General features: G+C 64.2%; 52 protein-coding genes (2 of these 52 only partly in view). 19 read left to right on the plus strand and 33 right to left on the minus strand.

The annotated features are described in order from the left end of the window. Window positions 1-560: the 3' end of an ATP-binding protein gene (locus tag SP6_RS04910; RefSeq protein WP_042468627.1), read on the plus strand. The gene continues 766 nt to the left of window position 1, outside the view; only the last 560 of its 1,326 coding nucleotides appear in the window; the start codon falls outside the window, past its left edge; its stop codon occupies window positions 558-560. Window positions 561-917: 357 nt separating this feature from the next. On the opposite strand, the gene SP6_RS04915 is transcribed toward SP6_RS04910, so the two are convergent. From SP6_RS04915 to SP6_RS04960, 10 genes are all read right to left on the minus strand, one after another. Continuing rightward, on the minus strand, window positions 918-4,037 hold the full coding sequence (locus SP6_RS04915; protein ID WP_113667474.1) for a hybrid sensor histidine kinase/response regulator: 3,120 nt from the start codon (window positions 4,035-4,037) through the stop codon (window positions 918-920). A gap of 86 nt (window positions 4,038-4,123) precedes the next feature. Further along, window positions 4,124-4,750 carry a retropepsin-like aspartic protease family protein gene (locus SP6_RS04920; RefSeq protein WP_007403549.1) on the minus strand — a complete coding sequence of 209 codons (627 nt, stop codon included), beginning with the start codon at window positions 4,748-4,750 and terminating at the stop codon, window positions 4,124-4,126. Between the two features lie 91 nt (window positions 4,751-4,841). Further along, on the minus strand, window positions 4,842-5,030 hold the full coding sequence (locus tag SP6_RS04925; protein WP_007403481.1) for a hypothetical protein: 189 nt from the start codon (window positions 5,028-5,030) through the stop codon (window positions 4,842-4,844). 93 nt (window positions 5,031-5,123) lie between these two features. After that, on the minus strand, window positions 5,124-5,711 hold the full coding sequence (locus tag SP6_RS04930; protein WP_007403476.1) for a DNA-3-methyladenine glycosylase: 588 nt from the start codon (window positions 5,709-5,711) through the stop codon (window positions 5,124-5,126). Beyond that, a complete protein-coding gene (gene treY, locus SP6_RS04935) occupies window positions 5,708-8,104 on the minus strand; it encodes a malto-oligosyltrehalose synthase (RefSeq protein WP_007403244.1) in 2,397 nt (798 codons plus the stop codon). Before treY ends, SP6_RS04930 begins: the two co-directional genes overlap by 4 nt. Window positions 8,105-8,126: 22 nt before the next feature. Continuing rightward, window positions 8,127-10,022 (minus strand): 4-alpha-glucanotransferase, encoded by a 1,896-nt coding sequence (malQ, locus tag SP6_RS04940; RefSeq protein ID WP_007403491.1) that lies wholly within the window; start codon window positions 10,020-10,022, stop codon window positions 8,127-8,129. Then, on the minus strand, window positions 10,019-11,713 hold the full coding sequence (treZ, locus tag SP6_RS04945) for a malto-oligosyltrehalose trehalohydrolase (protein WP_007403415.1): 1,695 nt from the start codon (window positions 11,711-11,713) through the stop codon (window positions 10,019-10,021). The genes malQ and treZ overlap by 4 nt, the downstream gene beginning before the upstream one ends. Continuing rightward, window positions 11,710-13,812: a glycogen debranching protein GlgX gene (gene glgX / locus SP6_RS04950; RefSeq protein WP_037567533.1), complete on the minus strand. Its 2,103-nt coding sequence runs from the start codon at window positions 13,810-13,812 to the stop codon at window positions 11,710-11,712. The genes treZ and glgX overlap by 4 nt, the downstream gene beginning before the upstream one ends. 108 nt (window positions 13,813-13,920) lie before the next feature. Continuing rightward, entirely contained in the window at window positions 13,921-14,202 is a 282-nt protein-coding gene (locus SP6_RS20265; protein ID WP_197913052.1) for a DUF2934 domain-containing protein, read from the minus strand. 96 nt (window positions 14,203-14,298) lie between these two features. Further along, on the minus strand, window positions 14,299-15,432 hold the full coding sequence (locus SP6_RS04960; protein WP_007403378.1) for a Gfo/Idh/MocA family protein: 1,134 nt from the start codon (window positions 15,430-15,432) through the stop codon (window positions 14,299-14,301). A 106-nt stretch (window positions 15,433-15,538) separates the two neighbouring features. Here SP6_RS04960 and SP6_RS04965 point away from each other — a divergent pair, with 106 nt between their 5' ends. Next, a complete protein-coding gene (locus tag SP6_RS04965; protein WP_042468688.1) occupies window positions 15,539-17,374 on the plus strand; it encodes a glycoside hydrolase family 15 protein in 1,836 nt (611 codons plus the stop codon). Window positions 17,375-17,419: 45 nt separating this feature from the next. Beyond that, window positions 17,420-19,468: a hybrid sensor histidine kinase/response regulator gene (locus SP6_RS04970; protein WP_007403241.1), complete on the plus strand. Its 2,049-nt coding sequence runs from the start codon at window positions 17,420-17,422 to the stop codon at window positions 19,466-19,468. Here the strand turns inward: SP6_RS04970 and SP6_RS04975 are convergent, their stop codons facing one another. The 3 genes from SP6_RS04975 to SP6_RS04985 form a co-directional block, all read right to left on the minus strand. After that, window positions 19,469-19,741 (minus strand): DUF1488 family protein, encoded by a 273-nt coding sequence (locus SP6_RS04975; protein ID WP_037567659.1) that lies wholly within the window; start codon window positions 19,739-19,741, stop codon window positions 19,469-19,471. It abuts the gene before it with no gap. Between the two features lie 71 nt (window positions 19,742-19,812). Continuing rightward, entirely contained in the window at window positions 19,813-20,244 is a 432-nt protein-coding gene (locus tag SP6_RS04980) for a DUF2147 domain-containing protein (protein ID WP_227876625.1), read from the minus strand. Window positions 20,245-20,370: 126 nt separating this feature from the next. Continuing rightward, window positions 20,371-21,705 (minus strand): MFS transporter, encoded by a 1,335-nt coding sequence (locus SP6_RS04985; RefSeq protein WP_007403205.1) that lies wholly within the window; start codon window positions 21,703-21,705, stop codon window positions 20,371-20,373. Between the two features lie 171 nt (window positions 21,706-21,876). Between SP6_RS04985 and cyoA the strand changes: the two genes are divergently transcribed. The 7 genes from cyoA to SP6_RS05020 are packed head-to-tail and all read left to right on the plus strand — an operon-like array spanning window position 21,877 to window position 28,693. Continuing rightward, window positions 21,877-23,088, plus strand: coding sequence for a ubiquinol oxidase subunit II (cyoA, locus tag SP6_RS04990; protein ID WP_042468629.1), 1,212 nt, complete (start codon window positions 21,877-21,879; stop codon window positions 23,086-23,088). Between the two features lie 11 nt (window positions 23,089-23,099). Beyond that, complete coding sequence (cyoB, locus tag SP6_RS04995; RefSeq protein WP_007403219.1) at window positions 23,100-25,094, plus strand: cytochrome o ubiquinol oxidase subunit I; 1,995 nt, start codon at window positions 23,100-23,102, stop codon at window positions 25,092-25,094. 3 nt (window positions 25,095-25,097) lie between these two features. Continuing rightward, window positions 25,098-25,736 carry a cytochrome o ubiquinol oxidase subunit III gene (gene cyoC, locus SP6_RS05000; protein WP_007403230.1) on the plus strand — a complete coding sequence of 213 codons (639 nt, stop codon included), beginning with the start codon at window positions 25,098-25,100 and terminating at the stop codon, window positions 25,734-25,736. Continuing rightward, window positions 25,733-26,140 (plus strand): cytochrome o ubiquinol oxidase subunit IV, encoded by a 408-nt coding sequence (gene cyoD, locus SP6_RS05005; protein ID WP_037567529.1) that lies wholly within the window; start codon window positions 25,733-25,735, stop codon window positions 26,138-26,140. Before cyoC ends, cyoD begins: the two co-directional genes overlap by 4 nt. After that, window positions 26,140-26,850 carry an SURF1 family protein gene (locus SP6_RS05010; protein WP_007403504.1) on the plus strand — a complete coding sequence of 237 codons (711 nt, stop codon included), beginning with the start codon at window positions 26,140-26,142 and terminating at the stop codon, window positions 26,848-26,850. The genes cyoD and SP6_RS05010 overlap by 1 nt, the downstream gene beginning before the upstream one ends. Next, window positions 26,850-28,160 carry an ATP-binding protein gene (locus SP6_RS05015; protein WP_007403471.1) on the plus strand — a complete coding sequence of 437 codons (1,311 nt, stop codon included), beginning with the start codon at window positions 26,850-26,852 and terminating at the stop codon, window positions 28,158-28,160. Before SP6_RS05010 ends, SP6_RS05015 begins: the two co-directional genes overlap by 1 nt. Further along, the gene (locus SP6_RS05020; RefSeq protein ID WP_007403635.1) at window positions 28,160-28,693 is read left to right on the plus strand and encodes a response regulator transcription factor; all 534 of its coding nucleotides are present in this window, start codon (window positions 28,160-28,162) and stop codon (window positions 28,691-28,693) included. Before SP6_RS05015 ends, SP6_RS05020 begins: the two co-directional genes overlap by 1 nt. A gap of 19 nt (window positions 28,694-28,712) precedes the next feature. Here SP6_RS05020 and SP6_RS05025 read toward each other — a convergent pair whose 3' ends face one another. The 5 genes from SP6_RS05025 to SP6_RS05045 all read right to left on the minus strand — a co-directional run bounded on the left by SP6_RS05025 (window position 28,713) and on the right by SP6_RS05045 (window position 32,411). Next, window positions 28,713-30,488: a DUF885 domain-containing protein gene (locus SP6_RS05025; protein WP_113667493.1), complete on the minus strand. Its 1,776-nt coding sequence runs from the start codon at window positions 30,486-30,488 to the stop codon at window positions 28,713-28,715. 247 nt (window positions 30,489-30,735) lie between these two features. After that, window positions 30,736-31,209, minus strand: a complete 474-nt coding sequence (locus tag SP6_RS05030) for a hypothetical protein (protein ID WP_126053114.1) — start codon at window positions 31,207-31,209, stop codon at window positions 30,736-30,738. Window positions 31,210-31,264: 55 nt separating this feature from the next. Beyond that, on the minus strand, window positions 31,265-31,513 hold the full coding sequence (locus SP6_RS05035) for a hypothetical protein (RefSeq protein ID WP_007403550.1): 249 nt from the start codon (window positions 31,511-31,513) through the stop codon (window positions 31,265-31,267). Then, entirely contained in the window at window positions 31,510-31,854 is a 345-nt protein-coding gene (locus SP6_RS05040; RefSeq protein WP_007403528.1) for a phage holin family protein, read from the minus strand. Before SP6_RS05040 ends, SP6_RS05035 begins: the two co-directional genes overlap by 4 nt. A 5-nt stretch (window positions 31,855-31,859) precedes the next feature. Beyond that, the gene (locus SP6_RS05045; RefSeq protein ID WP_007403465.1) at window positions 31,860-32,411 is read right to left on the minus strand and encodes a hypothetical protein; all 552 of its coding nucleotides are present in this window, start codon (window positions 32,409-32,411) and stop codon (window positions 31,860-31,862) included. 159 nt (window positions 32,412-32,570) lie between these two features. Between SP6_RS05045 and eno the strand changes: the two genes are divergently transcribed. Both eno and SP6_RS05055 read left to right on the plus strand, forming a co-directional pair. Continuing rightward, window positions 32,571-33,851 carry a phosphopyruvate hydratase gene (gene eno / locus SP6_RS05050; RefSeq protein ID WP_007403464.1) on the plus strand — a complete coding sequence of 427 codons (1,281 nt, stop codon included), beginning with the start codon at window positions 32,571-32,573 and terminating at the stop codon, window positions 33,849-33,851. Between the two features lie 56 nt (window positions 33,852-33,907). Continuing rightward, window positions 33,908-34,198, plus strand: a complete 291-nt coding sequence (locus tag SP6_RS05055; RefSeq protein WP_007403566.1) for an FtsB family cell division protein — start codon at window positions 33,908-33,910, stop codon at window positions 34,196-34,198. Between the two features lie 58 nt (window positions 34,199-34,256). On the opposite strand, the gene SP6_RS05060 is transcribed toward SP6_RS05055, so the two are convergent. Continuing rightward, window positions 34,257-35,081, minus strand: a complete 825-nt coding sequence (locus SP6_RS05060) for an alpha/beta fold hydrolase (protein WP_007403623.1) — start codon at window positions 35,079-35,081, stop codon at window positions 34,257-34,259. A gap of 188 nt (window positions 35,082-35,269) precedes the next feature. On the opposite strand from SP6_RS05060, the gene SP6_RS05065 reads away from it, so the two are divergent. Together SP6_RS05065 and SP6_RS05070 are read left to right on the plus strand one after the other, a co-directional pair. After that, window positions 35,270-37,387, plus strand: coding sequence for a prolyl oligopeptidase family serine peptidase (locus SP6_RS05065; protein WP_007403393.1), 2,118 nt, complete (start codon window positions 35,270-35,272; stop codon window positions 37,385-37,387). A gap of 94 nt (window positions 37,388-37,481) precedes the next feature. Further along, on the plus strand, window positions 37,482-37,841 hold the full coding sequence (locus tag SP6_RS05070; RefSeq protein WP_007403305.1) for a hypothetical protein: 360 nt from the start codon (window positions 37,482-37,484) through the stop codon (window positions 37,839-37,841). Window positions 37,842-37,903: 62 nt separating this feature from the next. On the opposite strand, the gene SP6_RS05075 is transcribed toward SP6_RS05070, so the two are convergent. Beyond that, complete coding sequence (locus SP6_RS05075; protein ID WP_007403524.1) at window positions 37,904-38,485, minus strand: glycine zipper 2TM domain-containing protein; 582 nt, start codon at window positions 38,483-38,485, stop codon at window positions 37,904-37,906. Between the two features lie 85 nt (window positions 38,486-38,570). Then, on the minus strand, window positions 38,571-40,868 hold the full coding sequence (locus tag SP6_RS05080) for an ATP-dependent helicase (protein WP_007403210.1): 2,298 nt from the start codon (window positions 40,866-40,868) through the stop codon (window positions 38,571-38,573). Between the two features lie 213 nt (window positions 40,869-41,081). On the opposite strand from SP6_RS05080, the gene SP6_RS05085 reads away from it, so the two are divergent. From SP6_RS05085 to SP6_RS05095, 3 genes are all read left to right on the plus strand, one after another. After that, window positions 41,082-41,405, plus strand: a complete 324-nt coding sequence (locus SP6_RS05085; RefSeq protein WP_007403434.1) for a UrcA family protein — start codon at window positions 41,082-41,084, stop codon at window positions 41,403-41,405. Window positions 41,406-41,527: 122 nt separating this feature from the next. Then, window positions 41,528-43,168, plus strand: a complete 1,641-nt coding sequence (locus tag SP6_RS05090; protein WP_042468633.1) for an inorganic phosphate transporter — start codon at window positions 41,528-41,530, stop codon at window positions 43,166-43,168. Window positions 43,169-43,232: 64 nt separating this feature from the next. Next, window positions 43,233-44,507 carry an MFS transporter gene (locus SP6_RS05095; RefSeq protein ID WP_007403622.1) on the plus strand — a complete coding sequence of 425 codons (1,275 nt, stop codon included), beginning with the start codon at window positions 43,233-43,235 and terminating at the stop codon, window positions 44,505-44,507. Here SP6_RS05095 and rsmD read toward each other — a convergent pair. Continuing rightward, a complete protein-coding gene (gene rsmD / locus SP6_RS05100) occupies window positions 44,498-45,034 on the minus strand; it encodes a 16S rRNA (guanine(966)-N(2))-methyltransferase RsmD (RefSeq protein ID WP_007403592.1) in 537 nt (178 codons plus the stop codon). The two genes, SP6_RS05095 and rsmD, sit on opposite strands and share 10 nt — an antisense overlap. Then, complete coding sequence (locus tag SP6_RS21600) at window positions 45,034-46,296, minus strand: pseudouridine synthase (RefSeq protein WP_007403577.1); 1,263 nt, start codon at window positions 46,294-46,296, stop codon at window positions 45,034-45,036. The genes rsmD and SP6_RS21600 overlap by 1 nt, the downstream gene beginning before the upstream one ends. Before the next feature lie 109 nt (window positions 46,297-46,405). On the opposite strand from SP6_RS21600, the gene SP6_RS05110 reads away from it, so the two are divergent. Then, on the plus strand, window positions 46,406-46,837 hold the full coding sequence (locus SP6_RS05110; RefSeq protein WP_037567527.1) for a response regulator: 432 nt from the start codon (window positions 46,406-46,408) through the stop codon (window positions 46,835-46,837). Between the two features lie 66 nt (window positions 46,838-46,903). Continuing rightward, entirely contained in the window at window positions 46,904-48,232 is a 1,329-nt protein-coding gene (locus tag SP6_RS05115; protein ID WP_007403467.1) for an AmpG family muropeptide MFS transporter, read from the plus strand. Here the strand turns inward: SP6_RS05115 and SP6_RS05120 are convergent. The 10 genes from SP6_RS05120 to SP6_RS05165 all read right to left on the minus strand — a co-directional run. After that, the gene (locus SP6_RS05120) at window positions 48,222-48,650 is read right to left on the minus strand and encodes a DUF6628 family protein (RefSeq protein ID WP_007403292.1); all 429 of its coding nucleotides are present in this window, start codon (window positions 48,648-48,650) and stop codon (window positions 48,222-48,224) included. The two genes, SP6_RS05115 and SP6_RS05120, sit on opposite strands and share 11 nt — an antisense overlap. 92 nt (window positions 48,651-48,742) lie before the next feature. Beyond that, on the minus strand, window positions 48,743-50,062 hold the full coding sequence (locus SP6_RS05125) for a bifunctional folylpolyglutamate synthase/dihydrofolate synthase (RefSeq protein ID WP_007403234.1): 1,320 nt from the start codon (window positions 50,060-50,062) through the stop codon (window positions 48,743-48,745). A gap of 85 nt (window positions 50,063-50,147) precedes the next feature. Then, on the minus strand, window positions 50,148-51,002 hold the full coding sequence (accD, locus tag SP6_RS05130; protein ID WP_007403603.1) for an acetyl-CoA carboxylase, carboxyltransferase subunit beta: 855 nt from the start codon (window positions 51,000-51,002) through the stop codon (window positions 50,148-50,150). After that, window positions 50,999-51,811 carry a tryptophan synthase subunit alpha gene (trpA, locus tag SP6_RS05135; protein ID WP_007403570.1) on the minus strand — a complete coding sequence of 271 codons (813 nt, stop codon included), beginning with the start codon at window positions 51,809-51,811 and terminating at the stop codon, window positions 50,999-51,001. Before trpA ends, accD begins: the two co-directional genes overlap by 4 nt. Then, the gene (gene trpB, locus SP6_RS05140; protein ID WP_007403436.1) at window positions 51,808-53,040 is read right to left on the minus strand and encodes a tryptophan synthase subunit beta; all 1,233 of its coding nucleotides are present in this window, start codon (window positions 53,038-53,040) and stop codon (window positions 51,808-51,810) included. The genes trpA and trpB overlap by 4 nt, the downstream gene beginning before the upstream one ends. 48 nt (window positions 53,041-53,088) lie before the next feature. Continuing rightward, a complete protein-coding gene (locus SP6_RS05145; RefSeq protein WP_007403326.1) occupies window positions 53,089-53,730 on the minus strand; it encodes a phosphoribosylanthranilate isomerase in 642 nt (213 codons plus the stop codon). A gap of 35 nt (window positions 53,731-53,765) precedes the next feature. Further along, complete coding sequence (gene pyrF, locus SP6_RS05150; RefSeq protein ID WP_007403275.1) at window positions 53,766-54,440, minus strand: orotidine-5'-phosphate decarboxylase; 675 nt, start codon at window positions 54,438-54,440, stop codon at window positions 53,766-53,768. Between the two features lie 4 nt (window positions 54,441-54,444). Further along, entirely contained in the window at window positions 54,445-54,738 is a 294-nt protein-coding gene (locus SP6_RS05155) for a DUF1049 domain-containing protein (protein WP_007403488.1), read from the minus strand. Window positions 54,739-54,837: 99 nt separating this feature from the next. Beyond that, a complete protein-coding gene (locus tag SP6_RS05160; RefSeq protein WP_007403401.1) occupies window positions 54,838-57,120 on the minus strand; it encodes a patatin-like protein in 2,283 nt (760 codons plus the stop codon). Continuing rightward, on the minus strand, window positions 57,120-57,355 hold the 3' portion of the coding sequence (locus SP6_RS05165) for an endonuclease/exonuclease/phosphatase family protein (RefSeq protein ID WP_007403256.1). 460 nt of this gene lie beyond the right edge of the window; the window shows 236 of its 696 coding nt (coding positions 461-696); the start codon falls outside the window, past its right edge; the stop codon is at window positions 57,120-57,122. The genes SP6_RS05160 and SP6_RS05165 overlap by 1 nt, the downstream gene beginning before the upstream one ends.

A 57,355-nucleotide genomic window follows, 5' to 3' on the forward strand; every position in this document is an offset into this window, starting at 1 on the left:
CCGATGCGATCTCGCAGGATGATGTGCGCGAGGCGATCGGCAATGATATCGAGGAGATGGAGGCGATGGTCGCCTCGCTCCTGGCTTTCCTGGGTGGGGAGGGCGATGCCGAGAAGCCGGAGTTGACGGACCTCGCCATCCTGTGCGCCAATCTGGCCGACGACGCGACCGATCATGGGCGCGATGTCCGCTATGTCGGGCCCGACCATTTCGACTGCCGCCTGCGCCGGTTCGGGATGAAGCGGGCGCTGACCAACCTCGTCGAAAACGCGCTGCACTACGGCGAACACGCCGTCATCACCCTGGCGGCGGATGGCGCGACGGGTGTGCATATCCGGGTCGAGGATGATGGGCCCGGCATCCCGGAAGATTCGCTCGAACTCGTGCTCGAGCCCTTTGTCCGGCTCGATGCGGCACGCCGTCGCGATACGGTCGGCTTCGGTCTTGGCCTGTCGATCGTATCACGTGTCGTTGCCGCCGAGGGGGGCGAATTGAAACTCTCCAATCGGCCGGAAGGCGGGTTATGTGCGGAAATCCACCTCCCCAACTGTCGGACATGATTTGTCACGCAGTCGCTGCACGGCAGCAAAGATCGTCGCGTATATCGTTGTGTGAGGCGGAAGGACATCCTCCGCGATCGCAAACCAGATGGTGCGATCGCGACATGTCCGACCGCCACGTCTTCAATGCCGAAACGGCTCGGCGTCATGCCAAGCCGATATCATGCGGAGATTGACTTATGACGATGGAGTTCGATTTGTCCGCTCTGGAATTGCAGGGTGCCTTGCTCGTCCTGGCGGTGATCATCACCTTCGCCGCGATCGAGGGCTGGAAGGCCCGCTAACCGTTTTCGTTCCGGGTCCCGCTGCCGACCCCCTCCGGCATGGATCCGATCGAAAGGAACAGGCGGTCCGGCCTTATGGCTGGATCGCCTGTTCCGAATTCTCCAGACGCCCGCGCACCGCACCAATGAGCTGCGCCGCCGAATAAGGCTTGGTCAGCAGCGCCGCGTCCATATCGGCCGCATCCGCCGCCATCCCACCATCACCCGTCGCAAACACGATCGACAGGTCCGGTCGTAGCTGTCGTGCCCGCCCGGCCAGTTCGATCCCTGACTCGCCCGGCAGATTGATGTCCGTCACCAGCACATCGATCTGAGCGGTCTGGAGTGCGGTCATCGCCTCCTCGGCCGTCACCGCATGGACGACGACGAAGCCGGCATCCTGCAACGTCTCGGCCGTATTCGCGCGGATCAGATCGTCATCCTCGACCAGCAGGATCGTCCGACCATCATGCAGTGGCTGCGTGGCTTGGACCGGCTGGGCCGGTTCTGCCTGTTGAGGCCGCGCAGCCGGGACGGTATTCTCCGTCGGCATCCGCCGTTGCCGTTGATTGGCAAGGACGTGGCGGAACTTCCGGGCCAGCGCCTCACGCGTATAGGGCTTGGACAGGAGCTCGACGCCCTTGTCGAGCCGCCCGCCATGAACGATCGAATTCTCGGTATAGCCCGAGGTGAACAGCACCGCGATATCGGGTAGTCGCTCGCGTGCCTTGCGGGCCAGCTCGGGGCTTTTCAGCGTGCCGGGCATGACGACATCGGTGAACAGCATGTCGATCGGAATGCCGCTTTCGATGACGTTGAGCGCGCTTTGCGCATCGACTGCCTTCAGCACGCGGTACCCGAGGTCGGACAGCAGTTCGACCACAGTCGCGCGCACCTCGGCATCGTCCTCGACGACCAGCACTGTCTCGGTGCCGCCGGAGATCGGACCGGTATCGACCGCGACCTCGACATCCTCCGCCTCAAGCGCGCGCGGCAGATAGAGCTTGATCGTCGTGCCGTGATCGACCTCGGAATAGATCTTCACATGGCCGCCGGACTGTTTGACGAAGCCATAGACCATCGACAGGCCAAGGCCCGAGCCCTTGCCTTCGCCCTTGGTCGAGAAAAACGGCTCGAACACCTTTTCGATGATCTCGGCACTCATGCCGCAGCCGGTGTCAGACACCGCGAGCATGACATACTGGCCCGGCGCCACCTCTTCATGGGTACGCGCATAGTCGTCATCGAGATGGGCATTGCCGAGCTCGATGGTCAGCTTGCCCTGGCCGTTCATCGCGTCGCGCGCGTTGATCGCCAGGTTCAGCAGCGCATTCTCGATCTGCGCGGGGTCGATGAAGGTGTTCCAGAGACCGCCGCCGACGATCGTCTCGATCTCGACGCCTTCACCGATCGCCCGGCGCAGCATGTCGTCCATGCCCTGCACGAAGCGCGTGACGTTGACGACCTTGGGCTCGAGCGCCTGACGCCGGCCAAAGGCGAGCAACTGGGACGCCAGCTTGGAGCCGCGCGACACGCCGGCCATGGCATTGGCCACCCGCTGTTCGGCGCGCTCATTGCCCGCCACATCCTTGCCGAGCAGTTGGAGATTGCCCGACACGACCTGAAGCAGATTGTTGAAGTCGTGCGCGACGCCGCCGGTCAGTTTGCCGATCGTCTCCATCTTCTGCGCCTGGGCCAGCGCGCGCTCGGCCTGACGCCGCTCGCCAATCTCCTCGATGACGCGGTTTTCCAGCGTCTCGTTGAGTTGGCGGAGCTGCGCCTCGGCCCGCTCGCGATGGCGGACCTGACGCGCCAGGACATCGGCCTGATCGCGCAGGGCCTGTTCAGCGGCTCGTTGATCGGTGATGTCGGTATGCACGCCGACCCACTCGATCAATTCGCCGTCGCTGCCGATGATCGGCAAGGCGCGAATGGCAAAAGTGCGCCAGGCACCGTCGTGGCGACGAACACGGTGTTCGTGGATGAACATCGACTTGGTCGCAACGGCGTGGTTCCAGGCGACGACCGACGCTTCGGCATCATCGGGATGAACGGCACCCGACCAGCCGAAGCCCTGATATTCCTCGAATGTCTGACCGGTGATCGCGGCCCAGCCCGGCTGCTCGCCGACCATCCGCCCTTCGGCGCTGTTGGTCCACAGGACGCCGTGCACCGCATCCATCGCGGCGCGGAATCGGCGGTTGCTACGCTCGACTTCCTCGGCATGGCGCATCCGGTCATCCACGTCGAAGACCAGGATATGAAAGCCGATCACCGCGCCATTCTCGTCGTGACGCGGGATGTAACGGGTTTCCGCCCGGCGACTGCTGCCGTCGCGATGCTGCAACCGGACATCGGCGACGACCGTCTCCCCCGCCAGCGCGCGGGCGATCAGCGGCTGGCGCTCCGCATAATCGGCCTCGGTCAGCACGTCGCTGATCCGGCTGCCGATCATCGACTGGGGATCGACACCCAGAAACTCGCGGTAATAGTCGTTGGCGAAGCGATATCTCTCCTCGCGGTCGACGAACGCGACCAGCACCGGCAACGAATCGGTGATGATCCGCAACTCGGCCTCGCTCTCCGCCAGCCGACGCTCGGCCGCGACCCGGCCGGTATTCTCGACGACAGTGCACATCACGCCGCCCACATCGCCGCGATCGAGATAGATGGGCGTGTAATAGAGGTCGAACACGACCTTTTCCTGCACCCCGGCGCGCGTGACGATCAGCGGCTGGTCGCGATAGGCGCTGTCCTCGCCCGCAAAACCGCGTTCCAGGATGGCGCGGTTCCAGTCCCAGATTTCAGGCCAGATCTCAGGGACAAGACCCCCAAAGGCCGCCGGATGGCGCGGACCTGCGATCGACCGATAGGCGTCGTTATAGATCATCACATGATCCGGTCCCCACATCAGGACCTTTGCAATCGGAGAATGCACGATATTGGCGACTGTCGTGCGCAGCGCCGAGCACCAATTGTCCGGTGTCCCGAGCGAGGTGTGGCTCCAGTCGAACTCGCGCACCCGTTGGCCGCATTCGCCGCCGCCGACCAACCAATGTTCGGGGGACAGCGCCAGCGTTTCGTCGCGCAGCCGTTCCAGCGCGGCAACGACCATGGCGTGCTCGTCGGGGTAGCGGCCTTCGTCGAGGGCCTGGGCGACATATCGGTCGAGCTGTGCCGGGAGCGACAGCATTCGCGACAGGGGAGTGCTCATAGGTTGACGCATGGGTAAGCTATACCATCAAGTCAATTGCTCAATCGTTGATATGTCCCGAATTGCGCACGGTTTTCACCAGCTCGTCAGCTCGGTTCGGTTTCGGCCTTGGGGTGATGGGGCTCCAGGATCAGGGTTTGTCCTTCGACCCGCCAGCTCTTCAAGCGTGACAGAAAGTTCATGCCCAACACATCGGTATCGCCGAACGCCGGCGAGACGACGACGGGCAGATCATAGGCGCGGATGGTGCCCAGCTTCAGCGTTTCGACCTTGGCGGTCTGGGCGCGGATCATGCCATTGGCGGTATTCAGCACCACGGGCATGACGGGAGCGCGCGGCCGCAACCCGGCCGCCTGGGCGCTGGCGACCGAAAGGGCGGTCAGCGTCGCCCCGCTATCCACCAGCATCCGGCGACTGACGCCGTCGACCGAGACCCGCGCCCAGAAATGGCCATCGGGCGACATCCGGATGCGCACGGTGTCGCCGACCACATTCTGATCCTGCAGGTTCAGAATCTGCATCGCCCGCTGGATATAGGGATCGAATTGTTCGCGCTGATGCACAAGGCTCAGCACCAGGCCGCCCAGGATCAGCCAGCTCAGGATGCTGATGGCGACGCGCAAAACCGGTACCCGCCGGGCGATAAGACCCGCCACGATGACGGCCAGGACGATGACCAATATGGACGTTGGGATGCCCGGAACGGCAGACATGAAAAAGCTTTATCCTCTCAACCCGACACGAAAAGGGTCGGAAGACTAAAGCTTTAACACTGCCAAGATTTACCTCTGCTGACCGGAAAGATCAGGCCTGTTCCGTCTCACCCAGTTCGGCGGCGGTGAATTTGCGGCCGCCATACCAGCGGCGGAAGCTGCCATCGGGCTGGCGGAAATATCGGTTGCCATCATGAAGAACAGGTGCACCCAGCGATCGATAGGCCGCCCAGACGCCATAGACCATGGCGACAATCGCCAGGACCTTGATCCACTCCATCGACTCATCCCTCTTATATTATGGAAGAGAGGCTCGCGATAATCATGATGAAGCGCAAGTAAATTACGTGCTGCGACGCGGCAGATATCGAATTTAATATTGCTGCATTGCAGTGTGATTTTTAGGAAAGGGGCGGCTGAGCCAGGGCGATCCCTTCCATCCAAACCGGCGCATGCGTTCAGCTCCACGGGTGATGCCGATGCGCGGACCGGCGACGATGGGGGGCGTTTCGCTCCGCTCAGCCATCTCGAAGGGGGGCGCAGAAAGCGAAACGCCGTCCAGGGCAAGGTCGATTTCCAGCGCCTCACAAAGCCGCCCCGGTCCGGCGCAAAGGTCGCGTTCGCGCATCGCCAAGCCGCGTCGCGCGCGTATTCGCTCGATGCCATATAGCGGCTCGATCGCACGGATCAGGACGGCGCTACCGGGCTCACCACAGACGATGTTCAAGCAATGGTGCAGTCCATAAATGCGATAGACATAAGCATGCCCGACCGGCCCGAACATCGCCGCATTGCGCGGTGTGCGGCCGGCGAAACTATGGGAGGCCGGGTCGGCCATGTCATAGGATTCCGTCTCGACGATCACGCCGCCGACCCCATCGATCTGCAAGGTAGTACCGATGAGATCGCGAGCGACGAGATCGACATCCCGCATATAGAAATCAGGAGGCAATGGCTTCATGCGGAGGCGTCGATCCGGTGCCAGAAGCTGGTGTCGGCCAGCAGTTCGGCTACGGGGTGGCGTTCATCGTCGATGACGACCTGCGTGTCGCGCCAATCGACATGCTGGCCCTCGCTCATCAGGGGCCAGAGCCGAATTCCGACAACAACGGTCAGCGTCGTGCCTTCATGCGTTCGGCGAAAGGCCAGAACCCGGTCCTTGCCATGGCCGGTTACGGCCAGCGGCTGGTAATCGCCTTCCGCAAACAGCGCAGGATGCTGGCGTCGCGCCGCCAGCAATGTGGCGAGCAGCGTCATCTTCGCGCTGCTACCGTCTGACAGCGCCGCTTCCCGAGCGGCGTAATCGACCGGACGGCGATTGTCCGGATCGACGAGGCTCAGATCCTCCAGTTCGGTCCCCTGATAGCAATCGGGGATACCCGGCACCGTGTAACGAAGACCCAGTTGCGCCAGGCTGTTGGCCGTTGCCGCCGGTGCAATCGCCTTGAGCAGCGCCGCCAGATCGGCCCGAAACGCCTGTCCCTCAGTACCCGTGATCAGCGCCTTGGCGAGCGTGTTGCAGCGCTTCTCATAATTACTGTCCGGTTCTTCCCAGGACGACCGCAGCTTGCCTTCGCGCAAGGCCTTTTCCTGCCAGGCGGCGACGCGGCCGACAAACTCTTCCAATGCGGGTGCGCCCGGCCATGCGCCGACGAGCGTCTGGACGAGCATATACCAATCGGCCGGATCGACCCCTTCGGAAAGCGTGAGTGTTTCCGTTCGCCAGCGCTCGACAATCTCACGCCATTCGTCGGGCATGGCGCTCAGGACGGCGAGCCGGGCGCGGACATCTTCACCACGCTTATGGTCATGGGTCGCGGTCGTCAGCATCGCGCGGGGGAAGCGTTCGGCGCGCCCCGTCATGCGATCATGGAATTCCGCGATGGGCATGCTCATGCGTCCGGCATCGAAGCCGACATCGTTGCGCGATAGCAGGACGCCATGCCGGTAGAAGGCGGTGTCTTCCACCGCCTTGGCGGCGATCGGAGCCGAGAGCTGTTGGAAGCGGCGCACGGCCTCCGCTCGAAGGCTATCCTCACCCGGCCCGTCACCGGCCAGCCAGGTCAGGATCTGATCGACGACGAAGGCTTCGCCGGGCGGAATGAAACGCTCGACCCGGCTGCGGGCTTCGTCGCGGATCAGACGGTCTGTCTCGGGCGCATCGGGGCCATAGGTGCGATAGACCGGGAAGACCCAGAGCAGCCGCTCGATCGCCCGACGGAGCATGGGTGTGGTGATGGATCCAACCAAGTCCGTTGCGGAAGCGGGCAATTTCGCAAAGGCCGTGACGCATTGGTCGAGTTGGCCCGCGAATTGCCAGGCTAGCAAATCCTCTCGCGCCTGCAACTCCTCCGGTCCGAAATCGGCAGAGCGACCACTCAGTTGCGCCCAGAGGTCGGCCAAGGGTCGTGTCCCTTCGGGGGCGTGGAGAAGCGCGGAAACCTCCTCCATGAAGTCATAACCGCTGGTGCCGTCGACGCCCCAATCGGTGCCCATCGCTTCGTCCGCCGCCAGGATTTTTTCCACGACGATATAGGCGCGGTTGCCGTCGTCACGGGGGATGGTGTCGAAGCGCTGGCGCAGCTTGCGGCAATAGCCGATCGGATCGGTCAGCCCATCGACATGGTCGATCCGCACCCCGTCGATCAGCCCTTCGGCATAGAGCCGGAAATAGAGCGCGTGGGTTTCCTCGAACACCGCGTCGTCCTCGACTCGCAGACCCGCGAGATCGTTGATGGTGAAGAAGCGCCGCCAGTTCAGTTCGTCATTGGAAACGCGCCAGGATGCCAACCGGTAATGCTGCCGGTCGAGCAGATCGGCGAGGGGTAGGGTCTCGGCGTCGGCCTGATCCTCGTCGCGGATCGGCAGCCGATGCTCGCCATAGGCCACGATCTCGGCCTGGCCATCGGCGCGCTCGACGGCGATCTGTCCGTCGGCCAGCGTTTGGGACAGGGGAGAACCCAGGATCGGCAGGACGAGCTTTCGCGACCAGTCGATATCGAAGAAGCGAGCATAGGCGCTGTCCGCTCCATGAGTCAGTACGTCGTTCCACCAACGATTGCCACCGCCCCCAACACCCATATGATTGGGCACGATATCGATGATGAGACCCATCCCCCGGTCACGAGCCGACTGGGCCAGTGACCGGAAAGCCTCCTCGCCGCCCAATTCGGGATTGATGCGGGTCGGATCGATCACGTCATAGCCATGCGTCGACCCCGCTGCCGCCGTGGTGATCGGCGACGCATAGACATGGCTGATCCCCAGGCGGTCGAGATAGGGCAACAACGCCTCCGCGCGGGCGAAGGGGAAGTCCTTGTGAAACTGAAAGCGGTAGGTGGCGCGCGGCGTCATGGACGGCGTCCTTCGATAAGGGTCAGCGGGCGTTGAGCATTGTAATGCGGGCGACGACCGTCGTATCGGCGGTCAAGGCCTCCAGCGTATCGGGCAGGCGACGGCGCCAATTGGGATGCTCGTCTACCGTGCCCGGCAGATTGGGCTGTTCAATCAGGCCAAACAGGTCCTCGACGGGCACGATGGCAAGGGGGCAGGGGGTGGCCGCCACCGCTTCGATGGCGGCATCGACCACGACGGCGGCTTCCGCCGGAGCAGGGCCTTCCCCGATTGCGTCCCAAAGCCGAGCCCGCTCTTCCTTGCGTTCTTCGACTTGGTCATCGGATACGGTGGTGCCCGCGATCTGCGCACGCCATTCCAAGTCCCGACCTTCCCACCAGCCGGCGACCGTCGCGATGTCATGCGTGGCCGTCATGGCGATCGCATGGGCAGACCATGTCTCGGGCGCCAGAAAATGGCCGGCCTTGTCGCGTTCGAACGGCAGGACCCGCATCCCCAGCATCCCGGCGTCTGCCATGGTGTCGCGAAAGCCGGGAGGCACGGTGCCGAGATCCTCGCCGATCACGATCGCGCCGCGCCCGTCATTCGCTCGGTGTGCCTCGATCTTCAAGATACGCAACATGTGATCGAACGGCATGGTCAGATACGCACCCTGATCCGCCGCCCGACCGTCGGGAATAACCCAGAGCCGACCAAGGCCAAGGGCGTGATCGATCCGCACGCCCCCCGCATGGGCGAAGATCGCACGAAGCGTCCGAATGAAGGGCGCGAAGCCCTGTCTGCGCAACGCAAAGGGCGAAAGGGCGGTGATCCCCCAATTCTGCCCATCGGGCCCCAGCGGATCGGGCGGTGCACCGATCGACAGACCAGTCAGCAAGTCTTGCGGCCTGCTCCACCCGTCGGCACCGTCGCCCGCGACACCGATGGCGAGGTCGGCGATCAGGCCGATCGCCATGCCGGCGCCCCGCGCGGCACTGGCGGCTTTCGCCAGCCCGCGATCTGCCTGCCACTGGGTGAAGGCATGGAAGGTAACGGCGTCCTCATGCTCCGCGACGAAGCGGCTTACCGTGTCGCTGGCAGGATCATGATATTCGGTCGGCCATTGGGGCCAGCCGCTGGCTCCTGCCCGGGCGTGAAAATAGGTATGGAGGGTATCGAAGACGACATGGGCCTGAAGCCGTTCGCCCTGCGACTGCCGCCACTGCGCGAATTGCGCCCGTTCTTCGGAAGACAAGCCATCATATGCGGCGCGGAGGTCACGCATCCGATCCGGTGCGGCGGATTTCCAGTCGATCAATTCACCGGCTTCGACCACGGGTTCCCCCGCTGGTCCGAGCCACGCATTGCGGAATAGCCGGCTGGACGGAGCATAGGGACTGAAGCGCGTGGCATCGGCGGGGAACAGGGCATGGACCGGGCTGATCGCCAAGGCTGCCGCTCCGGCGCGACCCAGGGTTGTGGCGGCCGCGGCCAGGCTGGCGAAATCTCCATAGGCCCCGTGCCCCTCGCGCAGCGATGGGATCTGGACCGCGCTACCCCAATGACGACCAGCCGGCGGCGATGGACATCGACGTGGCGCGACCGCGACCGTCAGTTGGCGTTCGCCCTGTTCCAGGCGATGATAGCCGGGCGCGAGCTGTGCAGGGAGTTGAGCTCGTCCGCCTTGTTCTTCCAGCTTTACCGATCGGATTTCGCCATCCTCGAGCAAAAGCTTTGCCGACCCCGATCGCCAACCCTCTGGCAAAGCAATGGCTTCCCCGACATCACCAGACACGAACCGTTCTTCGCCAACGTCATGATCAAGACACGCCAGGATGGCCTCCAGCGCCTCATCGGAGACTTGCTGGTCGGTTCCCTTCGCGTCCTGCCAGTCGCGGATCAGCCCGGCGGATTTGGCCCGATCGTGAAGGTCGCTCACGCCGAAATCCAGGCAGCGAACCGATCGCCCTCACGGTGGATCAGTGTTCCCTCCTCTCCGAAGGCAGACGCAGGAGCGTCACTCAGGTCGATCTGGATGGTCAGCGTCGCACCATCCGCCATTCGCCAGCGAGCTTTGACGGCGGCATCGCCGACCACGTCCGCATCAATGCCAATGGCACCCTTGAGACGCGGCACGATATGCACCTGTCGCAGCATCAGCAATTCCCGGTACAGCGCCCGCCACTCGCCCGCATCCGGCCCGGGTTTCGGCACGGACGCTTCGAATGTCGTCCGGGCATTGGGATCGGGAATGCGTTCGCGTGCTTGCTCATCCGCAAAAGCCTCGAACTTCGCGAATTCCTTTCGGCGGCCTTCGCGCACGGCATCGGCCAGTTCGTCATGGAAGTCGGTGAAAAACAGGAAAGGACTGTCGCTCCCCTCATCCTCGCCCATGAACAGCAGCGGGATTTGCGGCCCCAGCAGCAGCAGCGCGGTGGCGGCGCGAAGGCGTTCGCGATCGGTCAGCCGGATCAGCCGCTCGCCCATGGCACGATTGCCGACCTGGTCATGGTTCTGAAGGAAGGCCACGAAGGCGGTGCTGGGCAGATGCACCGATGGCTTGCCGCGGGGCGTGCCATCGTGATTGGCAGACCCTTCGCCCTGATAGATGAAGCCTTCCTTCAGACAGCGCGCGAGACGTTCGGCCGGACGGTCGGCGAAATCGCCATAATAGGCGCTGGTCTCACCGGTGAGCAGGACGTGCAGCACATTGTGAAAGTCGTCGTTCCACTGCGCGTCGAACCGCTCCGGGGACAGGCGGTCGGCGTCGTTCTTCTCATTCTCCAGAACCAGATGAACCTGTCGCTCGGGCAGGCTGGCACGAAGCTCGCGCGCCATGCGGTCGAGGAAATCGTCATTGGCGATGGCATGGACGGCGTCGAAGCGAAGCCCGTCGATGCGATAATCGCGCAGCCACATCAGCGCATTGTCGACGAAGAAACGATGCACCGTATCGACATCGACCGCCACCGCGCCACCCCAGGGGGTGTCGACATCCTTGTGAAAGAAGGCGCCGGCATAGGCATTGAGGTAATTCCCGTCAGGACCGAAGTGGTTGTACACCACGTCGAGAAAGACGGAGATGCCCAGCATATGCGCGGTGTCGATCAGCGTCTTCAGTTCGGCCGGCGAACCATAAGCCTCGGCCACGGCATAGGGCAGGACACCGTCATAGCCCCAGTTGCGCGTACCGCCGAAAGCATTGACCGGCATCAACTCGATCGCGGTGATACCCGCCGCCGCTAAGCCCGCCAGCCGATCGCGGATGCCGGCAAAACCACCGAGCGTCCCCGCATGGACCTCCAGCAACACCGTCTCTTCCCACGGCCGTCCACGCCATTCGGTCGCGCTCCAGGCAAAGGCGTGATCGACGGCGACGCTCCAACCGTGAACGCCGCCGGATTGCAGCCGGGAAGCGGGATCGGGCACGACCAAATCCGCATCCAGTCGGAAACGGTAGCGGGTGCCAGGGCCGGCCTCGGCATCGACGGAGAACCACCCTTCTGCATCGCGCTCCATGGCGACAGACGCGCCGCCATGGATTTCGAGCGTGACCCGATCGCGATCCGGCGCCCAGAGGCGGAAGCGCGCCGTACCGTCATCCCGCAGCTCGGGGCCCCAACTGGTCATGACGCAATCACGTCATGCCAGGTGATCAGGACGGCGCTCTGCGGCGCGACCTCATAGCTGTCGCCGATAGCGATCTCGCCCTGCTCGGGCTTGGCACTGTCGATCAGGACAGTGCGATCGTTATGGGGCGGGGGCAGGGTGAAGGTGATCGGATCGGGCGAAGCGTTGAGCAGCAGCGAAACAGCCTCGATACGGTCATCCTCGGTCTTAATCGCGCGTCGCATCATCAGGGCGCGACCCTCCGGGTTGTTCCAGTCGTCGGGGCTGAGCTGATCGCCGCGCTCGTCCCACCATTCGATATCGTTGACGCCGTGCCCCGGCGTATCCTGTCCGTAAAGGAATTGCGGCGCGCGCAGCACTTGATAGCGGCGACGCAGGTCCGCCAATCTGGCGGTGAAGGCGATCATCGCCTCACCTTCCTCGGACGCGGCCGCTTTCCAGTCGAGCCAACTGATCTCGTTATCCTGGCAATAGGCATTGTTGTTGCCATGCTGGGTACGACCGAACTCATCGCCGGCCACGATCATCGGCGTGCCGAGCGAGGCGAGCAGCGTCGTCATCATCGACCGCATCACGCGACCGCGTGCCGCCTTGATATTCTCGTCGTCGGTCGGTCCTTCGACGCCCCAGTTGCGCGAATAATTCTCGGAATGGCCGTCGCGATTGTCTTCCTTGTTCGCCTCATTGTGACGCTGTTCGTACATGACGGTATCGGCGAGCGTGAAACCGTCATGCGCGGCGAGCATGTTGAGGCTCGCCCAAGGGCGCCGGGCTCGCCGGTCGAACAGGTCACCCGAGCCCGAGAGGCGGGCGGCCAGTTCCCCCCGCTGACCGGGATCGCCACGCCAGAATTTGCGCACGGTGTCGCGATACTTGTCATTCCACTCCGAGAAGCCGGGCGGGAAATTGCCGAGCTGATAGCCACCCGGCCCCACGTCCCATGGCTCGGTCAGAAGCTTCAACCGACCCAACACCGGGTCCTGGCGGAGCACATCGAAGAAGGCCGCCCCCGGATCGAAGCCATCGGCTTCGCGGCCCAACGTCAGGCCCAAGTCGAAGCGGAAGCCGTCAATGCCAAAGCTCGTCGCCCAATAGCGGAGCGAGTCCGCCACCATCTGGATCACCCGCGCCTTGGACAGGTTCAGCGTGTTGCCGGTGCCGGTGTCGTTGATCGTGTAGCGCGGCTGATCCTGGACCAGTCGGTAGTAGCTAGCATTGTCGAGCCCGCGCCATGACAGGGTCGGGCCCTTTTCCGACCCTTCACAGGTGTGATTGTAGACGACGTCGAGGATCACTTCGATCCCCGCCTTATGCAGCTTGTGCACCGCGCGGCGAAGTTCGTCCTGCGTGTCGGTCGCGAAATAGGCCTGCTCGGGCGCGAAAAAGCCGAGCGTGTTATAGCCCCAATAGTTGCGTAAGCCTTTTTCCTGCAGGAAGCGGTCCTGGGTAAAGCTGTGGATCGGCAGCAACTCGATCGCGGTGACGCCGATGCGCTTCAGATGCTTGATGACCGCCGGATGGCCGAGACCGGCATAGGTCCCACGCTCACGCGGCGGGACCAGCTCCATCAGCTTGGTCAGGCCCTTGACGTGCGCTTCATAGATGACGGTTTCCGACCAAGGGGTATTGGGCTTCACGTCGCGCGACCAGTCGAAATGATCGTCCACCACCACCGCCTTGGGCATGGCGGCGGCGCTGTCGCGCTTGTCGAAGCTCAAATCCTCCTTTTTAGACCGGATTTGATAGCCATGTAGCGCGTCGGTCCATTTGATCTCGCCGAACAACTTGCGCGCATAGGGGTCGAGCAGCAGCTTGTTCGGATTAAAGCGATGGCCCGCCTCGGGCTCATAGGGGCCATGGGCGCGGTAGCCATAGAGCAGACCCGGACCGACATCCGGCAGATAGCCGTGCCAGACCTCGTCCGTGCACTCGGGCAGGGTATAGCGCCGCAGTTCGCGCTTGCCCTTGGCATCGAACAGGCAGAGTTCGATCCGGTCGGCATTGGCCGAATAGACGGCGAAATTAACCCCTTCGCCATCGAAGGTCGCCCCCAGCGGATGGGGCGAACCGGGCAGAATCCGATCGGGCAATGCGGTCAAGTGGGCTCTCCGGCAAAAGTCGGTGGAAGACTATGCGTGAATTGATTCTGAAAATCAGGAGATGTCGGCTCGGGAGATGGATGGGAGTCCGTCTGCCGAGCGATCGCGTCAGGACTTGCTGGCGCGTGGCTTTCGCGTCTTGGGTTTCGCGGTAACGCCGTCATCCTGGATCGTGGCGGGAGCGGTCTGCGTCGTTTTGGCGCCGGCAGACTTGCGCCGGGTGGAGACAGGCTTGGCCTCTGTCTCCACCTTCGGGGCTTCCTCTGTCGGCGTGTCACTCAACTCACGTTCGGCCATTTCCCAATGGTCCCGATCGCGGCCATGGGGCTCACCTTCGGCCTGCCAGATATCATACGCCCGCTGACGAAGCTGCTCTTCCCGCTGATCCACCGTCTTCTCCCTGTCGTGACACATGATATGTCATCGGCGGCGTAACGATTGATAGGGTCGTTCCGCTCCCGCAAAAAATTAGCTGATCGTCACCGATCAGGAACCGGTGGGCGATTTCGCCTTTACTGGCTCGGGTGCGCTGACGGCGGACAGGGTCTGACGCTGGCTGGGCGGGTCGATCCGGCGAGTGCGGGTAAAGGGCGGCAGCTCGACGCGGGACTTGGTTTCCATCGCCTTGACGATGCCCTCGATGACACGCAGGTCGGACATACCTTCCTCGGCATCTGGCTCGGGATCGCGGTCGTTCAGGATGCAATCCGAGAAGTAGCGCATCTCGCCACCGAACTGGTCGGTGTGCTTGAAGGTCTCATGGCTCTCCTTGTCACCGATCGTCACCTCATGCTCGATCCCCGACTGAAAGCCATAGGCCGGGCTCATATGGATCGAACCCTTCATGCCCGCGATGATCAGGCTGTCGACATTGTTCATCGCATAGCTGACCGTGAAGCTGGCCAGCCGATCGCCGGGCATGCGCAGCACGACGGCGAAGGTATCATCCAGATCGCCCAGTCCTGCGCTGGGTTGGCGCGTGGCCACGGCGCTCTCGACCGCCACGGGTTCGGCACCGAACAGATAGCGGATGGCGTTGATGGGATAGGGCGCCATGTCGAATAGCGGCCCGGCCTCCAGCCCATGCTTGGCGCGGTGATTGTCGGGATCGAGCTTCTGCCCGAAGCATGAGGTGAAGGCGACCAATTCGCCCAGTTCGCCATTGCGGATCTTCTCGATCGCCGCGAGCGTGCCGGGTTCGAAATGCAGGCGATAGGCGGTCATCAGCTTGGCGCTCGACCGCTTCTCCGCCGCCTGGATTGCGCGGGCCTTCTCGACCGAAATCTCCAGCGGCTTTTCGCACAGCACATGGATGCCAGCCTCAAGCGCGGGGATGGCGAACTCCGCATGGCGCCAGTTGGGGGTGCCCAGATAGATGGCATCGCAGACGCCGGCGGTCAGCAGCTTGTCGAATTCATGATAGGAATAGACATGTTCGACGCCGTATCTTTCGGCGAGCGCACGCCCTTTTTCGGCGTCGCCAGTGACGATCGCGGTCAGTTCCGAATTGCCCGTATGCTTGATGCCGGGCAACATCGCCGACTGGGTGATATCGCCGGCGCCCACGACCGCATAGCGGACCTTCGTCGTGCCGAAACCAAATGCCGATGCCAGGCTCATCACATTACTCCCATGTCGTCGTAATGGCTGCTGCAACGCGCAAAACTGCGGAAGGTCCCACGGAGACTTCCTCCTTTTGACGAGTTTCAAGGCGATAACCTGGATCATGATCCCCCTAAGCGGAGCGCGCGCCCTCGTGACATTGCCCGACCAGCATCCCGATCCGCTCCGCGACGAAGACGGTTTCCTCGATCTCGAAAATTATGCGGCGCTGGGCGATGGGCGAAGCGTGGCGCTGAGTGGGGCCGATGGCGCGATCGATTGGTGGTGTGTGCCCAATATGGATTCGCCGCCGCTGTTCGATCGGCTGCTCGACGGCGAACGCGGTGGTTGTTTCTCGATCACCCCGGTCGAGCCCTTTACGGTCGAGCGTCGCTACCGCCCCGACAGCAACGTGCTGGAGACGGTGTTCATCACCGCGGCCGGTCGTGCCAAGCTTGTCGAGTCCCTGAACAGCGGAACAGCCGGGCGGCTTCCCTGGGCGGAACTGGCGCGGCGGGTAGAAGGGCTGGACGGCTTCGTCCGCTTTGCCATCACCCTTCGCTTCAGCCGGAGAGCGGATACCGTCAGCCCTTATTTCGCGCCGGCGGGGGGACATAATGTCTTCCATGTCGATCGGGTGCTCGGCGTGTTTCGCCATTGCGGCCATGTCACGGTCGAGACGATCGAGGATGGGCTGGTCACCGCCCAGGCGGCGGTCGGCCCCGGCGACCGCGCCCGGATCGCCATCATTGCCGGCGAGGATGAGCCGCTGGTCTGCCAGGATATCGAGCAGATCGACGAGCGTATCGATCTGTCCGATGCCGAGTGGCGGCAATGGGCGAGCCGCCTGAAGGTACCCGACGCGCAGCGCGACCGTGTCCTGCGCAATGCGCTGGCGCTCAAGCTGCTGCTCTACTCGCCCACCGGTGCGATCACGGCCGCCGCGACGACCTCCTTGCCCGAGGGGATCGGGGGTTCGAAAAACTATGACTATCGCTACGCCTGGGTTCGCGATGCCGGCTATACCATCAAGGCGTTCCTGCGCATTGGTGCCCATGCCGAGGCGAAGGCCGCCTTCACCTGGCTGCTCAAGCGACTGGGCGAGGCGGAGCCGCAGGTCTGCTACACGCTGAACGGCCAGCGCGTGCCGGCCGAGCAGGAAATCGCCGTCAGTGGCTATCGCCAGTCGCGCCCCGTGCGGGTCGGCAATCTGGCCGGGGGCCAGCACCAGCATGGCATCTATGGCGATATTTTCGAGACGGCGAGCCGCTTCGTGTCCTGCGGCAATTTTCTCGACTCCTCCAGTGCGGAAACCCTGTCGCATCTGGCCGACGCCTGTGCCGATCGCTGGCGCCTGCCCGATGCGGGTATCTGGGAGCTGCCCGAGGAACGCCATTACACCATGTCGAAGATCAGTTGCTGGCAGGCGCTGGCCCGTGCGGTCGAGCTGGCGGATGAGGGCCAAATCCCCACCACCTGCCGCGATCGCTGGGCCCGCGAACGCGACCGCGTCGAAGCTTGGATCGGCGAGCATTGCTGGTCGGAGAAGCGCGGCGCCTATCTGATGCATCCCGACAGTGACGCACTGGACGCCAGTCTGGCGCTCGCGGTGCGTTTCCAGTTCGATGGGCAGGATCGGCTGGCGCGTACCTTGGATGCGATCGACCGGGAACTGGGCAAGGGCGCCTTTCACTATCGTTATTCCGGCGTGGAGAAAGAGGAAGCGTGCTTTCTCGCCTGTACCTTCTGGATGATCGAAGCACGGGCGATCCTGGGGCAGCGGGAGGCGGCCCAGGCGGCGTTCGACGCGGCGACCGAAGCGTTGGATAGCCGGGGAGCGGGCCTTTATGCCGAGATGATCGATCCGGACACCGGCCATTATCTGGGCAACATGCCGCAGGGACTGACCCATCTCGCGGTCATTCAGGCCGCCGTTACGCTATGTGGTGAGGAATTGTGAGCGCGTCGGTGGCGGCTCTTGATGTAAGTTGCTAGCAGCCGGCCGATGACGGCCGAAAAGCTTCCCCCGCAACTGGCGTTCCTCGAAGGGGGTGGCGCAGCGACGCGGCTGATTCTGGACAGGGATTGGGCCGATCATCCTTTCGGCCCACCCGAAACATGGCCGGAGAATTTTCGCGTTGCGTTGAGCCTGGTGCTCAACTCGCCCGAATCGATGATCCTGGCCTGGGGGCCGGATCTGCACTTCTTCTTCAACGAGACCTATTTTCCGCTGCTTGGGCCCCGTCTGTCCTGGGCAATGGGCGCCCGGTTCGATGAAGTCTGGGCGGAAGCACTCGAACAGGCACGGCCGATCATCGACGACGCGCTGGCCGGTCGCACGCAGCGCTTCGTCGATCTGCCCTGGAAGCTGGGAACGGATCGTGGCGAGGCCCTGACCTATTGGACTTTCTCCTACTCCCGTGTCCTCGACGCGGCGGGGGAAGTGGCCGGCCTGTTCATCTTCACCAATGAGACCACGTCGCGCGTGCTGGCCGATGCCGCGTTGCGTGACAGCCAGGAACAGCTATCCGCCGCTTTAGAGGAGCTGCGCGGGCTCAACGTCACGCTCGAACAGCGCATCGTCGAGCGGACGGCCGAGCGAGACCGGATGTGGGACGTTTCTCCCGACCTGCTGACCGTCCTCGACGAGCAGGGGGCGATCCAGCGGGTCAACCCCGCCTGGCATGATCTGCTCGGTTACGCGAGCGGGACATTGCTAGGGCATCTGGTCACCGATCTGGTCCATGACGATGACCTGCCCGCCGCAGAGCGAGCACTATCCCGCTCGTTGGAAGGGCGGGTGGCCCGCACCGAAGTGCGGATGCGCCATGCCGAGGGCCATTATGAATGGATATCCTGGGTCGGCGCGGCGCACGGCAACGAGGTGTTCGCGGTCGGCCGGCACATTACGCAGCAAAGGGCCGCCGAAGAAGCGCTGCGCCAGACCGAGGAACAACTGCGTCAGGCGCAGAAGCTGGAGGCGATCGGGCAACTGACCGGCGGGGTGGCGCACGACTTCAACAATCTCCTCACGGTCATTCGCGGTTCGATCGACCTGCTGCGCCATGCCGATTTCCCGTCCGAGCGGCGCCAGCGCCAGATCGACGCGATCGCCGATGCCGCCGACCGTGCCGCCAAGCTGACCGCGCAACTCCTGGCCTTCGCCCGGCGCCAACCGCTGACGCCCGAGGTCATCGATGTCGGTGCGAGCATCATGACGTTGACCGACATGATCCACACGCTCTCCGGGGCTGGCATTCGGTTGGTCATCGAACGTCCGGAGACGCCATGCTTCGCCCATGTCGATCGCAGCCAGCTTGACACCGCCATCGTCAACATGGCGGTCAATGCCCGTGACGCGATGGCCGGGCAGGGGACACTGACCATCCGCATCAGCTCTGCCATCGGCCCTGATGGAATGGAGCAGGTGCGGATTGCCATTACCGATACGGGTGAGGGCATCCCCAGCGACCGGCTCGATCAGATTTTCGAACCCTTCTTCACGACCAAACAGCTTGGCGCCGGCACGGGCCTGGGGCTGAGCCAGGTTTTCGGCTTTGCCCGGCAGTCGGGCGGCGATGTGCAGGTCGTCAGCCAGCCGGGACAGGGCGCGACCTTCACGCTGATCCTGCCGCAAAGCCATCGCCAGCCTCAGACGGATGCCGGAATGCGGACGATCGATATGGCGCCGCGATCCGATCTGTGCGTCCTCATCGTCGAGGATAATATCGAGGTCGGTCAGTTCGCCGTCGAAGCGCTCAAGACGCTGGGCTGCCGCACGGTGATCGCCACCAATGCCGCCGCCGCGCTGGAGGAACTGAAGGCCGATGCGACGCGCTTCGACCTCGTCTTCTCCGATGTCATGATGCCCGGCCAATCGGGCATCGACTTCGCCCATGACATCACCCGGCTATATCCCGGCCTGCGCATCCTGCTGACCAGCGGATATAGCCAAGTGATTGCCGACGAAGGCAGCCACGGCTTCGCCCTGCTTCGCAAGCCCTATACGCTGGCCGAGCTTGCACAGCAGATTGATCGCCTGTTCCTCGGCTGATCAGTCGAGGTCGTTTTCGCTGACCACGACCAGCGACTGTTCCACATCCCGGCCGAGCGCGGTCAGGGCCGCTTCGAGAATGTCGTCCGAATAACGCTCGAAGAGTTCCACCGCATCGCCCTCGGGAACGTCGCCGCTCAGCGCTTCGAGCACGTCATATTGGACGGCGAACTGATACTCCTCGCCGTCAATTTCGCCGACGAACTCGACCTGTCGATCGCCGACATTGTCCTCCAGCGTGCCCTTGACCACCGTCAACGCATCGTCCGCCATGATCGTCCTTTCCTCATCCGATAGCGACATCGGGGACGCGGAAAACGGCCTCGGGTTCCCCGAGGCGCTGCTTATTTGACGCGCCGCCACCGTTGCTGGCGACAGCCGAGCCCGCCGAACAGACAGCCTTCACCGACCAAGGTCTTCGCATCGACCTGCGTGATCGTGCCCTCCACCTCGCGGCCGATATCGGGGATGAAGACGGTACCGGCCCAGCGACCGGGCTCTTCCTCCTCGAAATCGGTGAACAGGCGGGTACCGACCAATCGATCCGATCCGCCACGTGCCGCATCGGCCTTGGCCTGCTCACTGGCCCAGATGACCGTGCCGCACATCAACTGCGCATCCTGCCCACGCCCGCATGGGGCGAAGCGCACTTGTACGCTATTGGAAGGGTTGGCCCAGACGCCTGCCGGTACCCGTGCCTCGGCAACGCTTGCCGCCAATCCGAAACTCGTCAGGCCGATCAATGCCTTGGCCATCCATCGCTTGCCGTCCGTCATCACGCCTCCTGTCACGATAGCCCGGTCAGGGCTTTGCCTGCTTCATGTAGGAATGGCCGTGAACAGAAACAAAACGGCCGGCGAGTCGCCCCGCCGGCCGCTTCTTCGGTTCAGGATGGCGTCAGATCAGGAAGAGCGCTTCGCCAGTTCCTTGTTGATGCCCAGAGCGGCAAGCGTGCACACCGCGCCCGACAGCAGATAGACACCGACCGATATCAGGCCGAAATTGCTCGACAGCAGAAGTGCAGCCAGGGGCGCGAAACCCGCACCGATCAGCCAGGCGAGGTCTGAGGTGATTGCCGCACCGGTGTAGCGACGCAGCGGCGAAAAGCCCGCGTTGATGACGCCCGAAGACTGACCGAAGCCCAGGCCAAGCAGCAGGAAGCCGAGCACGATATAGACCGTCTCGCCAACGCCGCCCTGGTCCAGCAACTGCGGCGCGAAACCGGCATAGGCCGCGATCGCTGCGGCCGAGGCGCCGAGCAGCGTGCGACGACCGACCCGGTCGGCGATCTTGCCCGAGGCAAGGATCGCGAGCACGCCGACGATGCTGCCGACGATCTCGATCATCATGAAGTCCTGCGGACGTTCACGGTTGAACAGCACGACCCAGGACAATGGGAACACGGTGACGATGTGGAACATCGCAAAGCTCGCGAGCGGTGCGAAGGCGCCGAGAATGACGGTGCGGCCCTCGGTGCTGAGCGTCTCGCCAACGGGCGCGGGCTGAAGTTCGCGGCTTTCGAACAGACGCTGGAATTCCGGCGTCGCGACGATGCGCAGACGGGCGAAGAGCGCCACGACGTTGATCGCGAACGCCACGAAGAAGGGGTAGCGCCAGCCCCAGTCGAGGAAGTCCGCCGTGCTGAGCGTCGTCAGGAAGAACGCGAACAGGCCATTGGCGACCAGCAGGCCGAGCGGCGCGCCGAGCTGCGGGATCATCGCATACCAGCCGCGACGACGCTCCGGCGCGTTCAGCGACAGCAGCGAGGGCAGGCCGTCCCAGGCACCGCCCAGTGCCAGGCCCTGCATGATGCGGAAGATGCCGAGCAGCACGGCAGCCGAGGTGCCGATCTGTGCGTAACCGGGGAGGAAGGCGATCGCCATGGTCGAGCCGCCGAGCAGGAACAGCGCGATGGTCAGCTTGACCCCGCGGCCCAGACTGCGGTCGACAGCCATGAAGATGAAGGTGCCGATAGGACGGGCGATGAACGCCAACGAAAACAACGCGAACGAATAGAGCGTGCCGGTCAGCGCGTCGACATAAGGGAAGATCAGCGACGGGAACACCAGCACCGACGCGATGGCGTACACGAAGAAGTCGAAGAACTCCGACGTGCGCCCGATGATGACGCCGATGGCGATATCGCCCGGCGCGACATGGTGCGGATCGCGGGCATTGACCAGCCGCGCGTCCCGCTCAAGGGGCGTCGAGGTCGATGCGGTTAACTCTGCGCTCATCGGCTGCCAGTCCTGACTTCTTCCAAGTTATTGAGGCGGGGCAGTTGCGGTGCAAAAAGACCGCGCATGACCGCCATTCTGCTGCGCCTATGCGCCTTTCCAAGCCGTCCGGGGATTGGACAAACTGTCCAATGTGCGCAGGTGCAGCAAAGGCGTAGCGGCCCCTGTCATATGTCTCATTCGTCGAGCCTTGCGCGCCTGCGCCCTCTTCGCTGGGCCGCCTTGCCCCTCCTGGCCATGCTGGGGGGATGCGATGCGGTCGTGCTCAACCCTGCGGGCGATGTCGCCATGCAGCAACGCGATCTGGTGCTGATCGCGACGGCCCTGATGCTGCTCATCATCATTCCGGTGATGGCGCTGACGGTGCTGTTCGCGTGGCGCTATCGCAAGAGCAATACGGAAGCGGAATATGATCCGCACTTCGACCACTCGACCATGCTCGAGCTGGTGATCTGGTCGGCGCCGCTGCTGATCATCATCTGCCTGGGTGCGGTGACGTGGACGAGCACCCATCTGCTCGACCCCTATCGTCCGATCGAACGGACCGCTCCGGGTCAGCCGATCGCGGCGAACGTCAAGCCGCTCGAGGTTCAGGTCGTGGCGCTCGACTGGAAGTGGCTGTTCATCTATCCGGAGCAGGGTATCGCCACGGTCAACGAACTGGCGTTGCCGGTCGATCGGCCGGTCGAGTTCCGTCTGACCGGCACCTCGGTGATGAACGCCTTTTACATTCCCGCTATGGCCGGCATGATTTACACCATGCCCGGCATGGAGACGAAGCTGCATGCCGTGATGAACCGTGAGGGCACGTTCCACGGCCTGTCGTCGCATTATAGCGGCGCCGGTTTCTCGGGCATGAACTTTCCCGTCTATGCGCTCCAGGCCAACGGCTTCGACCAGTGGGTGGAGAAAGTCCGCACTTCACAGGCGGGGCAAGGCAAGGGCAAGGGTGAACTCACCCGCGCGTCGTTCCTGACCGTCGAAAAGCCGAGCGAATATGTGCCCGCCATGTATTTCAACGGCGTGCAGGGCGGCCTGTTCGACCGCGTCGTCAATCGCTGCGTCGCCGAGAATACGCCGTGCATGTCCGAGGTGATGATGCATGACCGGATGACCGGCGGTGGCGATCCGCACAAGATGAAGGTCGGCGAAGGCAATCCGCCCGTCAACAACACCGGCCCGATGCACGGTGAGCGGACCAAGGGTGCGCTCGAAAAGTCGCCCGAGGAAATCCAGACCTCGCCGCATCAGAGCAAGGAGCCGCTGCCGTCGAACGGCGTGCAGCAGCCGGGCGACATGAAGAACCGCCGTATGTCCTTCCTTTCCATCCCGCAGACCCCCGGCCCGCTGACCCTTGGTCATGCCGGTGCGGGTCGCGGCTGAGGCACGCCATCATGGATCAGACATTAAAGACCATCTTCGGGCGGCTATCGCTCGAATCGCTACCGATCCACGAGCCCATCGTCGTCGGCACCTTCGTGGGTGTCGCCGTTGGTGGCCTCGCGGTGCTGGCGCTCATCACCAAGTTCAAGCTGTGGGGCTATCTCTGGAAGGAGTGGTTCACCACGGTCGATCACAAGCGCATCGGGATCATGTACATGATCCTGGGCATCGTGATGCTGCTGCGCGGCTTTGCCGACGCGCTGATGATGCGCGGGCAGCAGGCAATCGCGTTCGGCGATAATCAGGGCTTCCTGAACTCGCACCACTATGATCAGGTGTTCACCGCGCACGGCGTCATCATGATCTTCTTCGTGGCGATGCCGATCATCACGGGTCTGATGAACTATGTCGTGCCGCTCCAGATCGGTGCGCGCGACGTGTCCTTCCCGTACCTCAACAATTTGAGCTTCTGGATGACCGCGGGCGGCGTCGTGCTCGTCATGGCCTCGCTGTTCATCGGCGAGTTCGCACGCACCGGCTGGCTGGCCTTTCCGCCGCTGTCGGAGCTGGACTTCAGTCCGGATGTGGGTGTCGACTATTATATCTGGGCATTGCAGGTCGCGGGTGTCGGTACGACCCTATCGGGCATCAACCTGATCGCGACCATCATCAAGATGCGCGCGCCGGGTATGACCATGATGAAACTGCCGGTGTTCTGCTGGACCTCGCTGTGCGCGAACGTCCTGATCGTCGCCAGCTTCCCCGTGCTGACCGCAACCCTCGTCCTGCTGTCGCTCGACCGTTATGTCGGCACCAACTTCTTCACGAACAATCTGGGCGGCAACCCCATGATGTACGTGAACCTGATCTGGATCTGGGGCCACCCGGAGGTGTACATCCTGATCCTGCCGTTGTTCGGCGTGTTCTCGGAAGTGACCTCGACTTTCTCGGGCAAGCGTCTGTTCGGCTATACCTCAATGGTTTACGCCACGATCGTCATCACGATCCTGTCGTACCTGGTCTGGCTGCACCACTTCTTCACCATGGGTTCTGGCGCCAGCGTCAATTCGTTCTTCGGCATCACCACCATGGTGATCTCAATCCCGACGGGGGCGAAGATCTTCAACTGGCTGTTCACCATGTACAAGGGGCGCATCCGGTTCGAGCTGCCGATGATGTGGACCATCGCGTTCATGCTGACCTTCACCATCGGCGGCATGACCGGCGTTCTGCTGGCCGTTCCGCCCGCCGACTTCGTCCTGCACAACTCGCTGTTCCTGATCGCCCACTTCCACAACGTGATCATCGGCGGCGTGCTGTTCGGCGCCTTCGCCGCGATCAATTACTGGTGGCCCAAGGCCTTCGGGTTCAAGCTCAATCAGTTCTGGGGCAAGGTGTCGTTCTGGCTGTGGGTCATCGGCTTCTGGGTCGCCTTCACGCCGCTGTACATCATGGGTCTGATGGGCGTGACGCGTCGCCTCCATCACTTCGACGATCCGTCGCTGCAGATCTATTTCATCGTCGCGCTGCTGGGTGCGCTGATGATCGCGGGTGGGATCGGGGCCTTCCTGGTTCAGATCGGCGTGTCAATCTGGAAGAAGGAAGAGCTGCGCGACGTGACGGGCGATCCTTGGGACGGCCGCACGCTGGAATGGGCGACCTCGTCGCCGCCGCCTGACTACAACTTCGCGTTCACGCCCGTCATCCATGAGTTGGATGCCTGGTACGACATGAAGGACAAGAAGGCACAGGCTCCGGTCGAAGGCTATCGTCCGATCCACATGCCCAAGAACACGGGCACCGGCGTTATCATCGCCGCCCTGTCGACGGCCGCCGGTTTCGGCATGATCTGGTACATGTGGTGGCTCGCCGCCATCGCACTGATCGGTGTCGTCGTCGTCGCCATCTGGCACACGTTCAACTACGATCGCGATTTCTACATTCCCGTGGAGGAAGTCGTGGCTACGGAAAGCGAGCGGCGTCGTCTGCTCGGACAGGGAGCCTGATCCATGTCGACCGACGTTCTGAGCGCCGATCCGGCCAAGAACCCGACCTATTATCTGGTCGAGGACGAGGATCATCACCACGAATCCGGTGGCTCGACCGCCATCGGGTTCTGGATGTACCTGATGAGCGACTGCCTCATCTTCGCCATCCTGTTCGCCACCTATGGCGTGCTGGGCACCAGCTATGCGGGCGGGCCGACCCCGCGGGAGATTTTCGAGCTCCCGCTGGTCGCGCTCAACACCTCGATGCTGCTGCTGTCGTCGATCACCTATGGCTTCGCCATGATCGCGATGGAGAAGAACCAGAAGTCGAACACGCTGATCTGGCTGGGCATCACGGGCCTGTTCGGTCTCGCCTTCCTGTCGATCGAGCTCTACGAATTCGCCAACCTCATCCATGAGGGCGCGGGTCCGCAGCGTTCGGCCTTCCTGTCGTCCTTCTTCACGCTGGTCGGCACGCACGGTCTGCACGTCACCTTCGGCTCGATCTGGCTGGTCACGCTGATGGTGCAGGTGGGTCGCTTCGGCCTGATCGAGGCGAACAAGCGCCGCCTGATGTGCCTGTCGATGTTCTGGCACTTCCTGGACGTCGTCTGGATCGGCGTCTTCACCTTTGTCTATCTGCTCGGAGTTCTCCGGTGAGCGCCCATCATCCCCATGGTCATGGCGACCACGCCAATATCGACCACGATCTCCATTCGCATGGCGACACCCACGGTCACGGCTCCCTGAAGGGCTATATGATCGGGTTCGTGCTGTCGGTGATCCTGACGGCGATCCCGTTCTGGGCCGTGATGACCGGTGCGCTGGGCGATACCCAGACGACCGCTCTGGTCATCATGGGCCTGGCCTTCGTGCAGATCGTCGTCCACATGATCTACTTCCTCCACATGAACACCAAGTCGGAGGGTGGCTGGACGATGATGGCGCTGGTCTTTACGGCGGTGCTGGTCGTCATCACGCTGAGCGGATCGATCTGGGTCATGTATCACATGAACACCAACATGATGCCGGACATGGCCGCCCAGTTGGGCGGCGGCATGTAATGGCGGATGCCGGCATCGCAGGCGGGTGGCCCGGCCGCTCGCCGCTGGTGCCGGCGATCCTTACCGCGATCGGGATCGCCCTGATCGCGGCCTTCGTTTCCTTGGGCGTCTGGCAGCTTCATCGCCGCGTCTGGAAGCTGGACCTGATCGCGACGGTGGAAGCGCGGCTCCATGCGCCGCCTGTCGCCGCACCGGCAGTGGCCGGCCCGGCCGACGCCTATCGCCGCGTGACCGCGCAAGGTCTGTTCCGCAACGATCGCGAGACTTTCGTGCAAGCCGTGACCGTACATGGCCCCGGCTATTGGGTCCTGACACCACTTGTCGGTCCCCGTTTTACCGTCCTGGTCAATCGGGGCTTCGTACCCGCCGAGAAGCGTGCGGATCATGATCGCCCTGCCGGTCCCGTCACCGTGACCGGCCTGATACGCATTACCGAACCGAAGGGTGCATTCCTGCGCTCCAACGATCCGGCGGGCGACCGTTGGTATTCGCGCGACGTCGCGGCAATTGCCGCAGCCAAGACGCTTGGCCCGGTCGTACCCTATTTCATCGACGCCGATGCCAGCCCAAATCCTGGGGGTTATCCCGTCGGCGGCCTGACCGTCGTCGCCTTTCGGAACAGCCACTTGTCCTATGCCCTGACCTGGTTCGGGCTGGCGATCCTGACCGTCGTCGGGCTGGTCATCCTGTGGCGGCGCGGTCGCGACTGATGGTGGGCGGATCGCCCTATCTGCCCTTTACGGTCCGGCCGCGCGAGCCCGATGCGGCGGCCGGCACCGCCAATATGCGCCAACTCATCCATCTGCGCTGGATGGCGGTGGCGGGGCAGCTAGTGACCATCCTGTTCGTCAACCGGGTCATGGGCGTCCAGCTCCCCGTTGCGGCGATGATGGGCGTGTTGCTGATGGCGGTGGCGATCAACCTGCTCAGCCATTTCCGGCTGCGCTTCCACCGGATTACCAATACCGAACTGCTGTTTGCGCTGATGTTCGATGTCGGCACATTGACGCTTCAGCTATTCCTGGCAGGCGGTGCGACCAATCCGTTCATTTCGCTTTATCTCATCCAGGTCGTTCTGGGGGCGGTACTGCTCGAGACTTGGTCGGCCTGGGCGTTGGCGGGCATCACCGGAATTTGTTTCGGGCTGCTGTCGCTTCATCACCGGCCTCTGGCCTTTCCGCCCTGGCTTTTCGGCGATATTGCCGGGCTGCACACGCTGGGCAACTGGCTGGGCTTTGCCATCGTCGCCGGATTGCTGATCCTGTTCGTCACGCGGATCAGCGAAAATCTGCGGCAGAATGCGGCGCGCATCGCCGATTTTCGCCAGCAAGCGTCGGAGGAGGAGCATATCGTCCGCATGGGCCTGCTCGCCTCCGGGGCGGCACATGAACTCGGTACGCCGCTCGCCAGCCTGTCGGTGATCCTGAGCGATTGGCGACGCATGCCCCGATTGCGCGACGATACCGAACTGATGGGCGAGATCGCCGAGATGCAAGCCGAGGTACAGCGCTGCAAGGCGATCGTCACGCGCATCCTGCAATCGGCGGGCGAGCCGCGCGGCGAAGCGGCGGAACTGTCCGAGGTCGGCCGCTTCATCGACGCCATTGTCGGCGAATGGCGCGAGGCCCATGCCCAGGTGCCGTTCGACTATGAGCGGATCGAGGATGATGCGCCCATCGTCTCGGACCCCGCCATTAAGCAGGCGGTGTGGAACGTGCTCGACAATGCGGCGGAGGCGTCGCCGCACTGGGTCGGGCTCAGCGTGACGCGAGAAGGCGATACGGTGGCCGTCCGGGTATCCGATCGCGGCCCCGGCTTCACTTCGACCACGCTGGCGCAGGTGGGGCGGCCGCAGCAATCGACCAAGGGTGAGGGGCATGGCGTCGGCCTGTTCCTGGTGTCGAGCGTCGTGCGCAAGCTGGGCGGCCGGGTGGAAGCGAGGAACGGCCCAGAGGGTGGCGCAACGGTGAAGTTGACCCTACCTCTCGGGATGATCGGCATTACGGATCGGAAGAAGTGATGGACGGCGAACGGTCGCTGATAATCGTCGAGGATGACGACACTTTCGCGCGCACCTTGCAGCGGTCGTTCGAGCGGCGCGGCTATGACGTGCGGGTCGCCAACAGCCCCGACGCCCTGATTGCGATATTGTCGGAGATCACGCCTCGCTATGCCGTCGTCGACCTGAAGCTGGGTCAGGCCTCAGGCCTCGCCTGTGTCCAGATGCTGCATGCGCATGACCCGAAGATGCTGATCGTCGTGTTGACCGGCTTTGCCAGCATCGCCACGGCGGTGGAAGCGATCAAGCTGGGCGCTTGTCACTATCTCGCCAAGCCGTCCAACACCGACGATATCGAGGCCGCGTTTCACAAGGCAGGCGGCGACGCGACCACTGCGATCACCGATCGGCCCAGCTCGATCAAGACGCTGGAGTGGGAACGGATCAACGAGACGCTCGCCGATACGAACTTCAATATTTCGGAGACCGCGCGGCGGCTGGGTATGCACCGCCGCACCTTGGCGCGGAAATTGGAGAAGCGCCACGTCCCCTGACGTGGCGCTCACCCCGTTATCAGCGACGCTTTTCCGACGCGATCCAGGCGTCGATTTTCTGTTCGAGCACCGGCATGGGCAGTGCGCCGGTGTCGAGCACTTCGGCATGGAAACGGCGCGGATCGAACTTGGCGCCTAGTTCGGCCTTAGCCTTGGCCTTCATCCGGCTGATCGTCAGCTGTCCGATCTTATACGCCAGCGCCTGGCCCGGAATAGCGATATAGCGCTCCACCTCGGCGGTCGCGTCGGTGCGCGCCATCGGCGAGTTGGCAAGCATATAGTCGATTGCCTGATCCCGGCTCCATCCCTTGGCATGGATGCCGGTGTCGACGACGAGGCGCATGGCGCGCAGCATCTCGTCGTTCAGGCCGCCCATCCGCTGATAGGGATCGGTTTCCATGCCCAGCTCGGGCCATAGCGTTTCGGCATAGAGCGCCCAGCCCTCGGCATAGGCGGTGTTGCCGCCGAACCGCATGAAAGCGGGGAGGGCGGCATTTTCCTGCGCCAAGCTGATCTGGAAATGATGCCCCGGCACCGCTTCGTGCAGATAGAGCGTCTCCATCTCCCACATATAGCGGGAGGGCAGGTCATAGGTGTTGTAATAGAAGACGCCCGGCCGCGACCCGTCGGGCGTACCGCCCTGATAAGAGCCGCCGGCATCGGTCTTTTCCTTGAACGCCGGCACGGGGCGGATTTCCAGCGCAGTCTTGGGGACCAGCGAGAATTGCTCGCGAATGCGCGTATCGACGCGGCGGCCGATCGCTTCATAGCCTTCGCGCAACTGCTGCGCCGATTTGGGCTGGAAACGGGCGTCGGTCCGCAGGAAGGTGAAGAATTCGGGCAGGCTGCCCTGGAAGCCCACCGCCTTCTTCTGGACCTCCATCGCCTTCAGGATGCGGGCGACCTCCGACAGGCCAAGCTGATGAACCTCTTCGGCCTGAAGCGGTAGCGTGGTGTTCTGCTCGATCAGATAGGAATAGAGCTTCGCCCCACCCGGCATGCCCGAAAGGCCGACGCTGTCGCGCGCGACCGGTAGATAGGTCGTGCGGAGAAAGTCTCGCATCCGCCGCTCCGCGGGGAGGATGACGTCGCGGATCTGCGCGGCATAGGCGGCGGTCAGGCGGCTTCGATCGGCGGCCGGGATCGCGGCGGGGAAATTCTTGACCGGCGCATAAAAGGTCGAGTCTTCCGCCTGGCCTGCCAAGAGATTGTCGAACTGGGCGATCATGTTGCGAACGACGAGCTTGGGCTGAACGACGCCGCTCGCCATGCCCTGCCGGAAGCGCAGGACCGCCTCGTCGAGCAGCCGGGCATATTCGACGTTGCGCTTCAGATTATTCTCGTAATCGACGACCGTATTGAACGGCGCGGCCCCCTGGCCCGAGGCGAATTCCGGGTAGAAGGTCTGGATGCCGTAAAAATGGTCCATCGGTCGAACGATGGTGAGCGCGACGATCGCTGGGTCGAGACCCTTGAGCGTCATTTCGCTTTGATTGCGGAACACGTCATAGGCGATCTGATCGGTCGGGGTCAGCTTGGTACGATCGATTTGGCCAAGCTGTGCCAAATCCTTCTGCGCGGCCGCACGCTCCGCCGCGATATAGCTGTCCGAGAAGAAGTCGCCGACGCGATCGGCACGGCGCATGTCGCCGCGGAAAATGCCGTTGATGGGATTGCGGGCCAGGCTGGCTTCGTCGCTGTCATGGAAAAGCTGCTTCAACCGGGCGTCTTCGGGGCCATCGCCGGGCTGCGGCGGGGCGGGGGGCAGGGCCTGGGCAACAGCCGGCACCGTCATGGCGGGCAGGGACAGCGAAGCAAGCAGGGCGGCGAGGGGCAGTAGGCGCAAGCGGATATCCCATTCGGTTCGAGAGAAGGCCTATTGGTAGAAAGCCCCTCATTCCCCCGCAAGTTGGGCCCCAGCTTATCCACCGAACAATTCGAACATGGCGCAAAAAAGAAGCGCACCGTCATCCGCTCGGGATGACGGTGCGCATGATATTGTTCGATTGCATAGCGTTACATGGCCATGCGACCAGCTAACATCAGTTCGCCGGCTTGTTCGCCGCCGGCTTGTTCGCCGCCGCCTTGGCCGCCGCCGAACCGGCATTGCTCGCCGCCTTGACCACGTCATCAAACAGCGAACGGGCACGATCCTTCGCCGCATCCTTGGTCAGACCCGCCTGCTCCAATTCGCGCAGACCCGTCTCGCGCGCGGCGTGCGTGGCCTGACGGACGGTCTCGCCAAGCTTCTTACCCAGCGGGGCAAGCACTTCCTTCTCTCGCGCGCTGCGAGGGATCAGCGCCCCGGCCAGCACGCCGACCGCGAGACCGCCGACGAGGATGCCGAGCGGGTTGGCTTCGATCGTTTGCGCGGTCTTATGCGCGACTTCAGCGGCCTTGTCCTTCGCGTCATGATAGGCGTGCGAGGCGGTTTCGCGACCTTGCGCCAGGGTTTCGCGAATGCGACCATTCTGCTGATCGCTGTCGAGTGTGGTGTGGGTGGTTTCGGTGGTCATTGCGATCATCCTCCTGGGCTTTTGCCGACCTTGATGTGCCGGTCGGTTGGCCAAATCACTTGCGCTTGAAGAGGCGGGCAATCCGCCGACGGTTGAGCAACAACCCGAGAACCGCCACTCCGCCGGCCACGGCCGCCGGATTGTTCTTGGCGCTGTCCAATCCCGATTTCGCGGCCGAGAGACTGACTTCTTTCGCCTGGGCAGCCAGCGCATGCGGTTCAAGGCGTGCCTGGATGCGGCCGGCGGTTCGGTTCAGTCGCTCACGTGCTTCCGCCGCGCGAATTTCGGCTTCCGAGACGGTCATGCCTGTCCTCCCGAAAGACGCGACTTGCCGACCATGCCCAAGACGCCGGCGATCAGCAGCACGGCACCGACCACGATCAACGTCGCGCCCAAGGGCCCGACCAACGGCGTCAACGCCATGATGAGCCCGACGAGCAACGCGATGAGGGCCGCCAAGGCCAGAACACCAGCGATCGCGAAGAACGTCGCCGCGCTGCGATAACGGGAAACCTTGTCGGTCGCCCGCGCCTTGGCCAGATCGATTTCAGCCGCGATGAACGAACGACCGTCGTCAACGAGCTGAGAGACCAGCGACGTCAGCGTCTCAGGCTCCGTCGCGGGGCCCGAAAGGGGGGCGGCCACGCGCGTCACGCTCCGGCATTGTCCGATACGCGGGTCTCGAGACCCGACTGGACGACGCGCGCCACCACGAAGCCAAGAGCGGCCGCGATGCCGACAGCCACCGCCGGGCTCTTCGCGACGAATGCACGGGCGTCGTCCAGCAGCTCCTCGATATCCTTGTCCTTGATCGAGCCGGAGAAGGAGGTCACCGCCTCTGCCGCCGACCGGGCATATTGACCATATTGCTGACCCAGCTTCTCATCGACCTGGCCCGCCGCGTCGTTGAGCAACTGTGCCACCTGATCCAGCGCCGATCCGGCCTTCGCCTTGCCGTCACCAGCCAGCGCATAGACCTTGTCGACCGCCTGCTGCTGAAATTTGCCGGCGCCATCCTTCACCGTCTGCTTGGCATCGGCAAGGCCAGAGGCTTTGGTCTCGCTCGAGCCGGTTTCGGCCGCGCTGTTCCCCAGACCCGACGAGGCGGTCGGAGCCGCGACTTCAGGTGCGAGGCTGGTCTGGCCGCCCAAATTCGGGGTGGTGTCGTTCTGCGACGGAAACGTGCTGTCGATATCAGCCATGGGAAAATCCCTTTCGTTCTTGGCCCGGCATACCGGGCAGTTCGCCTCTTAACCCCGGCGACGGAAGCACGGTTCCATGCTTTTCCCGCAATTGCCCTTCACGCACTCACGCGATAGAGGCCGCCCGAGACCTTCAGGCTGATGTAGGAGCATCATTACGTGACCGCAATCATCGACATCCACGCGCGTCAAATCCTGGACAGCCGGGGCAACCCCACCGTCGAAGTCGACGTGCTGCTCGAAGACGGCAGCTTCGGCCGTGCCGCCGTGCCCTCGGGCGCGTCGACCGGCGCGCATGAGGCGGTCGAGAAGCGCGATGGCGACAAGAGCCGCTGGATGGGCAAGGGCGTCGAGGCGGCGGTCGAGGCGGTCAATGACGAGATTACCGATGCGATCCTGGGCATGGATGCCGAGGACCAGGCCGATCTCGACCGCGCCATGATCGAGCTGGACGGCACCGAGAATAAGGGCCGCCTGGGCGCCAACGCGATCCTGGGCGTCAGCTTGGCGGCGGCGAAGGCGGCGGCCGAAGCGCGCGGCCTGCCGCTCTATAAATATGTCGGGGGCGTCTCGGCGCATCTGCTGCCGGTGCCGATGATGAACATCATCAATGGCGGCGAACATGCCGACAACCCGATCGATTTCCAGGAATTCATGATCATGCCGGTCGGTGCGGCGAACATCATGGAAGCGGTCCGCTGCGGCTCGGAAATCTTCCACACGCTGAAGAAGGCGCTGCACGAAAAGGGCCTGGCGACCGGCGTGGGCGACGAGGGCGGCTTCGCCCCCAACATCGCCTCGACCACCGAAGCGCTAGACTTCATCATGGCCTCGGTCGAGAAGGCCGGATACAAGCCGGGCGGCGACGTCATGATCGCGCTCGACTGCGCCGCGACCGAGTTCTTCAAGGACGGCAAGTATAACATCTCGGGCGAGGGCAAGATCCTGTCGAGCCAGGAGATGGCCGAGTATCTCGCCAACCTGACCCGCCAATATCCGATCCTGTCGATCGAGGACGGCATGGCCGAAGACGACTGGGAGGGTTGGAAGGCGCTGACCGACCTAATCGGCGACAAGGTGCAGCTGGTCGGCGACGATCTGTTCGTCACCAACCCGAAGCGCCTGAAGAAGGGCATCGAGGGCGGCTATGCCAACTCGCTGCTGGTGAAGGTCAACCAGATCGGCACGCTGACCGAGACGCTGGAGGCCGTGTCGCTGGCACAGCGTTCGCGCTACACCGCCGTCATGTCGCATCGTTCGGGCGAGACCGAGGACGCCACCATCGCCGATCTGGCGGTCGCCACCAACTGCGGCCAGATCAAGACGGGCAGCCTGGCGCGCTCGGACCGGCTTGCCAAGTACAACCAGCTGATCCGCATCGAGGAAGAACTGGGTGACTCGGCACGCTATGCCGGCCGCGATATTCTCATCCGCGCTTGAAATTGAAGGGCGTCGGTACGAAGATGGGTTCCGTGACCAAAAAACCGTCGCCTTTCATGCGCACCATGCGGCGGGCCGCGTTGCCCGCCCTGGGATTGACGATCGTTGCGTTCTTCGGCGCCTATGCGGTGCTGGGGCGCAACGGCCTGCTCGCTTATGGCGAATATCAACGCCAGTTGGTGAAGCGCGAGCATGACTATGTGTTGCTCGACAAGCGGCGGACCATCTTGAAAAACCGGGTGGCCTTGCTCGATCCCGATCATGCCAATCCGGACATGGTCGACGAGATGGTGCGCAAGGAGCTCAATGTCGCACATCCGGACGAAGTGATCGTCCCGTTGAAGTAATGGCGTCAATGCATTGAAAGGGGCGGCTTTCCCGGTGGAAGGCCGCCCCTTTTTCGTATCAGCGACCCAGGAAGGTCAGGATATCGCTGGTCAGGCGATCGCCATGGGTCACGTTAAGCCCGTGCGGCGCGCCGTCATATTCGACCAACTGCGACTGAGCGATGCCGGCCGCCGCCGCCCGGCCCGCGGCGTCGATCGGCACGGTCTGGTCGCCGGTGCCATGGATGACCAGCGTCGGCACGCGGAATGCGGGCAGGTCGGGACGGAAGTCGGTCTGGCTGAACGACTCCGCACAGGCGAGGGTCGGCTTGAGCCCGGCCTGCATCGCGACATTCGTCGCCCAGTCGAGCACCTCGTCGCTGACCGGGCTAGAGATGTAGCCGACACCGAAGAACTGCTTGAAGAAGGTGTGGCGCAGGAAATGCGCGCGATCGTCTTTCAACCCTTGCGTGATCTGATCGAACACCGACTGTTCGGTGCCATCGGGATTGTCCGGGGTCTTGGCCATATAGGGTACGACCGAGGCGATCAGGCCGGCGGCGATCACGCCCTTGCCATCGTGCCGGCTCATGTAACGCGCGACCTCGCCGCCGCCCATCGAAAAGCCGATGATGGCCGCTTCCTGCGCGCCCGTCGTCTCCAGCACATCGGCCAGATCGTCGGCGAGCGTGTCATAGTCATAGCCCGACCAGGGCTGTCCCGAGCGTCCGAAACCGCGCCGGTCATAAGCGATGGCACGGAAACCGGCCTCCGCCAGCGCCATCATCTGCGCGTCCCACATATCGGCCGACAGCGGCCAGCCGTGCAGCAGAACGACGGGACGCCCTTCGCCCCAGTCCTTGACGTAGATATCGGTACCGTCGCGCGTTTTCAGATAAGGCATGACGCGGCTCCTGAACATGTCGTGAGAGGAGCAGCCTGAACGGGCCGGTTGGCGCACCGTTCCGTTTGTGTGCCGGCTGCACAGCGATGGCTTCAAACCATAACGACAATAAGGCTGAGTGGCGCATTGCCAGCCGCGCGTGATGAAGTCACATTCGCCGCATCCAAGGTTCATGGGAGCTCTATCAAATGCGGGGATGGCGGTTGATGCTGGCGGGGTCGATCCTGGCCGGCCAGCTAATGGCAGGGACGGCAATGGCCCAGGTGAATGCAGTGACCGAGAATGACCCCTATATCTGGCTGGAGGACAAAGATGGCGCGAAGGCGCTCGCCTGGGTCGAGGCGGAGAATGCCAAGACGTTGCCTCGGCTGCAGAATGATCCGCGCTACCAGACCTTCTATCAGGAGGCCCTGGCGATCGCTTCGGCCAAGGACCGCATTCCGATGCCGGGTCAGCTTTACGGCCGCATCGTCAATTTCTGGCGTGATGCCGATCATCCGCAAGGCATCTGGCGCTGGACGAGCGAGGCCGACTATGCCTCCGCCAATCCTCGCTGGACGACGCTGCTCGACCTTGACGCGCTGAGCAAGGCCGAGGGCAAGAAATGGGTGTGGAAGGGGCTGACCTGCCTGAGCCCTGAGGACCGGCTCTGCCTGATCGCGTTGTCGGAGGGGGGCGAGGACGCGATCGAGTATCGCGAATTCGACATGGAGACGGGGGCCTTCGTACCCAATGGCTTCCGCCTGCCGACCTCCAAACAAGGGGCGGCCTGGCTGGACAAGGACACGCTGTTGGTCAGCCGCGACTGGGGTGAGGGCACGCTGACCAAGTCCAGCTACCCCTTCGTCGTGAAGATGGTGAAGCGGGGCCAGCCGCTGGCACAGGCGACCGAGGTTTTCCGCGGTGCGCCGACCGACGAACTCGGTACCTATGCCGGCGTCCTGACCGATGCGAAGGGCAACCGCGCCGTCGTGATCGAGCGCCGTCAGACTTTCTTCGGTGGCAGCAAGCTGTTCTGGACCCCGACGGGCGGGGCCAAACCCATCGCCATGCCGGCACGGGCCTTCGCCTCCGGGATGGTCGATGGCCGTGTGATCTTCCAGACCAGCGACGCCTGGGGCCAGCATCCGGCGGGTTCGGTCGTCTGGGCGCCACTGTCGGAACTGGAAGCCGGCCAGATCACGCCGCGCACCCTGTTCACGCCGACCGATCGCCAGGCGGTCGAGGGTGTGTCGACGACCAAGGATCGCGTCGTCGTCACCTATATCGACAATGTCCGGGGACGCGTGAGCGTGTTTGAGCCGACCGCCAATGGCTGGTCGGCCTCCGCGGTGCAGGTGCCCGATAATATGGCGGTCGATGTAGTCAGCACCAGCGATCGCTCGGATATCGTCTATCTGTCCACATCGGGTTTCACGACCCCGACGGTCTTGTCGCGCCTGGACGCCAGCCGTCCTGCCGCGCCGCACGTGCTGAAGACGCTGCCGGCCCGCTTCGATGCGGCCGGGAGCACCGTCCATCAATATGAGGCGACCTCGACCGACGGGACCAAAATTCCCTACTTCGTCGTGGTGCCCAAGGGCGCGAAGTTGGATGGCACCACACCGACGCTGATGACCGCCTATGGCGGGTTCGAGATTGCGCGCCTGCCCTATTATCTCGGTTCGACTGGCAAGATCTGGACCGAGCGGGGCGGGGCGTTCGTGCTCGCCAATATCCGGGGCGGCGGCGAGTTCGGCCCGAAATGGCATGATGCCGGCCGCAAGACCAAGCGGCAGATCATCTATGACGACTTCGCCTCGGTCGCGAAGGATCTGTTCGCGCGGCACATCACCAATCCGCAGAAGCTGGGCATCTATGGCGGCTCCAATGGCGGCCTGTTGATGGGCGTCGAACTGACCCAGCATCCGGAGCTGTGGAAGGCCGTCACCATCCAGGTGCCGTTGCTCGACATGGTCCGGTACCAGAAGATTGCGGCGGGCGACTCGTGGAAGGATGAATATGGCTCGATCGATGTGCCCGAAGAGGCCGCCTTCCTGCGTAGGATTTCGCCTTATGCGAATATCCGAAAAGGTGTCGCCTATCCCGAGCCTTATATCTGGACGACGACGAAGGACGACCGCGTCGGGCCGCAGCATGCGCGCAAGTTCGCCGCGCGTCTGGCGGAATATGGCATCCCGTACCTCTTCTATGAGGATACGGCGGGCGGCCATTCGGGCGATGCCGACATTGCTCAAGGCGCAAGGCTGAATGCGCAGCAGATGGTGTATTTCGCCCAGAAACTGATGGACTCGCCCACGCGCTGAACGTCGCTGCCGGGTGCGGCCCACTGCACCCGGCATTTTCACCATTGCGCTTTGCGGCGATATTGTTCTTGCTGCGTTGCGGTATGATGGGCAAATGCAGGGCATGACCGATATGTCGACGACCGAGCGCCGTCCGGCTGAGCCGGCGGCGGGCGCTCCCGCCATCATCTTCGAGGCCATCGTGAAGATGCAGGCCGTTTCCGCTATGTATAATCGCGGCGAAGTGGTGCTGGCGCCCCATGTGATCTACACTCGCCACGACGAGCTTTACGTCGACGCGACCACCGTCGAGCGTGACGGCAAGCCGCCGCGCGAAGAGAAGATGGGGACCTTCAAGCTGGCGGGTCTGGGCGCGCTAAGGCTGACCCCACGCCGGTTCACGCTCAGCAGCCTTTTCGAGCGCGACGCCGAGAAATATCAGAATGTGGCATTGATGATGGTCGAACCCGCCTGAGGGATCGAAGCTCGCACCTTCTGCTATAGGGACGGGGCCAGCGATGGCCCCGCCCATTATGTTCAGCGACAGCGTACCTGATTCTGTTCGATCGAACGCCCGGCCAGCGCCCCGCCGGCCGCACCCAATAGGGTCGCGATCGTGCTGCTGCGACCACCGACCAGATTGCCCAGCACGCCACCGGCCGCACCGCCAATAATCAAACCGGTCGTGCCGTCCGACCGCCGGCAATAATAGCGGCCATCCGTCCCGGCATAGACGCGGTCCTGCGGCTGAAGCACCCGCTCGCGATATTGCGGGCCGTCGCGGTAATCGCCGACCGGATCATAATAAGGCTGGTTGTCAGGGCCATAGCCGTCCGCCGGCACTGGGGGTGCGACACGGTAGCCGCCTGGGCCGGCACTAAGCGGGGGCGGGGAGGGGCGATAGCCATCGTCATAGTCCGGTCCCCGGTCTGAATAGCCCCGGCCACGTTCCGCCTGATACCGGTCCACTTCCTGCCGGTAGATTTGATATTCCCGGTCAAAGCGCGCCTGCGCCGCTCGGAAACGCGCATCATCGGCGGCGGTCTGCGCCGTGGCGGGAATGGCGGTTACGGTAACGGCCGTGGCGATTGCGGCGATGGCCAGGCGACGAAAGCCCATCGATTGTTTCTCCAGCGCCCGGACGATCGGGCCATCCGACCGATACGGCCACGAATCGATATGGTTCCTGAACGACGCTGGCTGGTCAGCCGACGCTCTTGGTCACGAAACTGTCCATCACCCGCTTACGCCCCGCCTGCTCGAAATCGATCTCCAGCTTGTTGCCCTCGATCGCGGCGATCGTGCCGTAACCGAACTTCTGGTGGAAGACGCGGTCTCCCACTCCCAGATCGTCACGCCCCTTCTGCCCCAGCCCCACCGAAGGCGCACGCGACTCGACGATGCGCGCAGGCCGCACCGGCAGCCCATTCTGCCCGGCCGCCGCCCGCTGCCAGCCCGGACCCCGCCCGGTGCCGCGCGCAACATTGGCGAAGGGATCGGCATGTTCGGACCAGTTGGCACGCCACAGGCTCTCACCGCCCGTCATGCTCGTCTCGCTATCGATATGCTCGGGCGGCAATTCACCGACAAAACGGCTTGGCAGGCTCGAGGTCCATTGGCCATAGATGCGGCGATTGGCGGCGTGAAGGATGATCGCCTTTCGCCGCGCGCGGGTGATCGCGACATAGGCCAGGCGCCGCTCCTCTTCCAGGCTGCGCGTGCCGCCCTCGTCTATCGCGCGCTGCGAAGGGAACAGGCCTTCTTCCCAGCCGGCAAGGAAGACGGTGTCGAACTCCAGCCCCTTGGCGGCGTGGATCGTCATGATCGTTACCTCGGGTTCGCGCTGATCGCCGTCCCGGTCCATGACGAGCGAAACATGCTCCAGGAAAGCGCCGAGCGACTCATAATCCTCCATCGCCCGGACGAGTTCGGTGAGGTTCTCCAGGCGCCCCGCAGCTTCGGCCGATTTCTCGGCCTGATACATCGCGGTATAGCCGCTTTCGTCCAGCATCTGCCGCGCCAGTTCGGCATGGGGGAGATCGCGCGCCATGTCGCGCCAGCGGGCGATGTCGCCGATCAGATTGCCTAGGCTCCGCCGTGCCTGCGGGGTCAGTTCATCGGTATCGAGGATGCGCGCCGCCGCCAGCGTCAATGGCAGCCCATCGGCGCGGGCCAGTTGATGGATCTTGGCCAGCGCCTTGTCGCCGAGGCCTCGCTTGGGCACGTTGACGATCCGCTCAAAGGCCAGATCGTCCGACGGCTGGTTGACCACGCGAAGGTAGGCGAGCGCGTCGCGGATTTCGGCGCGCTCATAGAAGCGAAAGCCCCCGACGATCCGATAGGGCAATCCTATGGCGATGAAGCGGTCTTCGAACTCGCGCGTCTGGTGTTGCGCGCGGACGAGGATGGCGATGTCGCCATAGGATGTGCCCGAGCGCCGCGCCGCCTCGATCTCCTCGCCCACGCGCCGCGCTTCCTCGGGGCCGTCCCAGACGCCGAGCACCCGGACCTTCTCCCCCACGTCGAGTTCGGTCCAAAGCGTCTTGCCCAGCCGGCCGCCATTATTGGCGATCACGCCCGACGCCGCGCCCAGGATATGCGGGGTGGAGCGGTAATTTTGTTCCAGCCGAATGACCTTGGCGCCCGGAAAATCCCGCTCGAAACGCAGGATATTTTCCACCTGCGCACCCCGCCAGGAATAGATGGACTGGTCGTCGTCGCCGACACAGGCGATGTTCTTGCGTGCCTGCGCCAGCAAGCGCAGCCAGAGATACTGGACGCTGTTGGTGTCCTGATACTCGTCAACCATGATGTAGCGGAAGCGCTGCTGATAATGTTCCAGCACGTCGCGATGCGTCTTCAGGATGGTCAGCATGTGAAGCAGCAGGTCGCCGAAGTCGCAGGCGTTCACGCTGCGCAACCGCTCCTGATATTGACGATAGAGCTCCGCGCCCCGGCCATTGGCGTACCGTTCCGCTTCCCCGGCATCGATATCGGCGGGGACAAGCCCCTTATTCTTCCACTCATCGATCAATCCGCCGAGCGCGCGGGCGGGAAAACGCTTTTCGTCGATATCCGCCGCGACGATCAATTGCTTGAGTAGGCGGAGTTGGTCGTCGGTATCGAGGATGGTGAAGTTGGATTGCAGCCCGACCAGTTCGGCATGCCGGCGCAGCATCTTGGCGCCGATCGCGTGGAAGGTGCCGAGCCATGGCATTCCCTCGACCGCGTCACCGACCAGCCGGCCGACACGCTCGCGCATTTCCCGCGCCGCCTTGTTGGTGAAGGTGACCGACAGGATCTCAGACGGCCAAGCCTTGCGCGTGTAAAGCAGGTGCGCCAGCCGCGCGGTCAGGGCGGCCGTCTTACCCGTACCGGCCCCGGCCAGCACCAACACCGGGCCATCGGTGGTCAATACCGCCTCGCGCTGCGCCGGGTTCAGCGTGCGCAGATAGGGATAATCAGCGAGATTCGCAGGAATGTCAGGAGTCACGGCGGTCATCGCGAACAGTTAGGGAACGTTTGCGGCCGGGGCAACCACCGGTTGTCGCTGCCGCTCATTGCCCCAGCTTGGGACTCGTCACGCCATTGTCGCGCAGCCGTCGCGAAACCGACTTGCGAGGGAGCTATCGGGCCGGCGTGCCGACGAGCGGCGGGGCTGTTGCGACAGGCCCATGTCGCCGTGACAGGCATGATCCGTTGCAGGAGGTTTCCGATGACCAAGTTCATGTCCGCCGCTCTCGCGGCGTCCGTTTTCGTGCCTGCTTTCCTCGGCTCCGCTGTCCCGGCGCAGGCCGAAATGCGTGAGGCCGTCACCGTCTCCGTCCACCACGCCGATCTCGATCTGCGCCAGCCCGAGCAGCGTGCCAAGCTGGATGCCCGTATCCGCCACGCAGCCGCCATCGCATGCGGTCCGATGACCCGTGATCTGCGGATCAACGGTGACATAGCCCGCTGCCGTGCCGAGATGCGCGCCGACAGCGTGGTCAAGATCGCAGCCCTTTCGGCCGCGCCCGTGGCGCTGGCCAGCGCGCGCTGATCAGGACCCGGGATATGGGACGGCGGCACCACGCAGGCCGCCCCAGTCTTGGTTAACGCTGGGGTGGCGTCCCTAACCTGCGTCATCAAAATGTCACGTCCAGGGCGCAACGAGGACCCATCATGACACCATATGCGCTCGCCGGCGGGGAATCCGAATCCCGCGTTCGTGGACCGAGGCTCGATGCGGGTCTTCATCCTTCCGGACGTTGGATTTTTACCGCCTTGCTGGTCGGCGGGCTGGCCTATGCCGGCTATAGCATCGCCACCGACACTGCGAATGTCGGCGAGCCGATGGCGATGGGAGTCTTCGCCTTTCTGGGGCTCGCGCTGCTGATCGCGCTGGGTTTCGAGTTCGTGAACGGCTTCCACGATACCGCCAATGCGGTCGCCACTGTCATCTATACCCATTCGATGCCGGCCCCGCTGGCGGTCGTCTGGTCGGGCTTTTTCAACTTTCTGGGCGTTCTACTGTCGAGCGGCGCGGTCGCCTATTCGATCATCACGCTGCTGCCGATCGACCTGATGCTGCATGTCGGGTCCGCCGGCGGTTTCGCGATGATCTTTGCGCTGCTGCTGGCGGCGGTCCTGTGGAACTTGGCGACCTGGGCGGTGGGCCTGCCCAATTCGTCGAGCCATGCGCTGATCGGCTCGATCCTGGGCGTCGGCCTCGCCAACCAGTTGCTGTCAGGTGCTTCGGGCGTGTCCGGGGTCGATATGGTGCAGGTGAAGAAGGTGCTGTCGGCGCTGCTCTTCAGCCCGGTGGTCGGCTTTATCGGCGCCCTGATGCTGATGCTGATCATGAAGCGCTTCCTGAAGGACGAGCGGCTCTACCGCGAACCCGAGGGCAGTGCGCCGCCGCCGCGCGGCATCCGCGCGCTGCTGATCTTCACTTGCACCGCGGTCAGCTTCGCGCATGGCGGCAATGACGGGCAGAAGGGCATGGGCCTGATCATGCTGATCCTGATCGGCTGCGCGCCCACCGCTTATGCGCTCAACCGCACCTTGCCGGAAAGCGCGATGCCGGCCTTCGTCCAGAGCGCGCAGACGGCCTCCGCCGCCTATGCGGCGCATGGCACCGGCTTCGCCATGCCGACGGAGCGAGCGCGTGATGTCGTGACCCAGGGGCTGCGGACGAAAACGATCGACACGCCGGACGTGTATGAAGGTCTGTCGGTCCTGTCGCGCGACATTGGCGATCGGATCGAGAATTACGGCACGTTCAGCCGCGTGCCGGCCGCCGTCGTGCCCAATATGCGCAACGACATGTACCTCGTCCTCGACACCACGCGGATGGTAGTGAAGGAAGAGGGCGCGAAGAGCCGCTTCACCGCGGCTGAAATCGACTCGCTGGGTTCCTACACCGGTGCCTTGGAGCGGGGTACGCGCTATATCCCGCTATGGGTGAAGGTGACGGTCGCGCTGGCGCTGGGGCTGGGCACGATGGTCGGGTGGCGTCGGATCGTGGTGACGGTGGGCGAGCGGATCGGTAAGACCCATCTGACCTATGGCATGGGCGCATCGGCGGAATTGATGGCGGCTTCGACGATCCTTCTCGCCGAACATTTCGGGGCGCCGGTTTCGACCACCCATATCCTGTCATCGGGTGTCGCGGGCGCGTCAGTCGCCAATGGCGCGGGGCTGCAACGGCGGACCATCCGCAACATGGCACTCGCCTGGATCTTGACCTTGCCGATCGCGATGCTGCTGTCGGGGTTGCTCTATTGGCTGCTGCTGGGGCTGACTCGGGTGCTGGCGGGCTAAATCCGCCGGCCGGATTGAGAGATAGGGGTTTACGGCGGCGGTCCGGTTCTGCACCAGCACCGGCATGACCCATGCCTCCGCCCCGTCGCATCGCCATATCCTCCTCGCCAGCCTGACCGGCACGGCGGTCGAGTTCTATGATTTCTATATCTATGCGACGGCGGCGGCGCTGGTGTTCGGACCGCTTTTCTTCCCGGCGTCTTCACCCACCGCGCAGTTGCTGCTGTCCTATGCGAGCTTCGGCCTGGCCTTTGTCGCGCGCCCCGTCGGCGCGGTCGCCTTCGGGCATTTCGGGGACCGGGTCGGCCGCAAGTCGACGCTGGTTGCCAGCCTGATGCTGATGGGCGGCTCGACCGTCGCGATCGCCTTTCTGCCGACCTATGCGCAGACGGGCTGGATCGCGCCGCTGCTCCTGTGCCTCGCGCGACTGGGGCAGGGACTGGGCCTGGGTGGCGAATGGGGTGGTGCCGCGCTGCTGGCGGTCGAGAATGCCCCGCCGGGACGCCGCAATACCTGGGGCATGTTCCCGCCGCTGGGTGCGCCGGTCGGCTTCATCCTGGCCAATGGCTTTTTCCTGGTCCTGGGCCTGGTATTGACCGACGCGCAATTCCGCGCTTGGGGCTGGCGCCTTCCGTTCCTGGCGAGTTCGGTGCTGGTGCTGCTCGGGCTCTGGGTCCGTCTTCGCCTGACCGAGACGCCTGATTTCGCCGCGGCCAAACAGGCTGAAGCCTTGCCGCGGGTGCCGATCGCGACGCTGTTGACCGGTCACGGTCGTGCGCTGCTGGCCGGTACCGGCGGGGTCATCGCCTGCTTCGCGATCTTCTACCTCGCGACCGCCTTCGCGCTGGGATATGGCACCAGCGCGCTCGGCTATCCGCGCGAGGCGTTTCTGGGCGTGCAGCTCATCGCGATCCTGTTCCTCGCGCTGGGCGTCATCGTGTCGAGCGTCATGGCCGATCGACGCGGGGCGCCCACCATGCTGGCGCTGGGCTTTACGGGATGCGTGCTGGTCGGTCTGGTCATGGGACCGATGCTGGGATCGGGGTCGCTCGGCATCGTCTTTGTCTGGCTGGCGGGGGCGCTGTTCGTGATGGGCTTCGCCTATGGGCCATTGGGTGGCTGGCTACCGGCGCTGTTCCCTGCGGGAGTGCGCTATACCGGCGTGTCGATGACCTTCAACCTGGGCGGTATCATCGGCGGCGCACTTGCCCCCATCGCCGCGCAGGCCTTGACCGAGCGCGGCGGGTTGAACTGGGTCGGCGGCTATCTGGTGGCCGCCGGGTTGCTGAGTTTGGCCGGACTGGCGCTGATGCGCGGGCGGAGCGTGGCTCAGCCCTGACGCAACAGGGTCAGCCGTGCCTTGCCGTGCACGCGGGAGGTGTCGACGACGAAGCCAGCGACCGACACCTCTTCCTGCTTGGCGGTTTCGATGCTGATCCAACTACCAGCACCTATCCAGCCGAGCCGCGCCAGCTTGTCGAGCGCCACACTGCCCGCGCCGGTTCCGTAGGGCGGGTCCATCAGGACGACGTCAAGCGGCTGGCGAGCCGGCCCCAGCGCCATTACCGACGTCGCGCGGACATCGCCCTTGGCGCCCAGCTTCTCCAGATTGGCACGCAGCGCGTCGAGCGCATTGCGATCCTGCTCGACGAACAGGCAAGAGCCCGCACCGCGCGACAAGGCCTCGATCCCCAACGCCCCCGAGCCCGCGAAGAAATCGCCGACTGCCAGCCCCTCGAAATCGCCCAGCCGTGCCGCCAGCATCGAAAACAGGGCTTCGCGCGTGCGATCCGCCGTTGGACGGGTCACGTCACCCTTGGGAGCCACCAGTGGACGACCGCGCCATGTTCCGGCGATCACCCGCATCAGCGCTGCCCTCCCGGGCGGCCGGGACGCGAACCCCCGCCCGGGCGTCCGCCACGGCCTCCGGGAGCCGGACCCGGGCGTCCGCCACGGCCTCCGGGAGCCGGACGACCGCTGCGAGCCGATGGTGCGCCATCCGGCCGACCGGGACGGGGGGGACGCTTGCCCTCTGGCTTGGAGCGTTCGCCAACGCCCGATCGGAATTTTGCTTCGGTCGCTGGGCGTTCGCTCCGGTCGCCAGACCGGGGGGCGCGCTTTCCGGTCGGTCTGGACCGTTCGCCGCCGCTTGGCCGGAATTGGGCATCGGCAGAGGGGCGTTCCCCACGGTCGGTAGACCGCGCGGTGCGCGGGGCAGCGGGCCTTTGCCGATCACCACCTGGACCGGCCGCTCGCCGTTTCGCATCGGATTGCGGACGATCACGGCCATCGCTCGGCCGCCGGTCCTGCGCGGCGGGGCGATCCGGACGATCGGTCTTGGCACGTGTCGGTGGCGTGCGAAAACCCGCTCGCGGGCTGGGCCGGACAGCATCCGCAGGGATACCGCCGAGCAACGTCTTGCGGAACTCAACGATCGCCGCGCCCTTCACCTCGCCGATCTCGCCCACCGGCAGATCGCCAAGCACGAAGGGGCCATAGCGCAACCGGATCAGTCGGCTGACCTGAAGCCCCAGATATTCGAGTACGCGGCGAACTTCGCGGTTCTTGCCCTCGCGCAGCGTCAGCTCGATCCAGACATTGGCGCCCGTCCGCCGCTCCAGATTGGCGTCGATCTGGCCATAGCGGATGCCATCGATCTCGATGCCGTGGATCAGCTCTTCAAGCTGCGCCTGGGTGATGTCGCCATAGGCCCGCGCGCGATAGGTGCGCTCGACACCGGTCGCGGGCAGTTCCAACTGGCGCTTGAACCCGCCATCGGTGGTCAGCAGCAACAGCCCCTCGGTATTGAGATCGAGCCGCCCGACCGGCATCAGTCGCGGCAATCCCTCGGGCAGGCGATCATAGATGGTCGGTCGGCCTTTGGGATCGCGTTCGGTGACCAGCAGCCCGTTGGGCTTGTTGTACAGGAAGAGGCGCGTGGGCTCGGGCGCGTCGACGGGATTACCGTCGACGGTGACCCCGTCGAGCGAGCTGAGCAGCGTGGCGGGCGTGTCGATGGTCGTGCCGTTCAGCGCGATCCGCCCCTCGGCAATCATGCGCTCCACTTCCCGGCGCGAGGCGACGCCCGCTCTTGCCAACAGCTTCGCGATACGATGTTCTGATGTCATATCGGGCCCTGATACATAGGGTGGGGGCCAAAGGAAAATAATTGCATCGTTTCGTCGCGACGAAGCGTTACCCGCTTATAGCAGGTGGGCAGGACGGACCGGGAACAGAATGAGACTCTTCGGGCGAAAGAAGCGGCGGCTGGTCAAGCTGTTGGTGGTCGAAGACGAACCGTTGGTCGCGTTCGACACGGAGCACGTCCTTACCGACGCGGAATTCGAGGTGGTCGCGACGGTCGACCGGGTCAGCAAGGCGGTGGCGCTGATTGAGGGGGGCGAGGCGATCGACCTTGTCCTTGCCGATGTCCGCCTGGCGGATGGCAGCGGGTTGGACGTGGCGCGTGCTGCGCGCAGTCGGGACATTCCGGTGCTGTTCCTGACGGGCACCTTGCCGCCCGAAGCGGACGGTCTGGCCGAAGGGGTGCTGATGAAGCCCTATGGTCCGCGCGACCTGCTCGGCGCGATCGCGGTCATTGAAGAAAAGCGCACCGGCAAGGCGCCCGGTCGCCTCCCATCCGGCTTTCGCTTGTTCGCCGGCGCCTGATCGCGACGTTGCTCCTGGGGACGAAGGCCTTTACGGTCGCGTCTTTGCGTCGGAGTGGGTCGGAATATGGCGAGTGGTCGGTGGGTTGATGGCGTTCGGCCCTATATCGAGCCGGCACCGCTCGCCTCGCTCGCCCTGGGCATATCATCGGCCTTTCCGCTGACCATGATCAACGCCACGCTGTCCAGCCGGTTGGCGGAAGCGGGGATTGAGAAGAAGAGCGTTACCGCCTTCGCGCTCGTCATCCTGGCCTATAATTTCAAATGGCTCTGGGCCTGGATCGTGGAGGGGGTGAAGATTCCGCTCCTCCATCGGTTTGGGCAGCGTGTATCCTGGCTGCTGGTGATCGCGGTCATCGTCTGTCTGGCGGCCGCTGGCCTCGGCCTGTCCGATCCTCGCATATCTTTGGCGCAAACCGCCCTGGCGGCGATCGCGCTGGGCGTGGCGGGAGCGACCTTCGACATCGTCATCGACGCCTATCGCATCGAATTGCTCGAGCCACGGCAATTGGGTGTCGGCGCCGGCATGGGCCAATATGGCTGGCGGATCGGATCGGCACTGGTGGCCTCGCTCTCGCTGGTGATCGCGACCCGCGCCGGCTGGAGCGTCGCTTATCTGGTAAGTTGCGCCTTTGCCTTGCCGGCCGTGCTGACCGCCTTCATCATGGGCGAACCCGCACGCCACAGCGAGATCACCGCCAAGCGCCCGACCGAAGGCGTGGTTCGCGCGATCGTTGGCCCCTTTGCCGAGTTCTTCCGCCGCCAAGGTGCCGTGATCGTGCTGGCCTTCATTCTGGTGCACAAGATCGGCGATACGCTCGCAAACCTGACCTTCCGGCTGCTCTTCAATGATCTGGGATTCAGCAAGGACGAGATCGCGCTTTACGATGTCGGCGTCGGCTTCTGGGCGCTGCTGGTCGGGGTCTTCGTCGGCGGTGTGCTCTATGCACGGCTTGGCATGAAACGCTCGGTCATGATCAGCCTGATCCTGATGGCGGTATCGAACCTGTCCTTTGCCGGGCTGGCGGGGGCGGGCCATTCCAATCTGGGGATGGCCGGCGCCATCGGGTTCGAAAATTTCGCCAGCGGCATCGGTGGCGTGACGGTGGTCGCCTATTTCTCCGCCCTGACCGACCTGCGCTTCACCGCTGCGCAATATGCGATGATTTCGGCCGCCGCGAGCGTGGTGGGCCGCATCCTGAGCGGCACGACGGCGGGCGCGCTGGTCGAACGTTTCGGCTATGTCGACTTCTATTTGCTGACCACCGTGGTGGCGATGCCGGGTGTCATCCTGTTCTGGTGGATGGCGCGGTCGGGGCTGGTCGACCGCTCGATCGGGAGCGCGGGCATCGCTGGTGAGGGCGACGCCCGGAGTGGCGATCCGATCAAAAGCTGATCGGACGCCCTTCGTCCGCGAACGCCGCGCTGACCGCCGCGGCGCTCGCCAGTACGCCATCCACCCGCCGGACGCCGAGCAGGTCGCTCATCAGGAAATGCGCCTTGCCCGGCGCCATCTCCATCTGCGCGAGGATCGTCATCAGCGCCGCCTCCGCCACCGTCATGCGCGCGCAGCAGCAGGGCGCGATCGCGATCTGGCCCGAGGCATGCGACGCCAGATCGGCCATCAACGTTCGCATCAGGATCAATGGACGCCGGAAATCCTGCCCGAACACCGTAAATAGGGTATGCGCCGCGCGCGCGTCAGCCAGCCCATGCGCCCCCATTCGCCGAATGGCGAACAGCGCGATCCGTGCATGGGGGCAGGCCGGCAGAACGTGCGGCAGGGCAGTGGCGAGGGTGGTCGTTTCGGCCATCGGCGGGACTCCGTGATTACCCCGCTCATGCTAAACACACGCTATTGATAGTCAATCGCAAATAATGGGCGATGGAAGTGCATCTCGTCGCATCACTGCGGCAATTCGTCATTCTCTTCCAGCACTTGGCCGGCAAGGTAGAGCGAGCCGGCGATCAGCACCTTGGCCGGTTGGCCGAAATGCGCCGCGATCCGGGCAAGGGCGTCGCTTGGTCCCTGCGCCGCGACGGCCCGATATCCCAAGCCGCGCGCCTGCTCGGCCAGTTCCTCCGGCGCGTGGCAGGCATGATGAGGGACGGGCAGGGTGACCACCAGATCGACCATCGCCCCCAGCCGGCTCAGGACGGGCGCGGCTTCCTTGTTGGCGAGCATGCCCAGGACCAGCGCCGAAGGGCCTTCCTCCCGCCAATGCGCCATCGTTCGGGCCACGGGAACGGCCGCCGAAGGATTATGGGCGCCGTCCAGCCAGCACTGGCTGCCCGCCGGCAGATAACGGGTCAGCGGCCCGTCTCCCAAGGCCTGCATCCGTGCAGGCCAATGGGCATGATGCGCGGCGACTTGGAGGGCTTCATCCGGAATGGACAGCACCGACTGATGCCGGATCATCGCAACCGCGAGTGCCAGATTGCGGGATTGATGCGCGCCGACAAGGCCGGGGCGGGGAAGCTCCAACGTCCCGCGTTCGTCCCGATAGACCACACGGCCGCCGCGCGTTTCACTGTGCCATGCTTGTCCCCGTGCGAAGATGGGTGCGCCTGCGGCATCGGCGGCCCGCGCGATCGCCTCCCGCAAGGGGCGGGCATAGTCCATCGTGACCAGCGGCACGCCCAGCTTGGCAATGCCCGCCTTTTCCCGCGCGATACCGGTCAGGCTACGCCCGAGAAACGCTTCATGGTCGATTCCGAGCGCGGCGATCCCGCAAATGGCGGGAGCGCGCAGGATGTTGGTGGCATCCAATCGGCCGCCCAGCCCGACCTCGATAATGGTGGCCGCCGCCGGATTGCGCGCGAAGGCCAGGAAGGCCGCAGCCGTCGTCACCTCGAAAAAGCTCGCGCCCAGCCCCTCAGCATGGTTCAGCACCTCGTCGAGTATCGCGGCCAGCGCCGCGTCGTCGATCAGGCGCCCGGCAATACGGATGCGCTCGTTGAAGCGAACGAGATGCGGGCTGGAATAGACATGGACGTCATGGCCGGCCGCCTCGATTGCGGCGCGGAGAAAGGCGCAGGTCGATCCCTTGCCGTTGGTGCCGGCCACGTGAAAGACGGGCGGCATATCGTTCTGCGGATCGCCCAGCCGGGCGAGCAGTTGCGTGATCCGCTCCAGCCCCAGCACATCGGCGCCCGGCGATAGCGACCAGAGACGATCGAGTTGCGCCTGAACGGCCGGGTCTTGGGAACGGGCATGATCGGGCATCTACCGAACTCTCCGGGGCTGGACGGAAAAGAGGCGGGCCTCTCGGCCCGCCCCTCTAATGCGATCGACGGAAAAAGGCGACGGCTCAGGCCGCCTGACGCGATGCCGTCAGATAGCCGATCACGGTCGCCAGCCGCTCGCGCAGGTCGTGGCGATGCACGACCATGTCGAGCATCCCGTGGTCGAGATAATATTCCGAGGTCTGGAAATCCTCGGGCAACTTTTCGCGGATCGTGCTTTCGATCACGCGGCGGCCGGTAAAGGCCAAGGTCGCCTTGGGCTCGGCGATCTGCACATCGCCCAGCATCGCATAGGCCGCCATGACGCCACCCGAGGTCGGATCGGTCAGCACGACGATATAGGGCAGGCCCGCGTCATGCAGCATCTGGATCGCGACGGTGGTGCGCGGCATCTGCATCAGGCTGAGAATACCCTCCTGCATCCGCGCGCCGCCCGAGGCGGTGAAGATGACATAGGGGCATTTGTCCGCAATCGCTGCCTCGACACCGCGCACGAATGCCTCGCCCACCGCCAGGCCCATCGATCCGCCCATGAAGGCAAAGTCCTGCACGCCGACCACGACTTTGTGGCCCAGGATGGTACCACGGGCGTTGACCAGGGCATCGGTCTCGGCCGCGTTGACGCGGGCGGCCTTCAGGCGATCGGCATAGCGCTTGGAGTCGCGGAACTTTAACGGATCTTCCGGCACCTTTGGCGCGGGAAGTTCGGAGCAACTGCCCTCGTCCAGCAGATGGCGGAACCGCACCTTGGGGCCGATGCGGTCGTGATGATCGCATTTCGGGCAGACGTTCAGATTGTCTTCCAGCTCCTTGGTGAAGACCATCTGACCGCATCCCTTGCACTTGTGCCAGAGATTGTCGGGCGTCTCCTTCTTGACGACGAAGGGAATGACGTTGCGGACGCTGTTAAGCCAGCTCATGCGAGTTCCTTGCGTGCATCGGCCAGCGCCGACGACAGAGTTTCAATATAGGCGCGAACGGGCGCGGGGGCATTGGCCCCATGTTCGCCGACCAGATCGACAATGGCGGAGCCGACCACGACGCCATCGGCCACCCGGCCGATCGCCGCCGCCTGTTCGGGCGTACGCACGCCGAAACCAACTGCCACCGGGAGATTCGTCGCCGCCTTCAGCCGCGCGACCGCATCCTCGATCGAGGATTGCGCGGCCTGCTGCTGGCCGGTAATGCCCGCCACCGACACATAATAGAGGAATCCGTCGGCCCCCGTCAAAATCGTAGGCAGGCGCACGGCATCGCTGGTCGGCGTGGCGAGCCGGATCGAGGCGACGCCCTTGTCACGCAGCGCGACGCCCAGCGCATCGTCTTCTTCGGCAGGAACGTCGACGCAGATCACGCCATCGACCCCCGCCTCGGCGGCGGCGGCGGCGAACCATTCGGGTCCGCGCACCGTCATCGGATTGGCATAGCCCATCAAGACCAGCGGCACGTCCGGATGCCGCGCGCGGAAGGAGCTGGCGATCGAAAGCACATCGGTGGTGCGGGTGCCGGCGCCCAAGCTGCGGATATTGGCTTTCTGGATCGCAGGGCCATCGGCCATCGGATCGGTGAAGGGCATTCCGAGTTCGATCACGTCCGCGCCACCCGCGACCAGCGCGTCGAGGATCGCGGCGGTAGCGCTCGGAGTCGGATCGCCCGCCGTCACGAAGGTCACGAGCGCCGCACGACCGGCCTGCGCGCACTGCGCAAAACTGTCGGCAATGCGGCTCACATCTTCACTCCCATGGCGTCGGCGACGGTGAAGATGTCCTTGTCCCCCCGGCCCGAGATGTTGACAAGCGCGATCTGATTGCGCTCCATCGTCGGCGCGCGGCGGATCAGCCCGGCCAGCGCATGCGCGCTCTCCAGCGCGGGGATGATCCCCTCGATCTTGCTGCACAACTGGAAGGCGTCGAGCGCCTCGGTATCGGTGATGCCCTCATAGACAACCCGGCCGGTGTCGTTCAGCCAGCTATGTTCGGGGCCGATACCGGGATAGTCGAGGCCCGCCGAGATCGAATGCGCCTCGGTGATCTGGCCGTCCTCATCTTGCAGCAGATAGGTCTTGTTGCCGTGCAGGATGCCCGGCTTGCCACCGGTGAGGCTGGCGGCGTGCTGGGTGGTCGACAGGCCATGGCCCGCCGCCTCGATGCCCAGCATCTGGACATCGGGATCGTCGAGGAAGGGGTGGAACAGACCGATCGCGTTCGATCCGCCGCCGACCGCCGCCACGAGCAGATCGGGCAGGCGACCCTCGGCCTCCAGCAGCTGCGCGCGCGATTCGGTGCCGATCACCGACTGGAAATCGCGCACCATCTCCGGATAGGGATGCGGCCCGGCAGCGGTGCCGATGATGTAGAAGGTGTCGTGGACGTTCGCGACCCAGTCGCGCAGCGCCTCGTTCATCGCATCCTTCAGCGTCTGCGCACCCGACGTCACCGAACGGACTTCGGCGCCGAGCAGCTTCATGCGGAACACGTTGGGCGCCTGACGCTCGATATCGCGCGCGCCCATGAAGATGGTGCAGGGCAGGCCGAAGCGCGCCGCCACCGTCGCGGTTGCCACGCCATGCTGGCCGGCGCCCGTCTCGGCGATGATCCGCGTCTTGCCCATCCGCTTGGCCAGCAGGATCTGGCCGATGCAGTTGTTGATCTTGTGCGCACCGGTGTGGTTCAGTTCCTCGCGCTTGAAATACACCTTGGGACCCTTGCCCTCCGGCGCATTCTGGCGAAGCATTTCGGTCATCCGCTCGGCGAAATACATCGGGCTCGGGCGTCCGACATAATGGGTCATCAGCCCGTCGAACTCAGCCTTGAACGCCGGATCGACCTGCGCCGCGCGATATTCGCGCTCAAGGTCGAGAATGAGCGGCATCAGCGTCTCGGCGACGTAGCGGCCGCCATAATCACCGAAATGGCCGCGCTCGTCGGGCTGGGCGCGGAAGGAGTTGGGGGCGTTCATGTCACTTCCCTTGGGCGTTGGCAGAGGCGAGCCCTGCAAACGATCCTGTCACTGATTTGTCGCAACGGCTTTAAGGAACGTCGCGATCTTGTCCATATCCTTGACGCCGGGCGCACGCTCGACACCGGAGGATACATCGACCAGCGGCGCGCCGGTACGACGGATCGCCTCGCCGACATTCTCCGCATCGAGCCCACCGGACAATGCCCAGCGCAGCGGGTGACGAACCCCGTCGAGCAGGCTCCAGTCGAAGCGCAGTCCCATGCCTCCGGGAAGCGAGGCCTCATCCGGCGTCTTGGCATCATAGAGGATCAGCGTGGCGGCACCGGCATAGTCGCGCGCCTTCTCCACATCGTCGCGGACCTTGACCGCCACGGCGGCCCAGACCTCGCGGTCGAACTTGGCGCGGATCGCGGCGACGCGGGCGGGCGCAGTGCGATGAAGCTGGATCGCGTCCAGCATCCCCGCCCGCATGGCCGCTTCCAGCAACTGGTCGTCGGGATCGACGAACACGCCCACCCGCCGGACATGATCGGGCACGCGGCTCGCCAACCCCGCCGCCGCATCGAAGGTCAGATGGCGGGGCGAAGCGGGAAAGAAGACAAAGCCGACATGGCTCGCCCCCCCGCCCAGCGCAGCGTCGAGGGTGGCGGGTGTGGTCAATCCGCAGATCTTGGCGGTGGTGGACATGGTCGTTTCCCGAATGGGAGGAATCGAAAAACGGGTCAGAGCGTGGCGGCGATCGCGCGTGCCGCCGCGTCGGGATCTTCCGCCTGGGTGATCGGGCGGCCGATGACCAGGATCGAGGCACCGGCATCGATCGCCGCACGCGGCGTCACCACGCGCTTCTGATCGCCGACAACGCCATCCGCCGGACGGACGCCGGGGACGACGAAGAAACCCTTGGGCCACGCCTTCTTGACAGCCGCGACCTCTTCGCCCGAGCAGACGATGCCGTCGACCCCGGCTTCCGCCGCAAGATCGGCCAGCCGGCGGACATGGTCGGCGGGTGCGCCGATCACGCCGGTGTCCGACAGGTCGGATGCATCCAGGCTGGTCAGCATCGTCACCGCCACCACCTTGGTCCCGATCGGTGCCGCCGCCTTGGCATCCTCCAGCATCGCGCGACCGCCGCTGGCATGAACGGTCAGGATGGCGGGGGCGAGAGGGCCAAGCGCCTGCACCGCCTTGGCGACGGTATTGGGAATGTCATGCAGCTTCAGGTCGAGGAAGATCGGCAGGCCGATATGCGCCATTTCCCGAACCCCGGCCGCACCATGGGCGCAGAAGAATTCGAGGCCGAGTTTCAGCCCACCGGCATGATGCCGAACCTTTTGCGCCAGCGCCTGTGCGCGGGCCAGATCAGGGGTATCGATCGCGACATAGATGCGATTGCTCATCGGTTCAGACCGTCGGCTGGGTAGTGGTGGTGGACAGGGGCATGGGCTCGGCGGTGGCGGTGGCCAGCGCGCGTTCGGTGGCGCTCAGCCGCTGGCGCAAACGCCACCGGGCGGCATGCTGCCAGATCAGGGTCGGGATCAGGCCCAGCAGGAAGGTCATGAACAGCAGCAGCGGCAGATTGACGTCCGCGACCAGCCCGCCAACCAGCCGGATCGGCACGGTCGTCCAGTTCCCCAGCGTAAAGGCCGCCGCCAGAAAGGCGAGCAGGCACCAGAACAGCATTTTCAGGAACTGCATGGGCTTCTCCGCGTCATCCCGCCGGCATCGTCCCCATGGACGGCCGGCCATCGCTTGCTTGGGCGGGGTCTAGCGGTGTTGGCCGGGCATGACCAGCCTTCAGCCAATCTCACCCCGAAGCGAGGCGATTAGCGGCCCGATGGCGGTCAATCGGGGTTCTTCCTCGTCCAGGATAGCCAAGAAGGCGCGCCGCTTGAACGCGGCGACCCGGCCGGGCTTCATACGGATTGTCGCGGGCAGGGTGGAGATGGTGATGTCGATCATCCGCTCCGCCCCGTGCAGGCGGCCCCAGAGATAATCATTCTCGCGGTAGCTTCGGCTGAAGAACGCACCGAAGGTCAGGAACTGGATACCTTTTAGAGTCGCCTCTGCTCCCCCTGCGCGAATGGCGGTCGCATCGTCGGGGGCGATGCGATCGACCTTGATCGGGTCGAACTCGTCCAGCCCTTCGCCTTGCAGCAGGGGCAGGGTCGCGACATCGAAATAGGGAAAGCCAAGATAAGTCAGTAGCAGGGCGCGGCGCGCGGCACGGGGCAGGCCAGCAAAGGCCATGGCGAGCCGTGCATCGGTCTCTCCGTCCAGCGTCACCAGATCGAGCCGAGCCTCCAGCCGATCGAGCAGTTCCGCCCCATCATCGCGCGCCGCCTGGATATCGGCGGCCAGCTCGACATGAGCGCTGCCATGTTGTCGCTCCAGAAAGGCGGCGAGCGATTCGTAAAGGGCATCGCGGATCGGTGCCAATTCAGCCTCGCTATGGTCGGCTTCCAACTCGGTCAGCCGCCGGGCCAGATGCCTTAGCCGCCGGATCCGATAGCCAAGGTCGAAGGCCCGCAGGAAAGCACGGGCACCAACGCTCGAGCCCCCGGTAAAGCTGATCGCATCGCCCGCCAGACTGCGGGCGGCCATGGTGCGTTCGATCATCGCGCGCAGGCGGGTTCTGCGTTGCTGGCCATCCTCGCCCGCCGCCTCGGCAAACAGCGTCGCCATGGCGTCGATGACATTGGCGAGCTTCAAATGACCATAAGCGGCATAGCTGAACCCGGCCTTGGCCGCGGCCGCGGCTTGCGCCCGCACGCGCCAGGATGCCAGTCGCGCGGCGGTGGGGCGATCTAGGAAGAAGGTGCCACCGAAAAGCTGCTCGATCTCCTGCTCGACCTCTTCGCGGATCGCGGCGACGATCGACTGCATCCGGTCGATCCGACCCGATCGCGCGGCGATGGCTTCCAGATTGTCGCGGATCGGCTGTTGCCGGGGCAATTCGCTGACCGCGCCAATGATCGTCTGGAAAAAGCCGGGATGGCCACCACCACCGGGGAGGCGGAAATGCATCCCCGGAAAGGGGTCGATATAAACGAAGCGGCGATCGACCTGCCGCCGGGCAGGTCGCCGGCCGAGCGCATCGATCGCCGGGCGGAAAGGCGCGTTCACCAGCACCGATCCGTCGATCAGCACCGCCTTGTCCGCCGCACCCGCCGCATGATGACGGGGCAGGACCCGGCGGAGAAAGGCGTCTCGTCCCTCCCATGGCTGCTCGCGCGTTGCCAGCACCCGATCCAGCTCGCCGACAGTGAAGGGCGGGAAGGCGCCGGGAAAGCTGGAAGTCGCACGCGCCGCGAAGACCAGTTCGGGCACTTCGGCCAGCGATCCGTCCCCGTTATCGGTGAAATCGACGACCATGCGATGCTCGGTCTCCACCACCTCGCCGGGCGAATGGAGCCGCAACCGTTGCGGCTGGCCGGTGAAATCGGTGACGGTGACGAACAGATCGAGCGGCTGGCCGGGCGGCAAGAGGCGTTTGCCCGCCGGGGCCGCCGCCATCCGGTCAAAGGCGTCCAGCAATCGCCAGGTGAAATCATCGGCGGCGAAGGGCGGTTCGAACCAGCGCGAGCGGACGAGATGGCCGACCTTGCGCCGCACTTCCTCGCGCGTTTCTTCATCAAGCGCGGCAACCTTTTCACCGCTGCGTCCCGCCGCCATCCAGGCGATCGGCATGGCCCACATCTTGGAAAAGCGGGTGGTGGGCGCCGCTTCGGGTGCGATCAGCGATTCGATATCGGCGGCGTCGAGCCACAAGTCTGTCAGCGGATCGAGCGACTGGCCGGTAGACAGGGCATGGCCCAGAAAGATGCCGTTGATCCCCCCGGCGCTCGCTCCGGCAATGATGTCGGCGAGCACGCGGACGCGCACGCCGCCGCGCGTCGCCATCTCCTCCAACAGATCGTGATAAACCGCATCGACGGCGGAAGCAGGCGGATCGCCCTCATGCGACGCACGGCTGGCGCGGACCACCCGCCAGATTTCCTTGGTGATGCCGTGCATGTAGACGGCCAAGCTGATCCCACCATAGCAGACCAGCGCCAGCCGTAATTCCTTTTCGCGCATCAATGCCGTCCGATCTTCGCCCAGATGGGTAGATGATCCGATGCCTTGCGCGACGTGGCGGAGGCATGAACGCCGCAGGCCATGACGCGCAATTCCGGCGACACCATGATGCGATCGAGCCGGCCGATCGGGCGGCGCGCGTGAAAGCTCGGCCCCGTATCAGCAAAGGTGAAGTCCCGCGCGAAATCGCGCAGGCAACCGGCACCGCGCGTCCATTCGTTCAGATCGCCCATCA

It is taken from the genome of Sphingomonas paucimobilis NBRC 13935 (genome assembly GCF_000739895.2).
Classification (GTDB): domain Bacteria; phylum Pseudomonadota; class Alphaproteobacteria; order Sphingomonadales; family Sphingomonadaceae; genus Sphingomonas; species Sphingomonas paucimobilis.

What these genes read in the sequence shown, in the direction of transcription:
- SP6_RS04915 (WP_113667474.1), bottom strand. Translation starts at nt 4,037, where the DNA reads ATGAGCACTCCCCTGTCGCGAATGCTGTCGCTCCCGGCACAGCTCGAC.
- SP6_RS04920 (WP_007403549.1), bottom strand. Translation starts at nt 4,750, where the DNA reads ATGTCTGCCGTTCCGGGCATCCCAACGTCCATATTGGTCATCGTCCTG.
- SP6_RS04925 (WP_007403481.1), bottom strand. Translation starts at nt 5,030, where the DNA reads ATGGAGTGGATCAAGGTCCTGGCGATTGTCGCCATGGTCTATGGCGTC.
- SP6_RS04930 (WP_007403476.1), bottom strand. Translation starts at nt 5,711, where the DNA reads ATGAAGCCATTGCCTCCTGATTTCTATATGCGGGATGTCGATCTCGTC.
- treY (WP_007403244.1), bottom strand. Translation starts at nt 8,104, where the DNA reads ATGACGCCGCGCGCCACCTACCGCTTTCAGTTTCACAAGGACTTCCCC.
- treZ (WP_007403415.1), bottom strand. Translation starts at nt 11,713, where the DNA reads ATGACCAGTTGGGGCCCCGAGCTGCGGGATGACGGTACGGCGCGCTTC.
- SP6_RS04960 (WP_007403378.1), bottom strand. Translation starts at nt 15,432, where the DNA reads ATGAGCCTGGCATCGGCATTTGGTTTCGGCACGACGAAGGTCCGCTAT.
- SP6_RS04965 (WP_042468688.1), top strand. Translation starts at nt 15,539, where the DNA reads ATGATCCCCCTAAGCGGAGCGCGCGCCCTCGTGACATTGCCCGACCAG.
- SP6_RS04970 (WP_007403241.1), top strand. Translation starts at nt 17,420, where the DNA reads ATGACGGCCGAAAAGCTTCCCCCGCAACTGGCGTTCCTCGAAGGGGGT.
- SP6_RS04975 (WP_037567659.1), bottom strand. Translation starts at nt 19,741, where the DNA reads ATGGCGGACGATGCGTTGACGGTGGTCAAGGGCACGCTGGAGGACAAT.
- SP6_RS04980 (WP_227876625.1), bottom strand. Translation starts at nt 20,244, where the DNA reads ATGACGGACGGCAAGCGATGGATGGCCAAGGCATTGATCGGCCTGACG.
- SP6_RS04985 (WP_007403205.1), bottom strand. Translation starts at nt 21,705, where the DNA reads ATGAGCGCAGAGTTAACCGCATCGACCTCGACGCCCCTTGAGCGGGAC.
- cyoA (WP_042468629.1), top strand. Translation starts at nt 21,877, where the DNA reads ATGTCTCATTCGTCGAGCCTTGCGCGCCTGCGCCCTCTTCGCTGGGCC.
- cyoB (WP_007403219.1), top strand. Translation starts at nt 23,100, where the DNA reads ATGGATCAGACATTAAAGACCATCTTCGGGCGGCTATCGCTCGAATCG.
- cyoC (WP_007403230.1), top strand. Translation starts at nt 25,098, where the DNA reads ATGTCGACCGACGTTCTGAGCGCCGATCCGGCCAAGAACCCGACCTAT.
- SP6_RS05010 (WP_007403504.1), top strand. Translation starts at nt 26,140, where the DNA reads ATGGCGGATGCCGGCATCGCAGGCGGGTGGCCCGGCCGCTCGCCGCTG.
- SP6_RS05015 (WP_007403471.1), top strand. Translation starts at nt 26,850, where the DNA reads ATGGTGGGCGGATCGCCCTATCTGCCCTTTACGGTCCGGCCGCGCGAG.
- SP6_RS05020 (WP_007403635.1), top strand. Translation starts at nt 28,160, where the DNA reads ATGGACGGCGAACGGTCGCTGATAATCGTCGAGGATGACGACACTTTC.
- SP6_RS05025 (WP_113667493.1), bottom strand. Translation starts at nt 30,488, where the DNA reads ATGACGGTGCCGGCTGTTGCCCAGGCCCTGCCCCCCGCCCCGCCGCAG.
- SP6_RS05030 (WP_126053114.1), bottom strand. Translation starts at nt 31,209, where the DNA reads ATGACCACCGAAACCACCCACACCACACTCGACAGCGATCAGCAGAAT.
- SP6_RS05035 (WP_007403550.1), bottom strand. Translation starts at nt 31,513, where the DNA reads ATGACCGTCTCGGAAGCCGAAATTCGCGCGGCGGAAGCACGTGAGCGA.
- SP6_RS05045 (WP_007403465.1), bottom strand. Translation starts at nt 32,411, where the DNA reads ATGGCTGATATCGACAGCACGTTTCCGTCGCAGAACGACACCACCCCG.
- SP6_RS05055 (WP_007403566.1), top strand. Translation starts at nt 33,908, where the DNA reads ATGCGCACCATGCGGCGGGCCGCGTTGCCCGCCCTGGGATTGACGATC.
- SP6_RS05060 (WP_007403623.1), bottom strand. Translation starts at nt 35,081, where the DNA reads ATGCCTTATCTGAAAACGCGCGACGGTACCGATATCTACGTCAAGGAC.
- SP6_RS05065 (WP_007403393.1), top strand. Translation starts at nt 35,270, where the DNA reads ATGCGGGGATGGCGGTTGATGCTGGCGGGGTCGATCCTGGCCGGCCAG.
- SP6_RS05070 (WP_007403305.1), top strand. Translation starts at nt 37,482, where the DNA reads ATGCAGGGCATGACCGATATGTCGACGACCGAGCGCCGTCCGGCTGAG.
- SP6_RS05075 (WP_007403524.1), bottom strand. Translation starts at nt 38,485, where the DNA reads ATGGGCTTTCGTCGCCTGGCCATCGCCGCAATCGCCACGGCCGTTACC.
- SP6_RS05080 (WP_007403210.1), bottom strand. Translation starts at nt 40,868, where the DNA reads ATGACCGCCGTGACTCCTGACATTCCTGCGAATCTCGCTGATTATCCC.
- SP6_RS05085 (WP_007403434.1), top strand. Translation starts at nt 41,082, where the DNA reads ATGACCAAGTTCATGTCCGCCGCTCTCGCGGCGTCCGTTTTCGTGCCT.
- SP6_RS05090 (WP_042468633.1), top strand. Translation starts at nt 41,528, where the DNA reads ATGACACCATATGCGCTCGCCGGCGGGGAATCCGAATCCCGCGTTCGT.
- SP6_RS05095 (WP_007403622.1), top strand. Translation starts at nt 43,233, where the DNA reads ATGACCCATGCCTCCGCCCCGTCGCATCGCCATATCCTCCTCGCCAGC.
- rsmD (WP_007403592.1), bottom strand. Translation starts at nt 45,034, where the DNA reads ATGCGGGTGATCGCCGGAACATGGCGCGGTCGTCCACTGGTGGCTCCC.
- SP6_RS21600 (WP_007403577.1), bottom strand. Translation starts at nt 46,296, where the DNA reads ATGACATCAGAACATCGTATCGCGAAGCTGTTGGCAAGAGCGGGCGTC.
- SP6_RS05110 (WP_037567527.1), top strand. Translation starts at nt 46,406, where the DNA reads ATGAGACTCTTCGGGCGAAAGAAGCGGCGGCTGGTCAAGCTGTTGGTG.
- SP6_RS05115 (WP_007403467.1), top strand. Translation starts at nt 46,904, where the DNA reads ATGGCGAGTGGTCGGTGGGTTGATGGCGTTCGGCCCTATATCGAGCCG.
- SP6_RS05120 (WP_007403292.1), bottom strand. Translation starts at nt 48,650, where the DNA reads ATGGCCGAAACGACCACCCTCGCCACTGCCCTGCCGCACGTTCTGCCG.
- SP6_RS05125 (WP_007403234.1), bottom strand. Translation starts at nt 50,062, where the DNA reads ATGCCCGATCATGCCCGTTCCCAAGACCCGGCCGTTCAGGCGCAACTC.
- accD (WP_007403603.1), bottom strand. Translation starts at nt 51,002, where the DNA reads ATGAGCTGGCTTAACAGCGTCCGCAACGTCATTCCCTTCGTCGTCAAG.
- trpB (WP_007403436.1), bottom strand. Translation starts at nt 53,040, where the DNA reads ATGAACGCCCCCAACTCCTTCCGCGCCCAGCCCGACGAGCGCGGCCAT.
- SP6_RS05145 (WP_007403326.1), bottom strand. Translation starts at nt 53,730, where the DNA reads ATGTCCACCACCGCCAAGATCTGCGGATTGACCACACCCGCCACCCTC.
- pyrF (WP_007403275.1), bottom strand. Translation starts at nt 54,440, where the DNA reads ATGAGCAATCGCATCTATGTCGCGATCGATACCCCTGATCTGGCCCGC.
- SP6_RS05155 (WP_007403488.1), bottom strand. Translation starts at nt 54,738, where the DNA reads ATGCAGTTCCTGAAAATGCTGTTCTGGTGCCTGCTCGCCTTTCTGGCG.
- SP6_RS05160 (WP_007403401.1), bottom strand. Translation starts at nt 57,120, where the DNA reads ATGCGCGAAAAGGAATTACGGCTGGCGCTGGTCTGCTATGGTGGGATC.